At 41.6% G+C, this 46,906-nt stretch carries 54 protein-coding genes and 5 tRNA genes (1 of these 59 running past the window's edge); 47 read left to right on the forward strand and 12 right to left on the reverse strand.

The features are described 5' to 3' along the window. Positions 1-407 carry the end of a UDP-N-acetylmuramate dehydrogenase gene (gene murB, locus CSV72_RS08675; RefSeq protein ID WP_099633864.1) on the forward strand. 514 nt of this gene lie to the left of the window's left edge, so only the last 407 of its 921 coding nucleotides appear in the window; the start codon falls outside the window, past its left edge; it ends in the stop codon at positions 405-407. Positions 408-643: 236 nt separating this feature from the next. Here murB and CSV72_RS08680 read toward each other — a convergent pair whose 3' ends face one another. Then, positions 644-1,318: an adenine nucleotide alpha hydrolase family protein gene (locus CSV72_RS08680; protein WP_099633865.1), complete on the reverse strand. Its 675-nt coding sequence runs from the start codon at positions 1,316-1,318 to the stop codon at positions 644-646. A gap of 297 nt (positions 1,319-1,615) precedes the next feature. Here CSV72_RS08680 and CSV72_RS08685 point away from each other — a divergent pair, with 297 nt between their 5' ends. The 9 genes from CSV72_RS08685 (at position 1,616) to CSV72_RS08725 (ending at position 8,982) form a co-directional block, all read left to right on the forward strand. Continuing rightward, the gene (locus tag CSV72_RS08685; RefSeq protein WP_199168429.1) at positions 1,616-4,030 is read left to right on the forward strand and encodes a Na+/H+ antiporter subunit A; all 2,415 of its coding nucleotides are present in this window, start codon (positions 1,616-1,618) and stop codon (positions 4,028-4,030) included. Next, positions 4,017-4,442 (forward strand): Na(+)/H(+) antiporter subunit B, encoded by a 426-nt coding sequence (locus CSV72_RS08690; protein WP_029054757.1) that lies wholly within the window; start codon positions 4,017-4,019, stop codon positions 4,440-4,442. The genes CSV72_RS08685 and CSV72_RS08690 overlap by 14 nt, the downstream gene beginning before the upstream one ends. Continuing rightward, the gene (locus CSV72_RS08695) at positions 4,442-4,774 is read left to right on the forward strand and encodes a Na(+)/H(+) antiporter subunit C (RefSeq protein ID WP_099633867.1); all 333 of its coding nucleotides are present in this window, start codon (positions 4,442-4,444) and stop codon (positions 4,772-4,774) included. Before CSV72_RS08690 ends, CSV72_RS08695 begins: the two co-directional genes overlap by 1 nt. Next, positions 4,767-6,251: a Na+/H+ antiporter subunit D gene (locus tag CSV72_RS08700; protein ID WP_099633868.1), complete on the forward strand. Its 1,485-nt coding sequence runs from the start codon at positions 4,767-4,769 to the stop codon at positions 6,249-6,251. The genes CSV72_RS08695 and CSV72_RS08700 overlap by 8 nt, the downstream gene beginning before the upstream one ends. Before the next feature lie 15 nt (positions 6,252-6,266). Then, the gene (locus CSV72_RS08705) at positions 6,267-6,749 is read left to right on the forward strand and encodes a Na+/H+ antiporter subunit E (RefSeq protein WP_099633869.1); all 483 of its coding nucleotides are present in this window, start codon (positions 6,267-6,269) and stop codon (positions 6,747-6,749) included. Further along, positions 6,746-7,030 (forward strand): Na(+)/H(+) antiporter subunit F1, encoded by a 285-nt coding sequence (locus CSV72_RS08710; protein WP_029054753.1) that lies wholly within the window; start codon positions 6,746-6,748, stop codon positions 7,028-7,030. The genes CSV72_RS08705 and CSV72_RS08710 overlap by 4 nt, the downstream gene beginning before the upstream one ends. Then, positions 7,008-7,376: a monovalent cation/H(+) antiporter subunit G gene (mnhG, locus tag CSV72_RS08715; RefSeq protein WP_099678013.1), complete on the forward strand. Its 369-nt coding sequence runs from the start codon at positions 7,008-7,010 to the stop codon at positions 7,374-7,376. The genes CSV72_RS08710 and mnhG overlap by 23 nt, the downstream gene beginning before the upstream one ends. Positions 7,377-7,473: 97 nt before the next feature. After that, positions 7,474-7,836: an ArsR/SmtB family transcription factor gene (locus CSV72_RS08720; protein WP_099633871.1), complete on the forward strand. Its 363-nt coding sequence runs from the start codon at positions 7,474-7,476 to the stop codon at positions 7,834-7,836. Between the two features lie 48 nt (positions 7,837-7,884). Further along, complete coding sequence (locus tag CSV72_RS08725; RefSeq protein WP_099678014.1) at positions 7,885-8,982, forward strand: GNAT family N-acetyltransferase; 1,098 nt, start codon at positions 7,885-7,887, stop codon at positions 8,980-8,982. A 31-nt stretch (positions 8,983-9,013) separates the two neighbouring features. On the opposite strand, the gene CSV72_RS16555 is transcribed toward CSV72_RS08725, so the two are convergent. After that, complete coding sequence (locus tag CSV72_RS16555; protein ID WP_143560424.1) at positions 9,014-9,169, reverse strand: lmo0937 family membrane protein; 156 nt, start codon at positions 9,167-9,169, stop codon at positions 9,014-9,016. Positions 9,170-9,288: 119 nt separating this feature from the next. Between CSV72_RS16555 and mntR the strand changes: the two genes are divergently transcribed. The 5 genes from mntR (at position 9,289) to CSV72_RS08750 (ending at position 12,476) form a co-directional block, all read left to right on the forward strand. Continuing rightward, positions 9,289-9,696: a transcriptional regulator MntR gene (gene mntR, locus CSV72_RS08730; protein ID WP_099633873.1), complete on the forward strand. Its 408-nt coding sequence runs from the start codon at positions 9,289-9,291 to the stop codon at positions 9,694-9,696. A 15-nt stretch (positions 9,697-9,711) separates the two neighbouring features. Next, positions 9,712-10,566 (forward strand): CvfB family protein, encoded by an 855-nt coding sequence (locus tag CSV72_RS08735; protein WP_099678015.1) that lies wholly within the window; start codon positions 9,712-9,714, stop codon positions 10,564-10,566. A gap of 63 nt (positions 10,567-10,629) precedes the next feature. Beyond that, positions 10,630-11,517 (forward strand): DUF1002 domain-containing protein, encoded by an 888-nt coding sequence (locus CSV72_RS08740; protein WP_099678016.1) that lies wholly within the window; start codon positions 10,630-10,632, stop codon positions 11,515-11,517. Between the two features lie 91 nt (positions 11,518-11,608). After that, entirely contained in the window at positions 11,609-11,890 is a 282-nt protein-coding gene (locus CSV72_RS08745) for a GNAT family N-acetyltransferase (RefSeq protein WP_099633910.1), read from the forward strand. A 112-nt stretch (positions 11,891-12,002) separates the two neighbouring features. Next, positions 12,003-12,476: a DUF4064 domain-containing protein gene (locus tag CSV72_RS08750; protein WP_099678017.1), complete on the forward strand. Its 474-nt coding sequence runs from the start codon at positions 12,003-12,005 to the stop codon at positions 12,474-12,476. A gap of 187 nt (positions 12,477-12,663) precedes the next feature. On the opposite strand, the gene CSV72_RS08755 is transcribed toward CSV72_RS08750, so the two are convergent. Then, positions 12,664-13,161 carry a GNAT family N-acetyltransferase gene (locus tag CSV72_RS08755; protein ID WP_099678018.1) on the reverse strand — a complete coding sequence of 166 codons (498 nt, stop codon included), beginning with the start codon at positions 13,159-13,161 and terminating at the stop codon, positions 12,664-12,666. Between the two features lie 275 nt (positions 13,162-13,436). Between CSV72_RS08755 and CSV72_RS08760 the strand changes: the two genes are divergently transcribed. From CSV72_RS08760 to CSV72_RS08775, 4 genes are all read left to right on the forward strand, one after another. After that, a complete protein-coding gene (locus CSV72_RS08760) occupies positions 13,437-13,829 on the forward strand; it encodes a hypothetical protein (protein ID WP_233191190.1) in 393 nt (130 codons plus the stop codon). Between the two features lie 170 nt (positions 13,830-13,999). Then, positions 14,000-14,782, forward strand: coding sequence for a helix-turn-helix transcriptional regulator (locus CSV72_RS08765; RefSeq protein ID WP_158232183.1), 783 nt, complete (start codon positions 14,000-14,002; stop codon positions 14,780-14,782). A 57-nt stretch (positions 14,783-14,839) separates the two neighbouring features. Beyond that, positions 14,840-15,622 (forward strand): membrane protein insertase YidC, encoded by a 783-nt coding sequence (gene yidC / locus CSV72_RS08770; RefSeq protein ID WP_099633911.1) that lies wholly within the window; start codon positions 14,840-14,842, stop codon positions 15,620-15,622. Positions 15,623-15,685: 63 nt separating this feature from the next. Further along, positions 15,686-15,934 (forward strand): hypothetical protein, encoded by a 249-nt coding sequence (locus CSV72_RS08775; RefSeq protein ID WP_099633880.1) that lies wholly within the window; start codon positions 15,686-15,688, stop codon positions 15,932-15,934. A 38-nt stretch (positions 15,935-15,972) separates the two neighbouring features. Here CSV72_RS08775 and CSV72_RS08780 read toward each other — a convergent pair whose 3' ends face one another. After that, positions 15,973-17,139 (reverse strand): MFS transporter, encoded by a 1,167-nt coding sequence (locus CSV72_RS08780; protein ID WP_199170077.1) that lies wholly within the window; start codon positions 17,137-17,139, stop codon positions 15,973-15,975. A gap of 165 nt (positions 17,140-17,304) precedes the next feature. Between CSV72_RS08780 and CSV72_RS08785 the strand changes: the two genes are divergently transcribed. Continuing rightward, the gene (locus CSV72_RS08785) at positions 17,305-18,240 is read left to right on the forward strand and encodes a M15 family metallopeptidase (protein WP_099678022.1); all 936 of its coding nucleotides are present in this window, start codon (positions 17,305-17,307) and stop codon (positions 18,238-18,240) included. Positions 18,241-18,284: 44 nt separating this feature from the next. On the opposite strand, the gene cls is transcribed toward CSV72_RS08785, so the two are convergent. The 5 genes from cls to CSV72_RS08810 all read right to left on the reverse strand — a co-directional run bounded on the left by cls (position 18,285) and on the right by CSV72_RS08810 (position 24,263). Then, the gene (cls, locus tag CSV72_RS08790; protein ID WP_099678023.1) at positions 18,285-19,736 is read right to left on the reverse strand and encodes a cardiolipin synthase; all 1,452 of its coding nucleotides are present in this window, start codon (positions 19,734-19,736) and stop codon (positions 18,285-18,287) included. A 99-nt stretch (positions 19,737-19,835) separates the two neighbouring features. Continuing rightward, entirely contained in the window at positions 19,836-21,011 is a 1,176-nt protein-coding gene (locus CSV72_RS08795) for an MFS transporter (protein WP_099678024.1), read from the reverse strand. Positions 21,012-21,285: 274 nt separating this feature from the next. Next, entirely contained in the window at positions 21,286-23,691 is a 2,406-nt protein-coding gene (locus CSV72_RS08800; RefSeq protein ID WP_099678025.1) for a heavy metal translocating P-type ATPase, read from the reverse strand. A gap of 20 nt (positions 23,692-23,711) precedes the next feature. Further along, positions 23,712-23,921 carry a copper chaperone CopZ gene (gene copZ, locus CSV72_RS08805; protein WP_099678026.1) on the reverse strand — a complete coding sequence of 70 codons (210 nt, stop codon included), beginning with the start codon at positions 23,919-23,921 and terminating at the stop codon, positions 23,712-23,714. 12 nt (positions 23,922-23,933) lie between these two features. Further along, a complete protein-coding gene (locus CSV72_RS08810; RefSeq protein ID WP_304442242.1) occupies positions 23,934-24,263 on the reverse strand; it encodes a metal-sensitive transcriptional regulator in 330 nt (109 codons plus the stop codon). A 221-nt stretch (positions 24,264-24,484) separates the two neighbouring features. On the opposite strand from CSV72_RS08810, the gene CSV72_RS16725 reads away from it, so the two are divergent. Further along, the gene (locus CSV72_RS16725; protein ID WP_158232184.1) at positions 24,485-24,646 is read left to right on the forward strand and encodes an Lmo0850 family protein; all 162 of its coding nucleotides are present in this window, start codon (positions 24,485-24,487) and stop codon (positions 24,644-24,646) included. A gap of 69 nt (positions 24,647-24,715) precedes the next feature. Here the strand turns inward: CSV72_RS16725 and CSV72_RS08815 are convergent, their stop codons facing one another. Then, entirely contained in the window at positions 24,716-25,060 is a 345-nt protein-coding gene (locus tag CSV72_RS08815; RefSeq protein WP_099661710.1) for a zinc ribbon domain-containing protein YjdM, read from the reverse strand. A 74-nt stretch (positions 25,061-25,134) separates the two neighbouring features. Beyond that, positions 25,135-26,319: an FtsW/RodA/SpoVE family cell cycle protein gene (locus tag CSV72_RS08820; RefSeq protein ID WP_099678027.1), complete on the reverse strand. Its 1,185-nt coding sequence runs from the start codon at positions 26,317-26,319 to the stop codon at positions 25,135-25,137. A gap of 217 nt (positions 26,320-26,536) precedes the next feature. Between CSV72_RS08820 and CSV72_RS08825 the strand changes: the two genes are divergently transcribed. From CSV72_RS08825 to CSV72_RS08850, 6 genes are all read left to right on the forward strand, one after another. After that, positions 26,537-27,598 (forward strand): D-alanine--D-alanine ligase, encoded by a 1,062-nt coding sequence (locus CSV72_RS08825; RefSeq protein WP_099678028.1) that lies wholly within the window; start codon positions 26,537-26,539, stop codon positions 27,596-27,598. 14 nt (positions 27,599-27,612) lie between these two features. Continuing rightward, complete coding sequence (locus tag CSV72_RS08830) at positions 27,613-28,983, forward strand: UDP-N-acetylmuramoyl-tripeptide--D-alanyl-D-alanine ligase (RefSeq protein WP_099678029.1); 1,371 nt, start codon at positions 27,613-27,615, stop codon at positions 28,981-28,983. After that, entirely contained in the window at positions 28,980-29,672 is a 693-nt protein-coding gene (locus CSV72_RS08835; RefSeq protein WP_099678030.1) for an alpha/beta hydrolase, read from the forward strand. Before CSV72_RS08830 ends, CSV72_RS08835 begins: the two co-directional genes overlap by 4 nt. Before the next feature lie 429 nt (positions 29,673-30,101). Then, entirely contained in the window at positions 30,102-31,622 is a 1,521-nt protein-coding gene (gene cshA, locus CSV72_RS08840) for a degradosome RNA helicase CshA (RefSeq protein ID WP_099678031.1), read from the forward strand. A 138-nt stretch (positions 31,623-31,760) separates the two neighbouring features. Beyond that, a complete protein-coding gene (locus tag CSV72_RS08845) occupies positions 31,761-32,240 on the forward strand; it encodes a PH domain-containing protein (RefSeq protein ID WP_099678032.1) in 480 nt (159 codons plus the stop codon). After that, complete coding sequence (locus CSV72_RS08850; RefSeq protein WP_099678041.1) at positions 32,233-33,768, forward strand: PH domain-containing protein; 1,536 nt, start codon at positions 32,233-32,235, stop codon at positions 33,766-33,768. Before CSV72_RS08845 ends, CSV72_RS08850 begins: the two co-directional genes overlap by 8 nt. Before the next feature lie 170 nt (positions 33,769-33,938). On the opposite strand, the gene CSV72_RS08855 is transcribed toward CSV72_RS08850, so the two are convergent. Continuing rightward, positions 33,939-34,544 (reverse strand): rhomboid family intramembrane serine protease, encoded by a 606-nt coding sequence (locus CSV72_RS08855; protein WP_099678033.1) that lies wholly within the window; start codon positions 34,542-34,544, stop codon positions 33,939-33,941. 68 nt (positions 34,545-34,612) lie between these two features. Between CSV72_RS08855 and acpS the strand changes: the two genes are divergently transcribed. The 20 genes from acpS (at position 34,613) to CSV72_RS08955 (ending at position 46,778) form a co-directional block, all read left to right on the forward strand. Further along, entirely contained in the window at positions 34,613-34,969 is a 357-nt protein-coding gene (gene acpS, locus CSV72_RS08860) for a holo-ACP synthase (protein ID WP_099678034.1), read from the forward strand. Between the two features lie 95 nt (positions 34,970-35,064). Beyond that, entirely contained in the window at positions 35,065-36,099 is a 1,035-nt protein-coding gene (locus tag CSV72_RS08865) for a LolA family protein (RefSeq protein ID WP_099678035.1), read from the forward strand. Positions 36,100-36,186: 87 nt separating this feature from the next. Beyond that, a complete protein-coding gene (gene alr, locus CSV72_RS08870) occupies positions 36,187-37,299 on the forward strand; it encodes an alanine racemase (RefSeq protein ID WP_099678036.1) in 1,113 nt (370 codons plus the stop codon). 156 nt (positions 37,300-37,455) lie between these two features. Next, positions 37,456-37,761 (forward strand): transcriptional regulator, encoded by a 306-nt coding sequence (locus CSV72_RS17225; RefSeq protein WP_099633899.1) that lies wholly within the window; start codon positions 37,456-37,458, stop codon positions 37,759-37,761. 4 nt (positions 37,762-37,765) lie between these two features. Next, the gene (locus tag CSV72_RS08880; protein ID WP_029054722.1) at positions 37,766-38,116 is read left to right on the forward strand and encodes a type II toxin-antitoxin system PemK/MazF family toxin; all 351 of its coding nucleotides are present in this window, start codon (positions 37,766-37,768) and stop codon (positions 38,114-38,116) included. Between the two features lie 187 nt (positions 38,117-38,303). Then, the gene (locus CSV72_RS08885; protein WP_099678037.1) at positions 38,304-39,131 is read left to right on the forward strand and encodes an RsbT co-antagonist protein RsbRA; all 828 of its coding nucleotides are present in this window, start codon (positions 38,304-38,306) and stop codon (positions 39,129-39,131) included. 1 nt (position 39,132) lies between these two features. Then, on the forward strand, positions 39,133-39,495 hold the full coding sequence (locus tag CSV72_RS08890; protein WP_083034138.1) for an STAS domain-containing protein: 363 nt from the start codon (positions 39,133-39,135) through the stop codon (positions 39,493-39,495). Between the two features lie 2 nt (positions 39,496-39,497). Continuing rightward, a complete protein-coding gene (locus tag CSV72_RS08895) occupies positions 39,498-39,899 on the forward strand; it encodes an anti-sigma regulatory factor (protein WP_099678038.1) in 402 nt (133 codons plus the stop codon). A 13-nt stretch (positions 39,900-39,912) separates the two neighbouring features. Beyond that, on the forward strand, positions 39,913-40,917 hold the full coding sequence (locus CSV72_RS08900) for a PP2C family protein-serine/threonine phosphatase (RefSeq protein WP_199170078.1): 1,005 nt from the start codon (positions 39,913-39,915) through the stop codon (positions 40,915-40,917). A gap of 102 nt (positions 40,918-41,019) precedes the next feature. Continuing rightward, a complete protein-coding gene (locus CSV72_RS08905) occupies positions 41,020-41,361 on the forward strand; it encodes an STAS domain-containing protein (RefSeq protein WP_099678039.1) in 342 nt (113 codons plus the stop codon). Continuing rightward, positions 41,348-41,821, forward strand: coding sequence for an anti-sigma B factor RsbW (gene rsbW, locus CSV72_RS08910; protein ID WP_099633903.1), 474 nt, complete (start codon positions 41,348-41,350; stop codon positions 41,819-41,821). Before CSV72_RS08905 ends, rsbW begins: the two co-directional genes overlap by 14 nt. After that, a complete protein-coding gene (sigB, locus tag CSV72_RS08915; RefSeq protein ID WP_099633904.1) occupies positions 41,796-42,581 on the forward strand; it encodes an RNA polymerase sigma factor SigB in 786 nt (261 codons plus the stop codon). Before rsbW ends, sigB begins: the two co-directional genes overlap by 26 nt. Then, on the forward strand, positions 42,581-43,177 hold the full coding sequence (locus CSV72_RS08920) for a PP2C family serine/threonine-protein phosphatase (RefSeq protein ID WP_099633905.1): 597 nt from the start codon (positions 42,581-42,583) through the stop codon (positions 43,175-43,177). Before sigB ends, CSV72_RS08920 begins: the two co-directional genes overlap by 1 nt. Positions 43,178-43,288: 111 nt before the next feature. Further along, positions 43,289-45,430 carry a Tex family protein gene (locus CSV72_RS08925; RefSeq protein ID WP_099678043.1) on the forward strand — a complete coding sequence of 714 codons (2,142 nt, stop codon included), beginning with the start codon at positions 43,289-43,291 and terminating at the stop codon, positions 45,428-45,430. Positions 45,431-45,444: 14 nt separating this feature from the next. Beyond that, positions 45,445-45,897, forward strand: a complete 453-nt coding sequence (locus CSV72_RS08930; RefSeq protein ID WP_099678040.1) for a SprT family protein — start codon at positions 45,445-45,447, stop codon at positions 45,895-45,897. A 257-nt stretch (positions 45,898-46,154) separates the two neighbouring features. Continuing rightward, positions 46,155-46,226, forward strand: a tRNA-Glu gene (locus CSV72_RS08935). Positions 46,227-46,278: 52 nt separating this feature from the next. Further along, positions 46,279-46,353 (forward strand) — tRNA-Gln (locus CSV72_RS08940). Between the two features lie 72 nt (positions 46,354-46,425). Further along, positions 46,426-46,501 (forward strand) — tRNA-Lys (locus CSV72_RS08945). A 79-nt stretch (positions 46,502-46,580) separates the two neighbouring features. After that, positions 46,581-46,667: transfer RNA gene (locus CSV72_RS08950), tRNA-Leu, on the forward strand. Between the two features lie 37 nt (positions 46,668-46,704). Next, positions 46,705-46,778 (forward strand) — tRNA-Gly (locus tag CSV72_RS08955). The last annotated feature ends 128 nt before the right edge of the window (positions 46,779-46,906 follow it).

The following is a 46,906-nucleotide window of genomic DNA, read 5'->3' on the forward strand; positions in this document are numbered from 1 at the left end:
AACTAGGATATCGTAAAAGTATTATTACTACAGAAGGTTATTATGTGCTATCAGCAGAGTTCTGGCTCTCTGAAGGTGAACAGTGTGATATCGATGCGGCGGTTGCTGATTTAACATTCCAACGTGAATCTAAACAGCCACTTGAATATCCATCTGCAGGAAGTGTGTTCAAACGTCCACCAGGCTATTTCGCAGGAAAATTGATTCAGGACAGTGGCTTGCAAGGAAAAGGATTTGGTGGAGCAGAAGTGTCTACTAAACATGCGGGGTTCATCGTCAATAAAAATAATGCCACGGCGGCAGATTATATTCAGACGATTGATATGGTCAAAGCGGAAGTGAAGAAGAATTTCGGCGTTGATCTGGAGATGGAAGTGAAAATTGTAGGGGAAGAACTTTCTGAATAACAGAAGTAACAGGAGTTGTCTGTGAAGTCATTATTATAATGACCTCTCGGGACAGCTCTTTTTAATGTAAAAAGTTGTGGAGAAATTCTGGCAGGGGGATGGGTTGACGGGGTGGGGGAGTCGCTCCACCTACGTGCCAACCCCATCGTACTCCACTCTAACTGTATATGTTCTTAGGTCTTGAACTGAAATCTATGCAAAAAAGAGATGCCCATTCCGGGGCATCTCTTGTGATGTTAATTTTGTATCTTGCACTGGACTTTGCTCGGGTCGAGTACTTGGTCATCCTCTATTTGCACCTGGCATATCTTGCTATTTTGCATGAACTTAAAGACCCCGTTGTTGAAATCGGTCCCAACTTCTTTAAAGAAGATTCCTTCATACTGCGAATGCTTCGAAAGCGTGAAGTTGATCCGGAAGCCGTCGCCGTCAGGGATCAAATACGCGCGTACACCTTTTTCAAACGATCCTTCTGTCTCACTCTTTATCGCACGATCAACCGATACTACATGAAAATCAACAAAAGGAATCTCTCTCAACAAGACGTTCATGAAAGAACCTTTTGTGATTTCCTCCCAGCGACTTTGCGCGGTCTGTCCGATGATGATCTGTGTAATGCCATACTGGTGAGCTACTTCTTTGATGACTTTTGCAGCTGGACGCTTCTCATCGTCGCGGATAATGAATGCTTCGACATCCAACTCTTCCGCGATCTCTTTCCAACGGTCTACATACTCCGACTTCTCTACATCAAAGTCATCGAGCGGTGCAGGATCGACTGTCAGGATATAAAGCGGACAGTCCATGATTGTTGCAATTTTATATCCTCTATTAATGAGACGTTCACCATTTGGACCGTAATACACACAAACGAGAATTCCCTCGTCCATACGGCTTTTCATTTTGCCCATAATGACTCATCACCTCTTCGAATTCTATAAATTCATTGTAACCGGTTCACACTTTAGGGGAATGCTTTCCGCTGCAATTCCGCCAGAGAACCTCATCCTGCATATAGGATTACGAACTTGGCCTTACAGTATGCTGACCGCGCTTTTTATGCGGTTTTCGATAAAGTAGTGTATACTTTCGAGTAGAGATTGTTCTCTTTGCTTAGAGTCCCATTATGCATAACGTACAGTGTTCAGTCAAGAGTCTCTGAGTATTCTATCGACACGTATAATTGATTAATTTCGGGAGGTGTTAGGTTGATCACCGTCTTACTGGCAATATTCATACCTTTTATCGCAGCATGTTTGGTACCTTTTATACACAAAATTTTGACTGGAAGACGGATCGGCTGGTTTGTAATCACCATTCCGTTGTTCTTGTTTATTTTATTGATTCGTCTAGTTCCTTCGCTTTCAGATGGGGCGTCTTATTTATATACGTTCCCTTGGATACCTTCTGCAGATGTCTATTTTTCCACGCATTTGGACGGACTGAGTATGATTTTTGCGTTGCTAATTACAGGAATCGGTAGTTTGGTTGTATTATATTCAATCTACTATCTTTCTGAACGGGAAGCAATTGGTCGCTTTTATACATATTTACTGTTGTTCATGGGGGCTATGCTAGGTGTTGTATTATCCGATAACCTGATTGTTCTGTATGTGTTCTGGGAATTAACGAGTATTTCTTCCTTCCTACTAATTGCTTTCTGGTATCACCGAAAACAGTCACGATACGGAGCGAAGAAATCGATGTTGATCACCGTCACAGGCGGTATTTTCATGTTAGTTGGATTTTTAATGCTTTACGCAATTACGGGAACGTTTAACTTACAGGAACTTATTTCTATGCGGGAAGTGATTGCAGCAGATTCACTGTTCATCCCCGCGATGTTGCTTGTTTTGATTGGTGCATTCACCAAATCTGCGCAGTTTCCTTTCCATATTTGGCTACCTGACGCGATGGAGGCTCCTACACCTGTTAGTGCCTACTTACACTCCGCCACGATGGTAAAAGCGGGTATTTATTTAGTAGCACGATTTACACCGATTTTCGCAGGTGATACGACATGGTTTTATGTCGTGTCTTGCGTAGGGTTATTGACGATGTTGTGGGGGTCTGTCAACGCGGTGAAGCAAACGGATCTGAAGGCGTTGCTCGCGTTCTCCACCGTGAGTCAGTTAGGTATGATCATGAGTTTGCTCGGTATTGGTTCATTAGCATTCGCTTCTTCTGAAAGTGCGCACATCGCGTTATTCACCGCCGCTACATTCGCTGCATTATTTCATATGATTAACCATTCGACCTTTAAAGGTTCCTTATTTATGGTCGTCGGTATTTTAGATCATGAGCTGGGCACGCGTAATATTAAACGACTCGGTGGCTTGGCAACGATCATGCCCATCACATTTACCATTGCACTCATTGGCAGTTTCTCTATGGCAGGACTACCACCATTCAATGGCTTCTTAAGTAAGGAATTATTTTTTGAAGCGATGCTGTCATTAAAAGAAGCCAATCTATTATCAATGGATTCGCTGGTCGTATTGTTTCCAATCGTTGCGTGGATCGGCAGTATATTCACATTCATTTATTGTATGATCATAGTATTTCAGACGTTTTTCGGCAAAGTACATGCACCGGCCCCTGGACAACGACCTGCACATGAAGCACCGATTCAAATGTTGATATCACCTATGGTACTTGGCAGTCTAGTCGTACTTATTTTCATCTTCCCGAATCTGCTAGGTACGTATATTTTGGGTCCAGCAATGAATGCGGTATATCCGCAATTTGAAGGGATGCCTGGTCTAGTACCAGAAATACAAGTGTGGCATGGCTGGGAGATGCCGATCTTCATGACGATCGGTGTGATTATCTTGGGAATCTTATTGTATGGTTTATTGCGTTACTGGAAAGGGATTTACCGTTTAGGGTTTTTACAATGGACGCTTGATCGTTTATATAACGCTACATTACAACGGATTGAACGAGTAGCTTCTGTTGTGACGAAAACATATATGACGGGTTCGGTACGTGATTACGTCGCGTATATCATGCTGTTTTTCATTGCGCTTGTTGGAATAGGATTGCTAGGTTTCCAGCAATTTATTTTCGACTTCTCGAATGATGCCGTGATTGAGATTAATGAAGGTATTATTATTTTCGTTATGATGTGTTCAAGTGTAGCGATTTTATTTGCTAAGTCGAGGATTACTGCCATTATTCTTAACGGTGTGCTGGGCTATTCAATCGCCATTCTATTTGTCGTATTCCGTGCGCCGGATCTCGCGTTAACGCAAATAATTGTTGAGACGGTTACAACGGTGTTGTTCTTACTGTGCTTCTATTATTTACCGGAGTGGAAAAACGAACACAAATCGATTTCCATGCGAGTACGTAATGGGTTGATAGCAGTTGCGTCCGGGGTTGCTGTTACCGTTATCGCTTTGCTCGTGCAAGGCCATTCTATGTATCCGTCGATTTCTATCTATTATGAAACAGCGTCTCGACTTGCAGGCGGTTTGAATGTAGTAAATACGATACTAGGTGATTTCCGTGCATTCGATACGATGCTTGAAGTATTGGTATTGTTCATCGCAGGCCTTGGCGTCTATTCATTAGTTAAGCTGCGTCGCAAGAAGGGAGTGGATCACACTGAAGAAAAATGATGTGATCTTACAGACAGTGACGAAGATTGTGTTTTTCATCATCTTGACGTTTGGTGTGGAGCTATTTATATCGGGGCATAATAATCCCGGTGGCGGCTTCATTGGCGGCCTTGTGCTCTCTTCTGCGTTTGTATTATTGTATTTAGTTTATGACATAGAAACTGTTCACCGGGGAACGCCATTTGATTTTAAGCGAGTGGCGGCACTTGGTGTGTTGCTGGCTGTAGGTACAGGAATGTTATCAATTTTGTTTGGTGAGTCCTTCCTGTCACAGACGACATGGCTTGTGGATTTACCGGTTTTTGGTGAGACGGAACTTGGAACAATGACGATTTTCGAAGCAGGAGTCGCACTGACTGTCCTCGGTGTCGTCGTGACGATTATTTTGGGAATCAGTGAGGATGTGGAGTAATGGAGACATTAATTACCCTTCTGGTTGGTGTGCTAGTGGCAGTAGGCGTTTATTTGCTCTTATCAAAAGAAATGTTGCGAATTATTTTAGGGACAGCCATTTTATCGCACGCTATTCATTTATTATTATTGACGATGGGTGGATTAAAAAAGGGTGATGTGCCCTTGCTTACAGAGACAGCTGCGGAATATACAGACGCCCTGCCGCAAGCGCTGATTCTAACGGCGATTGTCATCAGCTTCGCGGTGACGGCATTTTTACTCGTATTATCTTACCGTGTGTATCAAGAGTCTGGCCGTGGACCTGGATTGCGAGGGCGACAAGATGAATAATTTATTAGTATTGCCTATGATCTTGCCTATTTTAATGGGTGTTATTTTAGTGTTTTTACGTCCGTATATTCGTGTGCAACGTGTACTTAGTGTGCTGACGACGATTGCTTCTGCTGCTGTGGCTGCCTATTGTCTCCAGCACATTCATCTAAATGGCATCATGCGTTTGGATTTTGGAGATTGGTTACCACCGCACGGAATCTTATTTGTGGGCGATTCATTTGCGATGCTACTAGTGCTAGTTGCGTGCATCGTTTCTAGTATTATTTTACTGTATGCATTCGCTACGACAGGGTTTGAGACAGAGACGATGTTCTTCTATCCATTCTTCCTGTTTTTAATGGCAGGAGTTAACGGCTCGTTTCTGACTGGAGATTTATTTAATCTATTTGTTTGTTTTGAAGTGATGTTACTGGCTTCCTATGTGTTGCTGACTCTTGGAGGACGCAAAACACAGTTAAAGGAAGGTATTACGTATGTATTGATCAATGTGCTGGCTTCCTGGTTCTTCTTATTAGGTATCGCGTATATTTACGGTGTACTAGGTACGTTAAACATGGCCCATATCGCTGTGCGTGTAGCAGAAACGGGACAAGGACCGCTTCTGACGCTAATCGCAATTATTTTCATGATTGTCTTTAGTTTGAAAGCGGGCTTGCTACTTTATTTCTGGTTGCCAGGTTCTTATTCGGCACCCCCTACTGCGGTCGCGGCACTGTTTGGTGCGCTACTGACGAAGGTAGGTATTTATGCGCTGTATCGTATGTTTACATTAATATTTATACATGATCCAATCATTTATAAAATCATTGGCGTGCTAGCCATAGTCACAATGGTTGCGGGGTCTCTTGGGGCGATTGCATATTCAGATATTCGTCAGATTGTCTCGTATAATGTCATTATTTCTGTTGGCTTTGTGTTGACAGGTTTGGCAATTGCTACGAATACTGCATTCCAAGGTGCGAGCTATTATTTGGTTCATGACATGATTAGTAAAGCATTGCTGTTTCTATTGGCAGGTACTGTCGTATATTTGACGGGACGTTCGAAGTTTAATGAAATCAGTGGTCTAATTCGTAACTATCCGCTCGTCGGTTGGTTATTTTTCTTGACGATGCTTGCGATTGCCGGAATTCCGCCATTCAGCGGATTTATTGGAAAAGTGTATATAGGATTAGGTGCAATTGAAACAGGATCTTACGTGTTGCTCGCGGTGTCGTTTTTATCGAGTATTGGTGTATTGTATTCACTCCTTCGTATTTTCCTTAATAGTTTTTGGGGAGAAACGATAATTAGTGAAGATGATCAAAAGCCATTTCAAAAGAAAATTGGTTTGCCGCTCGTATTACTTGCGGTACTCGTAGTTGGCTTAGGTATAGGTGCAGAACTGCTGTCGCCTTATATTCAGGATGCAGCCAATACATTAGCTAATCCCGAAGAGTATATACGCGCCGTGATGGGTGACGATTTAGAGTAGGGAGGGGGAGACGACATGCCGTTACAGCTTCTGCTGAATTTATTCATCGCATTTTTATGGATGACGCTGATGGATGAAGATGAACTGAGATTCACGACATTTTTCATGGGTTTTTTAGTCGGACTCGGCATTATTTTTGTCATGAGTCGTTTTTTCGATACGCATTTCTATTTACGCAGAGTATATGCTGCCTGCAAGCTCTTGTTAATCTTTATCAGGGAACTGACGCAGTCGAGTATTGTGGTCATCTCCCAAATCGTGCGGCCTACACTACGTATTAAACCAGGTATCTTTAAATACAAAACTATTTTAACGAGTGATGTAGAAGTGACTATGCTGTCCATGTTGCTTACTTTAACACCGGGCTCGGTCGTGATGGAAGTATCTGCTGAGGGCAATGAGTTATATATTCATGCAATGGACGTTGAAGAGTCGCGGGATGGATTGATTAAGCAACTGAAGAATTTCGAGAAAGCGATTATGGAGGTGACACGATGATAGCAGGTATGCTGACGATATCGGTCATACTATTCGCGCTGACTATTTTGGTGGCAGTCATCCGGATTATCCTAGGTCCTTCTCTGCCAGATCGCGTGGTAGCACTTGATGTAATCGGAGTGAATTTGATTGCAACGATTGCCGTCGTGTCAGTGATTTTAAATACAAAAGCATTTTTGGAAGCAATCTTGATCCTCGGTATTCTTTCATTTATCGGGACGATCGCATTTTCCAAGTTTATTGAGAGGGGGAAAATAGTTGAACGCAAGCGAGATCGGTGAATTTATAGGGGCTTTGTTGATTTTGACAGGTGCAGTTGCCAGTATGTTAAGTGTCTTTGGATTGATCCGCTTACCGGATGTCTATACTCGATCACATGCTGCGACGAAAAGTTCGACATTGGCAGTGTTATTGACATTATCCGGCGCGTTCGTCTTTTTTCTATTCTCCGAAAATTTTATCAGTGTACGGTTGCTTCTTGGTATTGGCTTTGTTTTTTTGACAGCACCGGTGGCTGGGCATGTAATTATCCGTGCTGCTTACCGATCGAATGTTAAGCTAGCGGATATTTCTACCGAAGATGAATTATATGAAAAAATCCATGGGCAAAAAACAGATAAAATGTAGCGATAGTTGATTCAAATGAACATAAGAGTCAATTGATTTTCCAACATCTTATCTATATAATTGCCATAATCTATATTCGAATGAATGAGGTGAAAAAGTGGTAAATCAAGATGCTTGTGAAGTAACAGTTGTGCACGAAGATGTAGTTCGCAAAATACGTAAAGAGCTTCCTGATGTAACGGAGATGGTACAAATATTCAAAGCATTGGCTGATGAGACACGTTTACGAATTGCGTATTCACTGACATTGGAAGCAGAAATGTGCGTCTGTGATGTAGCGGCAGTAATCCAATCTTCATCCGCTACCGCTTCCCATCATTTACGTTATTTACGGGATCATTCATTAGCCAAATCAGAAAGACGTGGAAAAATGGTATACTATTCTTTAGCAGACGAACATGTTGCGGACTTAGTGAAAATTGCATACGAACATGCAATTGAAGCACAGCAAACGATGTAATGTCAGGTGAGGCGCTTGCATACAGGCAGGCATGATGGAGGAATTTTAATGCGCTTACAAGAATGGACGATAGAAGAACAAGATTTGCTGATTCAGTTTATGACAACAAACTCATGGCCTTACCATGATAGTAGTCAGCCTGGCCGCGAGTTGCTTGAAAAGTCGATCGAAGAAGGCGGCTATGCATCTGATGACGTAAAGACATTCTGGATTGAGAATAATGAAAATGAAAAAGTGGGAATCGTAAAAGTCTATGACTTACAAGAGGATGTCCCACTATTCGACTTGCGAATTGCTGATCACTTTAGGGGTTATGGCTATGGTTCGCGGGCGCTAAAAAAACTTACACAATACGTGTTTGAATTACCGGAGCATAAGATTCGTATAGAAGGACATACGCGCCACGATAATGCAGCTATGCGTAAAGCGTTCGAGCGGGCTGGCTTTGTAAAGGAAGCGCATTTGCGCCAAGCCTGGTTCCTTCCGAAAGAAAATACGTATTATGATGCAGTAACGTACGGTATGACGAGAGAAGATTATGAGGCCGGTACGACAACGCCTGTGCGTTGGGAAGACCGGGAACGTTATGTAAAGAGCATACCCGGTTTCAAACAGCGGCTGCAATCTGAACGGTTACATATTCGAGCACCTGAATTAAACGATGTGATGGATGTTTGGGGTGCGGTATCGAATTCAACTCCTGCGTTGCGAAAGTGGACTGGATGGGCACAGAAGGAAATGACGATTGAATCGACTGAAGAATATGTTCGTCAATCCGTTTCAGAATTCATCGGTAGAAAGTCTTTGAACTTTCATCTCTTTTTGAAAGAAACGGGTGAATTCATTGGTTGTGCCGGTTTCTATCGCATCGATTGGAGCATTCGTAAATTTGAAGTGGAGTATTGGCTGGATACGAAGTTTGAAGGCGAAGGCTATATGACAGAAGCGATCAAAGAGCTTGTGGAGTTTGCGATTACAGATCTATCGGCAGCGCGAATAGAATTTGTTTGCGATGAGAATCATAGTAAAGGTCGTGCAGTTGCAAAGCGAACGAGTTTTGAACTAGAAGGAATTTTACGTAAAAATGCTCCTTCTGCGAATGGGCAAGGCTTACGCAACACATGTGTGTATGCGATAGTTACCTGATCACAGAAGGAGCACTATAAACTAGTTTTCACTATATCGAACGTCTTCCAGTTATTAATTGAATGACAAAGATAATGCCGGCAATTACTAAAAGTGTGTGGATTAATCCACCGCCAATATTTGCTACTAAACCAATTACCCATAATGCTATTAGAACTACAATAACAAGCCATAATATACGACCCATAGTGAATCAACTCCTTTTCATTGTTATTTGCTATGTAAGTATTTTACCCACCCTTTCAAATCTTAAACTTTTAAGATCGTAATTTGTATATGTTGACAGTCAAATGAGGAGGCGATAGTTTGGCTACACCGAGTATGGAAGATTATATTGAACAAATTTATTTACAATTAGAGGCAAGAGGTGAAGCGCGCGTGTCCGACGTGGCAGAGGCGCTTTCTGTGCTACCTTCATCTGTAACCAAAATGGCCCAACGCTTAGATCGTGAAGGCTATGTGCACTATGAGCGCTACCGGGGGTTGGCATTGACGGACCGCGGTTTGCGCTTTGGTAAAAAACTTGTGCATCGCCATGAATTACTAGAACAATTCCTGCGTATTATTGGTGTGGAAGAAAAAAACATCTACGGAGACGTAGAAGGGATTGAACATCACCTAAGTTGGAATGCGATGGATCGCATTACCGATCTGGTGGAGACGCTCGAGTCTGATCCTGAATTCATAAAAAAATTAAAAAGTAAAGCACTCTAGAGAGGATTATCTTATATGACATTACTACAACCAGGTACACTAGCAACACTTAAAATTCTTCGCAAAGACGGGTCACGCTTTGTATTAGACGCTGCCGGAGAAGAAATCTATATGAACGTTTCCGAAGCACCGGATGCTCAAGAACAATCAACAATCGAAGTTTTTCTTTACATCAATAGAAGGGGCGAACTGACAGGCACTGCGCAAATACCTTCAGTTACCGTTCATACATTCGGGTGGGCAAAAGTCATTCGTTTGGAAAGAAGTGAAGGGGCTTATGTAGATATCGGTGCATCCTTTGAAGTACTGATCAATCGAGCTGACTTCCCGCAAATTAAAGAACTGTGGCCACAACCAGGTGATGAACTGTATATGACACTTCGTTCAGACCCAGGAGGCAACTTGTTCGGACGTTTAGTGACGGAAGAAAGAATCCAGGAGCACTATACAATGGCGGAAACAGATATGTACAATCAGAATGTCAAAGCAAGAGCGTACCGCTTGCTACCAATCGGCACATTCTTATTGACAGAAGACATCCAACGTATCTTCGTTCATGAAACAGAGCGTAAAGCAGAGCCAAGATTAGGTGAAGAAGTGGATGTTCGTATTATTGAAGTTCATGAAGACGGTACGATGAACGGTTCTTTATTGCCAAGAAAGCAAGACCGTTTACAAACAGATGGTGAACAAATTTTAGCGTATTTGCAACAGTCTGGTGGTAAAATGCCATTTACCGATAAATCCACTCCTGAAGAAATTGATGAGATGTTTCAGATGAGTAAGGGAGCCTTCAAACGGGCACTCGGCACGTTGATGAGAGAACGTAGAATTACACAACAAGATGGTTGGACAACACTAATATTATAATAAACGCAACTTTTTCCTGGACCTCAACGTATCTATACATATAGAACAAGGAGGATTGACTGTATGAAAAAAGGATTAGCCACTCTATTGGCTTTCATGATGATGGTAGCGATCATAGCGCCAGCTGCAGTATCAGCAGATGAAGTCATTAATGAAAAGCTCGGAGTTCCAATTGTAGTATATGGTTCAAATTTATCGGATAGTGAAAAAGCGAGTGTGAAAGAAAGTCTATCAGTTGCCAACGAAGCTGAAGTGGAAGAATTATCAGTGGACGGTAATGATTTAATCAGATATATTCCTGGCGGTGATCGAAATGCCCGAATGTATTCATCCGCTAAAATTACCAGACAAGAAGAAGGCGAAGGCCTCGTTATTAACATTGTGACTCCGGATAATATCACACAAGTAACGGCGGACATGTACGCTACTGCTATGTTGACAGCAGGTATTGAAGATGCTGTTGTAGAGGTTGCCTCACCCAAAAAGGTGACGGGTCACTCGGCTCTTGTTGGAATCTACAAAGCGTATGAAGTGTCAGGTGAGGTTCTCGATACTGAACGTACGGATGTAGCTAATGATGAATTGAGTCTGGCAACGAAGCTTTCAGAAAAAGCGGGCGTCGATCAAGACGAAGTAGCTAAGTTGCTGACAGAAATCAAAAAACAAATCTCTGAACAAAAGCCTGCGACAAAGGAAGACGTAGAGCAGATCGTCCAAGATCAATTGCAGAAATTCAATATAGAGTTAAGCGAAGCAGATCGTCAATTATTAATTGACCTAATGGATCGGATTTCGAAACTGGATATCGATTTCTCGAAGCTTAATGAACAGCTGTCCGATATGGCATCGAAAATTAAAGATAAATTAGGCGATATAGATCCGAGTTTCTGGGAAAAGGTAAAAGAGTTTTTCAGAAACATGGCGGATTCTCTTAAATCTTTGTTTAGTTAAGTTGTCACTGTGGTACGTTATAGGGTAGAAGTATAACTACAAAGGAGAGATATGCATGAGTGAAAAAAAGGATGCTGAGCAGCGCGAGGGAATGGATTTTGAGCTTGTGGTTTTAGGCGGAACGAAATATGCGTATCAATATAAAGTAGCAGGCGATGTAAAAGCAGAAATCGAGTGGACTGAAGAAAATGGAGTCATGACGATGACACATACTTATACAGATGATTCGTTGCGTGGCCAAGGAGTCGCAAAAAAATTACTTGACCAAGCAGCTGACAATGCACGTGAAAAAGGATTGAAGATGAAAGCAGTCTGTTCATATGTAGTGAATGCGTTCGAACGAAGTGATGATTATAACGATGTAAAAGCATAAGTTGTATGATGGAACGGTACGTTCTAGATGTTCCACATCATTTTTGAAACTTTTCTCATTTCCTTGCGTATAGGTAATAGAGAAACAAATTAGAAGAAGAGGATGATGTGGAATGATTAATCGTACAGCAGAGCGCGTACTCGGTATCATATCAGCTGTTTTATTGACACTGAGTGTTTTAGGTACTGCCCTAGTAGCATTCATTTGGAATATGGCAAGCACTGATCCAACATTCATGGATGAGTTCCGTAAAGGCATTGTGAGTGAGGGCGTATTAAACACTGAAGAAGTGGATATGTTGATGTCGTTTATGGGCTCTTTTTCTACTATCATATGGGTTTTAGTAGTTGTAGCATTCATAGGCTTGATATTGAACATTATCGGTCTAGTAAAAGTCTGGAACAATAAGAGTGCTAAAACAGCCGGTATATTATTCATTATTGCAGGTCTGTTAGGTGGATTCCTATCCTTACCATCCATCCTACTTTACATTGCGGCCATTCTTTGTTTTACAAAGAAGCCATCAATGGCACCAGGACCTTCACCTGATGAATACGTCTCCACGGAAACTAACTGGATGAACTAAATGGTTATAGACACATAAATACCCTTTTCTTTAAGAAAAGGGTATTTATTATTAGGTCTGATAGACACTTTGATTATAAGAGAATACGTTGGTTTATCATAAATGAACGACGGCCTGCCCCACCGGAAAGCGTGGGTCTGCAATGTGGATCAACCGGCGCCATTCTATTAACTGATTTACACCTCTATTAGGTATGTGCAGGTTGCGTGATAGGCAATGAATAATGAAGTGTATTCACGGAAATACCTTCAAATAGCTCAGCGAACGACTCAATAAAATTAAATCCTTGTTTTGCATAAAAATCTTGAAGAACCATATCATTCTGATCGACATACACATCAACATTTACTGCTTCCTGCAACGTCCCTAGTGCCTCTTTTAACAATGCTTCCTCATATCCACTATTTAAATACTCGGGAAGCATGTGAAGAGCTGTCAATTCACTCTCACCATCCACATCAATCGGTGTATAGCTTAAATACCCGATGGAATTCCCTTGCTCATCTATCGCGAGCAATACCATCGTCTTTTCCAATTGCTTCTTCAACATTAAATCGGAATACGTACGCTCAATATATTCTTCGATCACTTCTTCAGGTATATGTGGTTGAAATGTATGTTGCCAAGACGTATGGGCAATCTTTTGAACATCTTGAATATCCTCTACTGTCATTTTACGAATCATAGTGATCTCACCTCTAGTTCTCTTTCTATATAGTATAACAAATTAGGCTCTGCAAAACTACTGTACGATGAAAACGAGAACTACTGCTTGTGTAACTTATAAAACTATAAATGATACGTGAAGTATGAAATAGACGATAAAAAGACATTTACATCCTAAATTCACAATTATTAAGTAACTAACCGAACTGTAAACGTTTGAAAGTAAGACTGCAGGGTATATTAAGCAGTAGATAGAAATTCACTACAATTAGATTACGACGGAGGATGGTAAATATGGCTAAAAAATCAAATGGGTTATTATTTGCAACACTTGCAGCAGGAGCTTACGCTTTCTTTAGTAAAAAAGAAAATCGTGATAAGGCAATGGAGACAGTAGGAGTGTTGAAGGAAAAGGTAGACACATTTGTCAATAACAATAAGTTGGTTGACCAAGCAACTGAAAAGGTAGGACATTCAGACCCAACAGACTTAGGAGATAACAACATGGTATCCGAGGGAGCACAGACAAGTGTTCATTATTACAACCAAGAAGTACAGGATCCAGATAAAAAGGCTTCGAAAAAAGATGGTCTTTATAAGAAAAATGAAGACACAAGCGATAATAAGCCGCTTTATAACAAGGATGAATCAACTAAGGAAGCAGAAAAAGATAGTAATTCCAACTAAAATCAATCATAGGTAAATACTAAAAGCGCTCCCTTTTAAGGGGCGCTTTTAGTATTTATATAGCGTTAAATACAAAAGGGGTAGATAATCTTGGGGAATAAGGTAAAATAATGTACATATAGATATATGTCTTGCATAGTCATATATATAGAATGAGTGGGGTGAAACTCATGACTGGCAAGAGTACAGAAGCTTCTACTATAGATTTGATCAGTATTATTGAGAAAGAGGGAAATAGAGAGCAAGCAGAGTTGTTTTTTTATCTTGAAAATAAATTACTTACACAAATTTTTAATCTAGAAAAAGATGGTGCGCGCTCCACGCTTAAGGAAATTGAGGAGATTTTGGATGGGTATAAATCGAAACATTCATTTGGAGTCATCAAATATTATTTCGTGATCCTCTCTTCCGTCATCACCAGACGATTACAGAAAGAATCTATTTTCAATGATGAAAATTCCTTTATATTTAATGTCGCTTGTATTGAAATGATCGAAACCAATTTGCATAGAGAAAACTTAGTCGAAATTGGAGACGAATTAGTCGAGTTCTACTGCTATATCCTCAAAGGAAAACTAAAACCTTCCCTAACACATGAAACGGTCAATGAAGTGGTTCAGTACATAAATGAAAACGTTGAAAAGCAATTAATCGTTGAAGAAATCGCCAAACATTTCAATGTAAGTACTAGTCATCTTTCTCGCATATTCCGAGAACATACAACAGTTACGTTAGTAGAGTATATTACAATCCGCAAAATAGAAGATATACAATTTTATTTACGTTTTACTAATCTAAAGATAGTAGATATTGCAGAGAAGTTTCATTTCTGTAACCAAAGTTATTTCACACGTGTCTTTAAAAAGTATACGGGGTTAACCCCTCGACGCTTTCGGAAGGACTTGGACGGAAATTACTTTCGTTTCACTATAAAAAAAGGTGATTCACTGTAAATTTACCTCTGTTTGCTGTATACTTTTCTTTAGTTTGAGATAGCGTAGGTGAAACCATTGAAGAAAAGAATAGGGCTCGTAAGTTTATTAGCAATTACTGCTGTGTTTTTGAGCGGTTGTTCTGGTGTGGAAAACAAAACAGGGATTTTCTACAGTACATTTGTTAGACCGATGGATTGGCTGCTTCATTATCTTGGGGAAGCGTTCAATGGTAATTACGGTTTTGCGATCGTACTGATTACTGTAGCAATACGGGTAGTTTTGATGCCGTTGATGTTAAAGAACTATAAATCTCAACAAGAGATGAAGGTAAAGATGGATGGACTTCGACCAGAAATGGAAGATATCCAAAAGCGTATGAAAGCATCCAAGGAATCTCAGGATAAAGAAGAGCAAATGAAGCTTCAGCAAGAAATGATGGGACTGTATTCTAAGCATGGTGTCAATCCGTTAAATATGGGCTGTTTACCACTTGTAATTCAAATGCCGATCATTATGGGCTTATACTTTGCTATCCTTTATGCACCACCTGAAGTGAAAAATCATGAATTTTTATGGTTTAAACTCGGTGAACCGGATATTATTATGATGTTAGTAGCCGGAGCTGTATACTTTGTCCAAGCACGTGTTTCATTGTGGACGATGCCTGAACAGCAACAAAAACAAATGAAGTTATTTATTTACATGTCACCTATTATGATTATGTTCATTTCGTATACTGTAATGGCTGCATTGCCGCTATATTGGGCAGTCGGAGGATTACTGTTAATCTTCCAAACATATCTTGGACGCAAGTTTTACTTTAAACATGTTGAACCGCCAGTCGTGGAAGAAAAGTAAGGTACAGAAAAAGCTGGTGCATACCAGCTTTTTTTGTTCTCAACAATGGAGAGGAAGAGGCGCATGAAATTGAAATGGATCATGGGCTTGGCAATTACAGCTTCTGCAGCGGCAGCGCTGTATTTTATCATCAAGTTAAATTTAGAGTTTGCGATTCTGTTTATGCTGATCATGTTTACCTTCACCAATGCCGCACGAACTATTATGTATAGAAACCAAGGTCTGATGCGTGAAGCGAAATGGATGCTTTGGATGGCATTATTTTTCGGGATAGGTTCACTTGGCGCATTAGCGTACGTCTTACTATTTTAATAAAAGGAAAGGCCGCAATTAAATCAGCGGCCTTTCCTTTATTCAATTTTACGAGAAATTTGCTGCTTTGTCCCCAAAATCAAAATTAATGCACCTATGGCACAAATAGCCATACTGAGAAATGCGAAGCGCGGCGATAGGTCATATAAATACCCAGCAGGGAAAGTCAGAATGGCAATACTGAGACTCATTGCCACTGCCGCATAGACGCCTTGTGCGGAAGCGATGAGCTGATTCGGTACGTTTTTCGATATGTATTGAATGAATGCAAAATGTGCCATGCCGAATGATACTGAATGGAGAACCTGTGTTGCGATAAATACACTAGTCATAGGAAAGAGGAAGATGGAAATCCAACGAATGGTAGAACCGATTGCGGCTATTAAGAAAATAGTCGACGTCTTGACTCCTGCAAGCAACCGATCTGCTTGTGTAAAAAATATAATTTCAAACAGCACGGCGATATTAAGGATCAACCCGATATAAAAACCGTTGATTCCCATATCATCCAAAAAGATAAAACCATAGTTATAATAAGAAGCATGCGAGCCTTGTAGTAAAATCGCAATACATAGAACTGTAACAAACGATTTATTGGCAAACAAAACCCGTAATTGACCCTTTTGAGCGGCCGAATCTGCAACGGGATGAAGTTGCAATGCAACTGGGGCGGGTTGAAAGAAAAATATCAAGCCCATACCGAGGCCGATAATCATCATATATAAAATCGCTTGTTCACTCCAGATTGCCGTTACCGTACCAATTAATAGTAAGGCGACAGTATAGCCGATTGAACCGAATGAGCGGCTTTTGCCATAATGTATTCGTTCGTTTTGCATCAATAACGAAGCACCACTCTCGACGCTTGGCAGGATGATAGGATATATGGAACTGAATAAAACCGTTAAACCAAACAAAACCGCAAAAGGACTTTCCGGGAGATAAGCAAGCGCGAGAATAAAGGATAAAAAAGTAGTCCAACGTATAACACGCAGAAGTGACATATTTCTCGTAGCGTACGGAAATAGGAAGAACGTGGAGAAGGACCTAGCGATCATACCTACACCCATCAAGACGCTAGCTTGTGTTACTGATAGACCTTTTGCTGAAGTCAACCAACCTGTCCAATAGGGTAAAAAGATACCCCATGTAAAGAAAAATACGAAAAAACTCATCGAGAGCCAACGTTGATTATTCAAATGCATGACCTCACAATAATGGTTGAATCTTAAGTTACGTAAATACTAGCATAGACAGACGAAAAAGAAAAATGGTGATACACTAGAATACATAGTTTGAAAAAGTGTATAAATTGCATCCAATGAGAGTAGCAATTTGATAAGTGAATCAGAAAGAAAGCAGGGTATAGTATGAGAAATAAAAATGATGAACTTTCTTCCGGAAAACGTAGGCGGAAAAATAAATGGATAAATGGAGGGATCATTCTACTCTTTATTGTCCTTATTGGTAGTGTGATATGGATTGGAACGAACGGATGGAGTATGAAAAAGGCGGTTGACAGTATTCAAAATGAATCAGAACCAACTGCTGACTTTCAAGAGATAGATGAACCTGCCGATTCAGATAGTACGGATATGACAGGACGTAGTGAAGAAAACACATCGCCTTCTGACGTACCGAGTGAAGAACTGCTTCGAGAGACAGATGAACCATTAATCGAAGAAGATCCTAAAGAAGAGGAAGTACGGGAGGAAGAGTCTGGAGGGGAAGCAGTGCCACCTTCTAATCCCACTGGCTATATAAAAGGACAGAAGTTACCTAAAGAACCGAAGCTCATTAAAGGTGTATTGCTTGCCAATAAACAATATCCTTTACCGGAGGACTATGCACCTGGAGAAAGCGAGGAAGCGAGAGAGGCATTCGATGAGTTAGCTGCATCCGCCGTTACATCTGGCATTAATCTGCAGGCTTTCAGTACGTATCGTTCGTATGACTATCAAGTCACCTTATATAACCGATATGTGGAAAGAGACGGGCAAGAAGCGGCTGATCGGTATAGTGCGCGTCCTGGCTATTCAGAGCATCAGACAGGGCTTGCATTTGATATTGGTGAAGTCAATCATGAAAAACATTGGGCATCGAATTCCTTCGGTGATACAGAAGCAGCTAAGTGGCTTGCTGCCAATGCCCATCAATACGGATTTATCCTTCGCTACCCTGAAGGAAAAGAAGATAAGACTGGTTACATGCATGAATCTTGGCACTATCGTTATGTTGGGAAAGATAAAGCTGAACAAATATTTAAACGAAACATCACTTTAGAAGAATATTTAGGTGTACGATAAAAATAGCCGACAGAAGATCATGATCTTCTGTTGGCTATTTTTTATTATAGGATGGGGGAGAGTAAGCGTGAAATGGATTCTTTTAGTTTAATCAATCGCTCACGCCCCAAGTAAGCATCTAGTGTCAGCTCGGTTGAGTTTTGAATATCTTCTTCGAAAATCTCTGCCAATTCATGTGATTTTTTTCGATCATAGATGAAAGCATTCACTTCGAAATTCAAGCGGAAACTACGGACGTCTATATTAGCTGTTCCAACAGACGACACTTGATCATCTACTACAATTTGCTTGGCATGGATGAAACCATTTTCATAAATATATATTCTCGCTCCAGCTTTTAGTAAAATACCGACATTCGAATAGGTCGCCCAGTAAACAAACATATGGTCCGGTTTATTAGGGATCATAATCCGTACGTCTACGCCTGACAGACACGCGATCCGAAGCGCATCTAGCATGCTGGTATCAGGAATAAAATAAGGCGTCTGAATATAGATGTAGTCTTTTGCTTGAAATATCATTTTCAAATAGCCATCTTTAATATCTTCCCACTCGGAATCAGGTCCGCTAGACACAATCTGTAAGCCGACATCTCCTTTGCGGGGAATCGCTGGGAAGAATCGTTCATTGTATTGAAGATTTGTTTTAGGAGATGCTTGATTCCAATCGAGTATAAAGCGGGTTTGTAATGGATGAACCGCGCTTCCTTCGATTCGAAGATGTGTATCGCGCCAGTAACCAAACTTTTTGCTGAGTCCCAAATATTCATCTCCAACGTTAAATCCACCGATATAACCAATCCGCCCGTCGATAATGACAATTTTCCGATGGTTCCGGTAATTTAAACGAGGATTGATCAAGGGGAGCAAGGCGGGAAAGAATGCCGCTACTTCGCCACCACTATCAATCAATTCATGAAAGTTCTTTACGTGCAAACCACGTGAACCAATATCATCAAACAGCATTCGTACTTTTACACCTAATTTCGCTTTATTGATCAAAATCTCTTCAATCTGCTTTCCTATACCGTCCAGTCGGAAAATATAATACTGAATATGGATATGATCACGAGCGTGTTCCAAGTCTTCAAGCAATGCGTCAAATTTATCGCGACCATCCGTATATACTTGCACATCGTTATCTTGTGTCAGTACGGAATGATTATTGCGTAAATGCAAATAAATCATATCGTCATATTCTTCCGTATCGGTCTTTAGAAACTCAAATGTCTCATTTTCTATAGCTTCGAGTTGATAACTAATAAGCTTTTCAATACCAATCTTATTCCTGCCTTCCCAGCGGAATAAGTGCTTTTGACGTAATTGCCTACCAAGTAATAAATAGATAATGAAACCTAAAATCGGAATAAAAAACAGCACAAGCAACCATGCCCAAGTACTTGTAGGATCCCGGCGCTCTAAAAATATCAAAGCAATCGCGAGAAATATATTAATAATCAACGTGCTTGTGATAATCAAACTAATTACTTGCGTCATATGTTTCCTCCCGTAGGATATATACTATTCCTTTAGTATAGCGGAGTTGCGAATAAATAACCTATTTATAAAAGAAGGTGAAGTTTCTTCTGCTTTATATCAAGCAATTTGGTCCGCTGTGTTTCGCATAGAGCGTGTGGATTTGCGGAAAATAAATACGAGACCTATAGATAGTAACGCTATAATGGCGGAAACAAAGTACATATTACCTGCCTGCATAGTGAATACCCACGTAAATAACAACGGTCCAATAATTCGGCCCATATTATCCATAGAGTATGAGAGACCTGCTGCGGTACCATACATACCACCTGACTCTTTAGTAGTAAGGGATACGAGTACTGTTCGGACCAGTGCGTTACCTGCAGTGAATACGCTCATTGCAAACCCTGCCCATAGCAAGCTTGTGGAAAATGGAATGAGTATAAGACCAATTGCTGTAACGACCTGCGCAACGATAATCCAAGAAGTTTCGGTACCATTTTTCACACGTCGTACCACGCCACCTTGAATAGCTGCGTCAACAAGACCACTCGCCATAAACAAATACCCTAGTTGCAAAGGTGTAATTTGAATTTTATCGATTTGGAAGAGTTGGAATGTGGCTTCCACACCGGCAAGTAAAAAGGTGATAATAAATGAAGTGATAAATAGATAACGAATACGATAGGTCCATAAGGTAGAAGCGCCTTTCGGAATAATCGCCCGTTTATTGCCTTCACTATGACGATCTGGCTCTTTCAGAATAATCATAGCGTACACTGTTAATAATAACGTTAAAGTACCCGACGCGATGAATGGTAATTGCAACTGAACGTCACCAAGAATACCACCGATTGCAGGACCAAAGATGAATCCAAGCCCGATTGACATACCGAGCAGACCCATATACTTATTACGATTCTCCTCCGTCGTGATATCAGCGACAAAACCAGTTACGGCCGTATACAGCGCACCTGAGAAAATACCACCTACTACGCGTGAAACATATAGCAATACAATGTGGTGCATGAATGCTGCGAATAAAAAGAAGCTGATGCTGAAGCCGAGCAACCCAATCATGATCAGTTTCTTTCTACCAGTGCGGTCTGAAAGTGCGCCCCATAATGGTGCTGTGAAAAATGAAGATAGAGCATAAATTGTCAACAAGCCACCGACATGTACTTCCGAAAAGCCTTCAGCGAGGATGACTTCAGGTAAAATAGGAATGATAATGCCGAAACCAAGATAAACGAAAAACTGGACGGACATCAATAATAAGATCGTTTTCTTCATATGTAACCTGCTTTCTGAATGAATAGTTTCTTTCTCATCGTACGATGAATAGGAGGATCATTCAAGTAGCAGTGAGGGAGAGGTAGTTCATATTTATGAGTGGATTGATCCTACAGCAGGGGACTGTTGCAAAAGCATTTCCCTAGTAACAGAAATCTCCACACCGAAAACTACTGATGCTTTCCTATATATTTTTATAGGGCACTAACTTCAGAACGGAAAAAACTGCCCCGAGAAGTCATTAACTACTCCTGGGACAGCTCTATACCTTTTCTTAGTGCAGCTTCACACGCTGCAAACGCAAAGCGTTCAACACGACTGAAACCGAACTAAATGCCATTGCGGCACCTGCTAGCCATGGAGCTAACAAACCAACTGCCGCAATCGGAATGCCAATAGAGTTATACGCCAACGCCCAGAATAAGTTCTGCTTAATATTTCTGACTGTCAACTCACTCATTTTCAGCGTATCAACTACACGCAACAAATCACCATGCATGAGCGTCACGTCAGCCGCTTCCATCGCGACCGCCGTTCCGGTACCCATAGCCATACCAATATCGGCTACCGCAAGAGCAGGTGCATCGTTAATACCATCGCCGACCATAGCCACGCGCTTACCTTCGGCTTGTAAGGAGCGGATGACCTCTGCTTTACGGTCCGGTAGTACGCCTGCGATAACATGATCTATGCCTGCAGTGTTTGCAATCGCCTGAGCTGTCGTATGCTGATCGCCAGTTAACATAATGACTTCAAGGTTCATCGCACGAAGTTCAGCAATTGCTTGCTTCGATGTATCTTTAATCGTATCGGCAACCGCAATGATTGCTTCATGTACGCCGTCTACCGCCATGAACATAACGGTCTTGCCGTCGCCTTCCATTTGTTCTACAGAAGCAATCGTCGAATCAAATTCCACATTATGGCGAGACAGTAGGTTTTTTGTTCCTAGCAAAATATTTTTCCCATCAATTACAGTTTGAATTCCGTAACCGGGAATCGCTTCGAATGAATCCACAATAGGCAATGTAGAAACCTGTTGCAATCCGTGGGACGTAATAGCTTTAGCAACTGGATGCTCGGAATCACTTTCAGATGCCGCGGCAAGTGAGAGTAAAGATATACGCTGTTTTTCATCGCGAACGTGGAAATCTGTTAGTTCTGGAAGACCTTTTGTAATCGTTCCAGTTTTATCAAATACAATGGTATTGATCGAGCGGGTTTGTTCCATCGCTTCAGCAGTTTTAAACAACACGCCTTCTTCCGCTGCACGTCCTGAACCCGCCATGATGGAAGTAGGAGTAGCAAGACCAAGTGCACAAGGACACGCGATGACGAGAACGGCAATCATGCTTGTTAGAGAAGCTTCAAAATTACCTGGTGCAACTATGAAATACCATATAAGGAACGTAATAATCGCAATGCCGACGACGATAGGGACAAACACTCCGGATATCCGATCAGCCAGTCGCTGAATCGGTGCTTTTGAACCTTGTGCTTCCTCGACGACGCGAATAATATTTGAAATCATCGTGTCTTTTCCGACATTCGATGCTTTTATCCGTAATGAACCATTGGCATTCACGGTGGCGGCAAACACATCATTGCCTTCTTGTTTTTCTACAGGTAGGCTTTCGCCCGTTAGCATCGATTCATCCACTGCGGAAGATCCAGATAGCACTATTCCGTCAACGGGTATAGAAGCTCCTGGTCGAATGACTAAAATATCTCCATGTGTTACTTCATGGATGGATATTTCCACAGTTTCTCCGTTGCGTTCAAGAATAGCTACTTGCGGTTGCAGCTTCATCAGATTTTTGATTGCATCTGAAGAGCGACCTTTTGCACGTGCCTCGAATAATTTCCCTAATAAAATCAATGTAATCAACACTGCGCTAGTTTCAAAATATAAGCCATGGTCCAGTGCGTAACCCGTCAAAACCAGATAAACCGAGTAGAAATATGCGGCGGACGTACCGAGTACAACCAGTACGTCCATATTGGCACTACCATTACGTAGAGCTGCATACGCACCTTTATAGAACGTTGCACCAATCCAAAACTGAACAGGTGTTGCTAATATCCACTGAAAATATGGATTCATGAAAATTTCGGGCACATACATCCAAGAAGTGAAGGAGAAATGTGCAAACATGGTCCACAAGAGTGGTAATGAAAGTATAGAGGAAATAATCAGCTTGCGTGTCTTTTCATCGATATCTTTCTGTCGATGATCTGTTTGACCTTCCGATTCTTCTGCTCGGGGTGCTGCCTCATAACCAATTTTTTTGACCTTCTGCAAAATGTCTGTCAATTCCAAAGCGGCAGGATCATAGCTTACATGAGCTGTTTCAAGAGCCAAGTTGACGGTGGCGGATTGAATGCCAGGCATACGCGACAACACTTTTTCAATTCGCGCGGAACAAGCAGCACATGTCATACCGTTAATGTTGAGGTTCACTTCTTCCATCAGTACGTCATAACCGAGCTTGCGAATTCGGTCTTCCACTTCTGTTAATTCAACTTGCTCGGAATCAAATGTAACAGCCGCTTTTTCAGTAGCAAAATTGACAGTAGCTGTCGAAACACCTTCCATTCGTTGCAACCCTTTTTCAATGCGATTTGCACAAGCGGCACATGTCATACCAGTAATAGCAATTTCTCTTTTTTGCTCATTCATGATGCTGGTCACCTTTCTTGTTACGCTTCGACGTCATATCCTTGATCTTCAATGGCTTCTGTCATTTTATCAACGGTTACAACAGAATCATCAAATTGTACGACTACGTTTTCTGCTTTCAAATCAACTAAAGCACGTTCAACTCCGGATAATTCTGTTAATGCACCTTCTACTGCTTGTACACAGTGATTACATGTCATACCTTTTACGTTCAATGTAGTTGTAGTCATTTAAAATTCCTCCTATTTTCTAATTAATTTAGCTATAGTTTTAGCTAATTCGTCTAACACTTCTTCGTCGCCTTCAGCTAACCTATTTTTAACACAGCCTTTTAAGTGTCCGTCTAACAAAACATTCGCCACACTGTTTAGCGCGGATTGTGTAGCGGATAGTTGTGTAATAATATCATCACAATAAACATCGCGCTCTACCATACCTTTAATACCACGTATTTGACCTTCGATGCGGTTCAGACGATGAGTCAAGTTCGTCTTAATTTCTTCCGGATGATGACTCTTACGGCAAGAAATTTCTACTTCATCCAGAGAGGGATCTTCAGGAAGTAACGTCACTCGATATCTGCCACCTTTCGTATATATGTACTTTAATATACGTGTGGGGGGTATGTCAAAACATGTGATTTTACATTATAAGGTTTAAAACTTGCATAATTGGTGAAAATGTAACATAAATGAAAGATTTAAAAGGTGGTTAAAGTGTTATAATAAAGATAATAAAAAGATTCTATAAAAACTAGAACTTCACGAGCGATCAAACGTCTATATAACGAACTATGAAGGTTGAGGTGGAAGAAGTGGCTAAAGAAATGGATTTCAAGAAAATTATTTCCAATTTGGCGAAGCTTGGTGTTTCCGCAAAACTCACAAAATCCAGAAGTGATATGTTGCAAGCATTGACGCCTGCCGTACAAGCACCACCCGTTCAAGCGAATTAACTAACAGACCATACAAAAAGCTCATCCCCGAATGTATTCGAGGATGAGCTTTTTGCGTTAGTTTATGTTTTAAATTTTCTTCACAAACTCCGATTTTAGTTGCATTGCGCCAAATCCATCAATCTTACAATCGATGTTATGGTCACCGTCGACTAAACGAATGCTTTTCACTTTCGTTCCCATCTTCAAAGCATTGGAACTTCCTTTTACTTTCAAATCTTTAATGACTGTCACAGAATCTCCATCCTGCAACACATTGCCATTTACGTCCTTGATCTCCGGCATACCGGATGGATCGGATTCTTCCATCGATCCAGGTGTCCATTCATATGCACATTCTGGGCAAACGAGAAGGTTCCCATCCTCATAAGTGTATTCGGATTGGCATTTTGGACAATTTGGTAAAGTTGACATAAAAAAACCTCCCTTTCCTATACATTCTACACAATTTGTGAAGGCTCGGAAAGGGAGGCAGTATTCATTTACAGTTAGTCATTGTCATCCGCATCGAATAAATACGTTCGCTGATGGAACTTCATGCTGAAAATCAAGCCAATCGCCAGCATATTACTAAATAAAGAACTTCCCCCATAACTTATGAATGGGAGAGGGATACCTGTAATAGGTAACAGCTGAATATTCATGCCGATATTTTCAAATACGTGGAACGCGATCATTGCAATGACGCCCGTACAAACATACACGCTGAACGGATCATGCAAAGAAAGAGCAACTTTCGTTAAGTGGTAAATTAAAATGAAATACAGCGTGATCACCAAACAAGCGCCGATAAAACCATACTCTTCTCCTATTACACTGAAGATAAAGTCCGTGTGATTCTCAGGGATGTATACAACGCGTTCTAGAAAACCTTTACCTGTCAGTTGTCCTGAGCCTATTGCAGTCATCGCAGTAATCAAGTTATACCCTTCGTCTGTCGGGTAAGAGTACGGATCGAGCCAAGAATAGACACGTTTGAACTGATAAGGTGAAAACCCGAATTTGTCGAGCATGTCTTGTGCGAACAGAGACATCCAAAGAATACCTCCTGCGGCTGCCGCTCCAAATGAAAAGACAGGCACGAGTATTTTCCATGATATTCCAGAAACGATGACGATGGCAGCAGTAATCGAAATGAAGACGAGTGAAGTTCCGAGGTCGGGTTGCTTCATGATGAGAAACAATGGAACGACAAGCGTCAGCGCAATTTTACCGAGTAATAGAAGATCTGTCGTATAGGTCCTGTTTAACGAGCGTTCGTTATGCGTGCTAACCAACTTGGCAAGTCCGATAATAAAGAATGTCTTAATGAACTCAGCAGGCTGGATTGTTCCAATGACGGGCAAGTGCAACCATCGTTTTGCGCTGTAGCGCATTTCGGCAATTTGACCTGGACCGCCGGGAGCTAACATAAGAAAAACCAACAAGAAAATACCAAAGCCATAGAAATACCAAGCGAACTTTTTATATTGATCGGGTTCAAAGTACATGACCATCGCTACGATGAAAGAACCGAGTATATACCATCTCACTTGTTTTAAAACGAAGTTCTGTGTATATTGCTCAGAGGTTTGAGCGGATCCAATGACGAAAAAACTGACAATCGCGAAAAGCAAAATGATAAAGGCAAGTGTCCAGTCGAATCGTTCACCTAGCCTGTTTGTTTGTTTCAATTATGAACTCACCTTTTCTTAAGCTAGTATTCTCTTACTATAAATACCTATTATATCGCAAAACTTTTTAAGAAGTACACCCATTAATAGACGAGTTGTGAAATGATTGGTTTCTACGAGAAGTAAAAAGAATGAAGAACGTTGGTTTTTCATTCATGAATTGGCTCTATTCATGGTAAACTGTATGAATGAAAACTACGGAATGTGAGGAGATTACATGAAAAGACGGTTAGGTTTAGTATATGGCGGGAAATCCGCAGAGCATGAAGTGTCGCTTTCTACAGCGCTCGCAGTAACAGAGGCGCTTGATTTAGATAAATATGAAGTGTTACCAATCTATATAACGATGCAAGGTGAATGGTTAAAAGGTAGTCCGTTGACTGGACCGGTTACAGAGATTGAGACATTACGTCTGAAAAATGAACAACCAAAGCCCGATCATATTGAAAGTTTTTTGCAAGGGGATATGCCCGACGTCATTTTGCCACTTCTTCACGGAACGAACGGGGAAGATGGAACAGTACAAGGGTTATTTGAAGTCTTAAATATTCCATACGCAGGTAACGGAGTACTCGCTTCGTCAGCAGGTATGGATAAAGTTGTGATGAAACAATTATTCGCTCAAGCGGGGCTAGCGCAAGTTGCATATATCCATTTCATTCGCAGTACGTGGAAAGAACACGCCGAGCAATTATTAGATCAAGCGGAACAAGAACTTTCTTATCCAATGTTCGTTAAACCCGCAAATCTTGGATCGAGCGTCGGCATTAGTAAAGCAGATGATCGCGAGTCGCTCGAAAAAGCGATTGAGCTGGCATTGAAATTTGATCGCAAAATTATTGTGGAACAAGGAATAGTGGCACGTGAGATTGAAATGGCGGTTCTCGGTAACGATTATCCTAAAGTATCGGTAGCGGGGGAAATCCGTCCGGTTGCTGACTTTTACGACTATGAAGCGAAATATAAAGACCAAAGTACGGAATTATCTATTCCAGCTGAAGTGCCCGGTGCTGTCGCAGAGCATATGAAAGACATGGCAATCCGTGCATTTAAAGTTCTAGACTGTTCAGGACTCGTACGAGCAGACTTTTTCGTTACGGCAGACGATGAAGTATTGATCAATGAGGTGAATACATTACCTGGCTTTACACCGACAAGTATGTTCCCGTTACTATGGCAGAAATCTGGATTGACTTATCCTGAATTAATCGATCAGCTAATTGAGCTGGCAATAGAACGCCATACAGAAAAACAACAACTGCAATATACAATGGACTGAGTGGAGGAAGTAACGTGAAACGAAATCTATCAACGATCCAGAAATGGCTTCAGGCGGAAGGACAGCATATCGCAGAGCAACTTGTTACAGGTGTCAGTATTGATTCACGAAATGTGCGGGCGGGTGACTTGTTCATCCCATTTAGAGGTGAACAAGTGAATGGTCATCAATACGTCAAAGGGGCGATTGAGCAAGGTGCAATCGCAGCACTTTGGCTGAAAGATGAACCGAACCCACCCTCAGATATACCACTGCTGTTTGTCGAAGATTCAGAGCTCGCATTGCAGCAAATGGCCCGTAGCTATCGAAGTGAATTGACGTGTACTGTCATCGGAGTCACAGGGTCGAATGGTAAAACGTCGACAAAGGATCTGATAGCAGGGGTATTGTCACCTTATCGCAAGGTCAAAAAAACGGAAGGCAACTTCAATAATGAGCTTGGTTTGCCGCTAACGTTATTAGCTGTCGAAGACGACACGGAAGTTGCAATCCTTGAAATGGGAATGAGCGGCTTCGGGGAAATTAATTTCCTATCAACGCTTGCTAAACCACAGTTTGCAGTCATAACGAACATTGGTGAGGCGCATATGCAAGACCTCGGTTCTCGTGAAGGGATCGCAAAGGCGAAGTTCGAAATCATCGATGGTCTAGTGAGTGGCGGTATGTTGCTCTACGATGGGGACGAACCGTTATTAAAAGGATTAGTACAGCAACAGCCGGGTTTACGCAGTGTGTCATTCGGCTATGAACAAGCGGATTTGACTGCCCAACAAATTATATCTACCGATAAAGGTAGTTCATTCACTGTAACCGGTAAGCTGGAAGGACAGTTTACCATTCCTGTTTACGGTTCTCATCAAGTGAAGAATGCACTAGCTGCGATTATGATCGCAAAAGAGTTGGATCTAACGGAACAACAAATTAAAGAGTCATTAAGTGAAACAACATTAACGGATATGCGTATGCAACCTGTAGCGGGTAAAAACGGTTCATTACTTATTAATGATGCCTACAATGCAGCGCCAACTTCCATGCGTGCGGCGTTCCGTTTTATCGATGGAACATCCGTCAAACAAAACAAATGGCTCGTCCTGGGTGATATGCTGGAGCTTGGTACCGATGAACAGCGCTACCACGAAGAGCTCGCGGACGAACTGAAGAAAATGAACGTAAATGGCATCGCGCTATTTGGACCACGTATGAAGTGGCTGTCTGAGCAATTGAAGGATTACCCTGGAGATATTATGTGGACGGCGAATGACACGGTATTACTTGCGGAGGCATTGCGCCCGAAACTAACGGCTCAGACAGTGGTGCTGTTCAAAGGATCTAGAGGAATGAAATTAGAACGGATCATAGAGATGCTTACAGAGGAAGAGTTGTGACGACAGGCGTTCTCATCATTCACGGATTCACGGGTGGTCCTTTTGAAGTCGCCCCATTCAAAAGATTTCTACAGAATCATACCGATTGGAAAGTAGCAGTACCTGTTTTACCGGGACATGAAATGGATCGGGGTGTACAGAAAGGCACAGCCAAATCATGGATGATGGTCGCGGAATTAGAATTTAGAAGACTACAAAAAGAAGTGGATGACGTCATAGTCGTCGGCTTCTCCATGGGCGGCTTGATCGCCATGTATTTGGCGCTACGTTATCCGATAAAAAAGCTTGTCCTATTAAGTGCTGCGGCAAAATATATTAGTCCGCGTATTTTATTGGAAGACGCTAGAATCATGATGAGGTCCTTGAGATATAGGGATTTTCCTCCGGACTCGTTCTATCATCTGTATAACTATAAGCTGACAAATACACCAGTTCGTGTGGCGCTAGAGTTTTTACGTGTCGTTCGCTTAGTGCGACCGTATCACCATCAAGTCAAAACGCCTGTTTGTATCGTGCAGGGGAAGCAAGATGGTATCGTTCCAGCAGTCACAGCGGACTTACTGTACGAACAGCTCGGATCAAAAGAAAAACATCTGATTTATTCTGAACATGGTAAACATCATATTTGTTATAGCGAAGACCGCCATGTATGGTTCGCGAAAGTACTGAAGTTCATGGGCAAAGACTGATTAATGGAACTTAAGCGGATTCGTTGCAGTCTCGTGTAAGCCGTGGTAGGATGATAAAAGGAATTGGATACATTTACACGGCACTCTACCGTTATACTATACGGAGAGTACTTTTTTTTGAATAAAACGGTGATTAGTAGGCAAACTAGCAATGATTTGCTGTTTTCACCGCTCGGCAAGGACCGAGCTTTCCTTGTATGTCACGGGTTTTACATTGTGCTGTATAAAAATCTGGACGCAATTACGATAGGTGTAATTGATATGACCCCTCTCAACCACAAGAATCCTTCTAGAAGATTCTTTTTATAAACCAGAGATGGATATATCGGAAACGCTCCCAACTTTCAAAGTACATGGCTCGAATTTGCCGCGCTTTCATTTGCAGATGTAACCAATTGTCAAATGGAGAAATAAAGGAGATTGAATATTTTGACGAAGTTTTCAGAATTGAATATTAGTGAATCAACACAAAACGCTTTGCTACGCATGGGGTTTGAAGAGGCAACACCAATCCAAGAGGGAACAATCACTTTTGGTATGGAAGGCCGCGACGTAATCGGGCAAGCGCAAACAGGTACTGGTAAAACGGCAGCATTCGGTATTCCAATCATTGAAAAATTGGATCCAAAGAGCACAGCGGTTCAAGCATTGGTCATCGCACCAACACGTGAATTGGCAATCCAAGTATCAGAAGAAATTTATAAAGTAGGCTACGGTAGCCGTGCGAAAGTACTTTCCGTTTATGGCGGACAAGAAATCGGACGTCAAATCCGTGCACTTCGTAATAATCCAAATATCGTAGTCGGTACACCGGGACGTATTTTGGACCATATCAACCGTAAAACATTGAAGCTTGATCACGTTCAAACACTTGTTTTGGATGAAGCGGATGAAATGTTGAACATGGGATTCATCGAAGATATCAATACAATTCTTGCAAGCGTACCGGCTGAGCGTCAGACGTTGCTATTCTCAGCAACTATGCCTGCTCCAATCCGTAAAATCGCAGAAACTTTCATGAAAAACCCGGAAATTGTTAAAATCAAATCAAAAGAAATGACTGTTGAGAACATTGAACAGTTCTTCGTAAAATCACATGAACGTGAGAAATTCGATGTGCTATCAAGATTGTTGAACGTTCAACAGCCTGAATTGGCTATTGTATTCGGACGCACAAAGCGCCGGGTAGATGAATTGGCTCATGCACTAAGTATCCGCGGCTATATTGCTGAAGGAATTCACGGTGACTTGACACAAGCAAAACGTATGTCAGTTTTGCGTCAGTTCAAAGACAATAAAATCGATGTACTTGTAGCGACAGACGTAGCTGCACGTGGATTAGATATCTCAGGCGTAACACACGTTTACAACTTTGACATTCCACAAGATCCAGAGAGCTATGTTCACCGTATCGGCCGTACTGGTCGTGCTGGTAAAAGCGGAGTGGCTGTTACATTCGTAACACCACGTGAAATGGGTTACCTTCGAATCGTTGAGGAAACGACTAAGAAGCGTATGACTCCATTACGTCCACCAACTTCTGATGAGGCATTGCTTGAACAGAAGAAAAATGCAGTGGATTCATTGGTAGAAACAATTGAGCAGAAAAACTCAGAGGATTATGCAGGATTAGCAGCGCAGCTGCTTGAGAAACATGATGCAAAAGAAATTGTGGCGGCAGCACTTAAGTCATTGACTAAAAGTGTTGATGAGACTCCTGTAAGTATTTCAGAAGAGCGTCCATTACCTTCACGCAGACCTTCATCATCACGTTCTGGCGGCTATAAAGGTGGCAATCGTAGCGGTGGCGGACGTTCTCAAGGCGGACGTGGCAGAAGCGGTGGCGGTTCATCAGCTGGCGGTTCAAATAGACGTAGTAGCGGACCTCGTGATGGCGCAAGAAGAGACGGCGCATCAAGACGCAGCAGTAGCACTCGTTCAGAACGATAAGAATTAAAAGTAAAAAATCCGGGCCTGCATTATAGCAGCCCGGATTTTTTTGTCGTGAATATGATATGATCGATTAGAATGAAACGTTTTCACGATTGTTGCGTATATATGAGTAGAAATTCGAAAAGAGGTGGGCCCGTGGGACAGCAACCTTCAAATCAAATCTCCAGAAAAGGATTAACAGTTTGGAGATTATATGGAACGATTCAAAGCGTGATCATTCTGGCAATTGCGGTCGGTTTAGGTTTTCTATCGTATTTTTTTGATTGGCCGATTTGGATTATGATCGTCGTTACAATAGTTGTACTATTGCATGCGTTTTTATCCATTTATTTATTCCCGAAAATTCGTTGGCAACGCTGGCGTTATGAAGTACGTGAAGCGGAAATCGAGCTTCAACACGGATTATTCATCGTCAATCGCACGCTTATTCCGATGGTGCGCGTTCAGCACGTGGATACAGCGGAAGGACCCATTTTGCGTAAGTATGGTCTGGCTTCCATCACAATCTCTACTGCAGCGACTAATCATTCCATTCCTGCGCTCGTGACGGAAGAGGCAGATGAACTGCGCAACCGTATTTCCACGTTTGCAAGGGTGGCGAAAGATGATGTCTGAGCAACGTTATAAACTTCATTGGATATCAGCTGTCGTCGAGACTGCGAAAGCGTTGAAAGATTTGATTGGTCCATTCGTAATCTTGGTTTTCGTGAATGGTTTCAAAGGAGAAAGTACAGCGCCATGGTATATTCAGTATTGGTCGTTGATTTTATTTGGTGTACTTCTCGTATTCACGTTAGTTTCGGGTATTATAAAATGGCGCCGTTTTGATTACTGGTTTGAAGCTCAAGAATTGCGCATTGAATCGGGTTTGTTTGTCCGGAAAAAGCGTTACATTCCATTTGATCGTATTCAAAGTCTGGATTACACGGAAGGTATTTTTCATCGGCCGTTCCAGTTAGTTAAAGTTAAAATAGAAACAGCGGGTTCGTCTTCCGGTAAAGATGCAGAAGCCGAATTGACTGCAATCACGAAAGAAGCAGCACAACAGATTGAAAAAGAAATTAAGCTAGCGAAAAAAGTAAGGGTCCTAGGACCGAAACCGGCGTTATTTGAACAAACGGAGTGGCGATTGATTAAGGAGCCAGAGGAAGAAGTACAGGTGGTACAACAACCAGCTCCAGTAATTTTCTCTATGAAGACAGGTGACTTGCTTATGCTTGCCACAACTTCAGGTGGAATTGGGGTTATTTTATCTGGTGTGATCGTATTCCTATCGCAAATTGAAGAACTCATTCCATATGACTGGTTGTTTGGAGAGCTGAAATCATTCATTCGCATCGGTGTCTTCGTCATTGCGATTTTAGTGGCACTCGGCTTCCTTGTTGTTTGGTTGCTATCCGTCGCGATGACGTTCCTTGCGAATTATGATTTCAAAGTTATGCGTGAAAAAGATGACTTAATCATCACGCGAGGGTTGCTCGAGAAGAAGCGGGTTACTGTGCCGTTGAAACGTGTACAAAATATCACGATTACTGAAAATCCTATCCGTCAGCTGTTCGGTTATGGAGCGGTCATCATCAATAGCGCAGGGGGAGTGGGAGAAGGTTCACGAATCAAACTTTTCCCGCTAGCGAAGAGAAACAACATCATTGAACCATTGCAGGAGTTATTTCCGAATATAAATTTCAGTGAACCGACAGAGAGAATTGACAAAAGAGGAAAACGTTTCTACTATCGTTTTAAGTTACTTGTGACACTAGTACCGATAGCGGTTGTCTCGTATAACTTTTTCCCATACGGATTGCTGGCGTTACTACTATTGCCATTAGTAGGGTTACACGGTATTTGGCAATACAAGACAGCGGCCTATACCATCTTGCCGAAGCAGCTGACGATGCGTTTTCGCACAATTAGCCGGCAGACGGTATTTACGGAGAAGAATCGTATTCAGTCCATGGAGTTAGATCAGAATTATTTCCATCGGAGGAAAAAGGTTGCAACCATTACGGCCAATGTAAAGTCTGGAATGACACTCGACGCCCCATCTATTCGTCATATGCCTCAGGAGGACGCAGAAAAGTTCCTGTCTTGGTATGAGTTCCACCCAGAAAGCGCAGAATCACAAACAAAGCCAGACAACTAAACTTGTCTGGCTTTTGGGGCTTAATGAAAGTAGAAGTACTGACGAGGGATAGGGAGGGGCCGCTTCAAAAGCGTCCCCCAGCTGGAGTGGAAAACCCGTTGTCCTTACTGAGTGAGATTCTCCATTCAAAAAGCCAGACAAGGACAATCCCTGTCTGACTTTGCATGACACTATTTTTTTCGCCAACTGACAATGTTCTTCGGGTTGAAGAAGCTCAGTCCAATTAGGAAGCCTGTGATCAGCCCTGCAATATGCGCTGTTACGTTGATATTCGTCCCAACAAACGTCATTACAACACTAATGACGATGATTGGCAAAATAACTTGTCTCAACTGTGGGAACGCATGCTTCGTGTAGTACACGAGCGCGCCAAAAGCACCGAACACACCGAAAATCGCACCACTTGCACCGACGTGCGTATAAGCAACAGGTTGCACGAAGTATGTTGCGATATCGCCGAACAAGCCGGCTAACATATACACTGTAATAAACCGCGCTTTCCCTGCGATTTTCTCAAGCTCTGGTCCGAAAACGAAAAGCGAGAACATGTTAAATAGTAAGTGCATGAAACCACCATGCAAAAACATTGGGGTGATTAAGCGCCAATACTCTCCGTTCGCAATGAGCAAGTTATCTCCCAAGCCGAATAAAAAGAGCTGATCACCAATGCCGGGAATCAATGTATAGATAAATATCCCGATATTCAGGGCGAGCAAAAATGTCACGACAGGATAAGCGCGAACATATTGTGAAAAATTTTCCGTTCGTATAAACATGGTTTCACCTCAATCTTCTGTACTGATTATACATATTATTTAACTTGAAGGGAAAGGAGTTGTTCATTTTGATTCAAGGAATTGGATTAGACATCGTGGAATTGGATCGCATAGCCCGTTTGGATGGCCGTAACACTAAATTCAGAGAACGAATATTGTCTGAAAGAGAACTACGCGTTTATGAAACATTGAGTGGGCACCGTAAAGTTGAATACTTAGCGGGACGATTCGCTGCCAAAGAGGCATTCTCCAAGGCGCGGGGTACTGGAATCGGAGCAGATTGCAGTTTTTTGGATATCGAAGTCATTTCAGAAGCGAGTGGTCGCCCTGTATTGTACTTCCGTAGTCAGCTGGTTCAGGGGTTCATTAGTATTACGCATACCCAAACTGTAGCTGCTGCACAAGTGGTCTTACTGGAATCCTGATGGCGTCTGAATAGAATTTAAAACAAGCTCGCATAATCGATTCATCCCTCTCATAAGATAAGCTACCCGAATTGATTGGAGAAAGGATGAAAAGAATGCGGAAGAAAATTATCTTGTTAACAGTTGTCGCAGTTATGTTAGTACTAGGAGGATGCGGTAAACCCTCCAAGGAAGATGTCATGAAGAAACTTAGTAACAAGTGGAATGAAACAAAGGGCTATGAGTTAAATGCTTCGATGGAAATTAAAACAGGTTCAGAGCCTCGGGTGTACAATGTAGAGGTATGGCATACTAAGCCGGAGTTTTACAAAGTGAATGTGACGCAATCGGGGAATGAAGAGTCACAAATGATCGTTCGGAACGAAGAAGGCGTGTTCGTAGTTACGCCGTCACTCGGAAAAACGTACAAATTCCAAAGTGATTGGCCTGCACAAAACAGTCAAGGGTATCTAATCGGAACGCTTGCTGAAGATATTAAAGCAGACAAGGCAGCGGTCATGGAAGAAAAAGAAAAAGAGTATATTTTTGAAACGGCTACACGCAATAATCATAAGTCACTTTTACCAACTCAGAAAATTCATATCGATAAAAAGACATTGTTGCCAAATAAGGTGACGATTCACGATGAAACAGGTGAAGAAAAGATTTCCATTAAGTTCGATAAAATAGCTTTAGGTGTAGAGCATAAAGTCGCTGAGTATAAAGTAGAAATGGATAAACCGAAAGCGGACGGTGATAAAGCGGATTCTGATGAAGAAGCAACAGAAGGTGATGGGGAAGATCAAGCTAAGGCAAATCAACAAACCTACTATCCGGTTGCTAATTTACAAGGTACGACACTGTCAGAAGAGAAAAGCGTGGAAATTGAGAATGGCCAGCGCGTAATTATGACATTCAGTGGGGATAAGGAATATGTTGTGATTCAGGAACCAGCTGAAAAGCCATTGAATGAAATGCCTGTATCTATAGAAGGTGACCCGGTTGATCTAGGTTTCGCAGTAGCGGCATTGACAGAACAATCCATTCACTGGGAAGCAAATGGCATGGCGTTCTTTGTTGCATCTGACATGTTAAGCAAAGAAGAACTGATTACAGTAGCAAATTCGATGACGGCAACAGAATCGAAGTAATCAACGACTGAATCAATTGACTAGACTGTGCCTTTGGATAGATAATTATTTCATGCAACAGTCTATCCTATAACGAGGTGGAAGGAAATGTTCAACGAAACACAATATCGGCCAACACGAGCGATTATTAATACAGCAGCTATTAAACGCAATGCAGAAAACCTTATTTCTTATTTACCTAAAGAAACTAAGTTGATCGCGGTCGTTAAATCAGATGGATATGGTCATGGAGTCGCGCAGGCTGCTTCCGCTGCAGTACAAGCGGGAGCAGAAATGTTCGCTGTTGCCACCCCAGATGAAGCTATGACGCTTAGGAAAACACAGCCGACAGCCGATATTCTCGTGCTGGGAATTTCACCGGTATCATTTGCTGCTGTAGCGGCACAGCATCGTATTATTTTAACGGTCACAAGTGAGAATTGGGTAGATCAAGTGATTGCGCAACAACCATTTGATAATAAATGCAGGATTCATGTAAAAATCGACAGCGGAATGGGTAGAATTGGAGTGCGGACTGAAGAAGAGTTCACGCAATTGGTGAAGCGTATTCAACAGTCCGATCTAATTATTGATGGTGTATTCACACATTTTGCACGTGCAGATGAAGAAAAACGCGAACCAACGCGTCGACAGTTTGAACGATTCATGCGTCTAGTGAATTGTTTGCCAGAAAAACCGCGTCTCATTCATGCGTCCAATAGCGCAGGGGCATTGGTGTTTCCTGAATATGCTTTAGATGCTGTTCGTTTTGGCATAAGTTTATACGGTATACCACCATCTCATACCGTTGCAAAGCAGTTGCCGTTTAAGCTTGAACGGGCATTGACGATTGAAACGGAGTTAACTTACGTGAAACAGATGACGGTTGGTGAGGAGATTAGCTATGGTGGTACGTATGAAGCGGTTGAAGGAGAATGGATCGGTACATTACCGGTGGGCTATGCGGATGGGCTGAAGCGTTCGCTTAAAGGTCAGGAAGTACTAATTGATGGCAAGAGGGTACCAATTGTCGGCACTATTTGCATGGACCAATGCATGATCCGATTACCTTGTAAATATCCTGAAGGCGAAAAAGTAATATTGATTGGAAAACAGGGTAACGAAGAAATAATTTTAGAGGAATGGTCTGAACGCCTAAATACAATACCCTATGAGATAGCTGTAACATTTTCTACACGGATACCTAGAGTCTATACGTAAAAAAAGTCGAAACTATCTGGCGAAATATAAGACGCAACGATCATTTGATTCGACATTCTACTGACGAAACTAGTATTTCTTGTCAAAACACTTCAAACCTTGTCTTTTCATATTCCAATATAAATGGTAAGATAGAAATGATATAGAAATAGAGGGATGGGTTTGTCGGAGGTGCTCGATTTGCGTACGGATAAAAACGATAAAAGAATACTTAGTATAGCCTCAACCAGATTGCAACAGCAAAATGAAGACGCAATCTTTCAATGGGAGCAAGTGCAAGAAGATTTCGTTTATATGACAGATGTGAAACATATCGAACATGGTGAAGCTTCTTTATTACGTGAAGCCATGAAAAGAGGTTATGTGGAAATGTCGCAAATCAACCTCAACATAGCGGCAGAATGTTTATATGCGGAATTTGAAGCTCAGCATACCGTAGAACGTTGCGTCAGCGGAGGATGAAAAGTTGGCAATTAAACGCGGAGACGTCTTTTTTGCAGATTTGTCACCTGTAGTCGGTTCTGAACAGGGTGGAACAAGACCGGTACTGATCATCCAAAATGATATCGGTAATCGATTTAGTCCCACAGTGATTGTGGCAGCCATTACTGCACAAATACAAAAAGCAAAATTGCCGACACATGTCGAAATTACAGCGGCCCGGCATGGATTCGAGCGGGATTCAGTTATCCTGCTCGAGCAAGTCCGCACAATCGACAAGTCAAGGCTCACAGACAAAATAACACACTTAGACGATGCGTTAATGAAACAAGTCGATGAAGCTTTACAAGTAAGCTTCGGGCTTATTAAATTTTAGCATACATATCCTAATAACTTTTATTGCAGATGGCGCCAGGAAGTAATGGTTGCTTAAAACACTATAGCCAAACGGTTATAGTGTTTTTCTTATAGTAATTTTTAAAAAAGATGATTAAAAACATGTAGTTTGCAGGGGAATTCGATACAATAGAGATAACTGAAGATGTAGGGAGGAACAAATAACGATGAACGAAGTCATGAGAAAAGGTATAGCTGAGAATATAGATACAATCACTACGCGCTGGATAGAGGGAATGAAAGAGAATGCTGATGAGCGTTTTCTGGAATTAATGCCGGCATCTGTAGTAGCAACAACTAGTAGGGAATTTACTGAACTGATGACGTCTAATCTTTCGTACCACGAAACAGTGGACAAGGCACGACTGGATGAGTTCACGGAGAAAATCATTCATTTTGGATGGTCTATTAAATTTATCAATCAGGCAATAGATACGTTTTCTTCGGTCGTATATGACCTATTCTTTGAGACGGGGATTTTGCGAGAGTCCAACTTGCGTGAGGGAGTTACTATCTTCTCAAATTGGATCAATCCGTTAAGAGGAAGCATCATTGAAGAATATTCTACGAAGTGGGAACGTACGGACATTTTGCAGAAGATTGCATTACAAGAATTATCGGCTTCATTGATTCCGGTATTCGACAAGATATCTGTCATGCCATTGGTCGGTACAATCGATACAGAGCGTGCGAAATTGATCATGGAGAATCTATTGGAAGGCGTTGTTAAGCAGCGTGCTGAAGTCGTGTTACTTGATATTACAGGTGTGCCGGTAGTAGATACGATGGTTGCGCACCATATCATCCAGGCGGCAGACGCGGTTCGTTTAGTAGGAGCGAAATGTATGCTGGTTGGAATTCGTCCAGAAATTGCGCAGACTATTGTAACGCTTGGTATTAATCTTACAGATTTCTCAACAACAAGCACGTTGCGCAGAGGTATGCAAAAAGCGCTTGAAATGACAGGTCGGACAATTGTGGAGGAGGAATTGTAGTATGAAGATGCGAATCCCGATTCTAAAGCTAAAAGACACATTGATTGTATCTATTCAAGTAGAGCTTGATGATCAGACTGCATTACAATTCCAAGAAGATTTATTGAATCAATTGCATAAAACGTCTGCACGAGGCGTTGTAATCGATTTGACACCAATCGATTTCATTGATTCATTCATCGCAAAAGTGCTTGGGGATGTTATTCATATGACAAGTCTGATGGGTGCGAAAGTTGTCATCACAGGTATTCAACCATCTGTAGCCATCACGCTAATTGAATTAGGAATCCGTTTAGAAAACGTGACAACTGCATTAGATCTAGAGAATGGGTTAGAGAAATTGACTAGAGAATTGGAGGCCTGACCATGGAACACAGGTCTTCTATAGAGATCAAGACGGAGTGGGATATTGTTGCTGCTAGACAATTAGGCCGTAATGAGGCGAAAAGTACGGGTTTTGGGACAGTCGACCAAGCTAGAATAACGACTGCCATTAGTGAGTTGGCAAGAAATATATATCTTTACGCAGGAAAAGGTCGTATCGAAATTGTACCTATTACAGTAGGTGCACGGGTGGGTTTACTTATTACCGCTTCCGATGAAGGACCAGGAATTGCTGATTTGCAAAAAGTTATGACAGATGGATATACGACTTCAGGAGGACTGGGTGCAGGAATGCCAGGAGTCAAACGATTGATGGATGATTTTACTGTAGAAACAGAAGTGGGCGTAGGTACCACTATTACAGCAACTAAATGGTTGCACTAGGAGTTGAAGGGTATTGCCACAAGAGGCGGGTAAGCAGTATAAGCAAATGCTGGAGAATTATCTGCACTCCAAAGGAGAAGAAGATCTCTATTTGGGACAGCAATTCAGCCGCAGCTTCATAGAAAAAAGTATCGCGCCGGAAGATGTCATCAGTATTCATAAAACGTCTATTGAAGAGTTAATTAAAGATCTACCTGCCGACGTCAGCGTGTCTTTCGACTTTTTAATCGAAATGATGATTCATTATGGTCTAGCGCTCAAAGAGCATCAGAGCTTGATCCGCAAACAAGAAGCTATTCAAACAGAGATGGATATTGCTGTTAGAGTACAAAATACTTTGTTGCAAACGACAACTCCTGTGTTGGAGGGTCTGGACATAGGTTGGATTTCCAGACCATCGAAGCAAATGAACGGTGATTATGTATACTTTCTAAAGGAAACGGAACAAGAAGTTTGTTTGGCAGTTGCTGATATCATTGGAAAAGGCATGTCTGCAGCTATGCATATGTCCATGGTGAAATTCGGTATGGATAGTCTGCGATATGAGAAGCGAGATCCTTTTGAAGTGTTGAGCTTTATTAATAAAATGGTAGAACAGAGCATTGCTGATTCTATGTTCATTTCCATGTTTTACGGAAAATACGATACGGAAAACTCTGTATTCCGCTATTCTTCGGCAGGACATGAACCGGCTCTTTTTTATCGTGATTCAGAAGACACTTACAGTTTGCTAGAAAGCAAAGGACTATTGCTTGGAGTTCAAGAAGAAGCGGTATATGAAGAACGGACAGTACGTCTTGAAAATAATGATTTTGTTGTGATTATGACGGATGGTGTAACTGAAACTAGGACCGATAAGGGTTTCATTGAAATGAATGTTATAGAAAACTTATTGCGCGAAGTGCGTTCGGAAAGTGCGCAAGCGATGGTTGACTATTTATTTAGCGAGCTTTCTAAAATGCAGAATTATGAATTGCATGATGATTTCACACTTGTAATTTTGAAAAAAACAAAATGAAGGTTTAAGATGATTTTGTTTGGGTATAAAACAATGAGTGTGTAGTGGGTATGATAACGTTATACATTCATAGAAAATAGAGAAAACGATAGGGGTGGCGAAATGAATTTACAAGTTGAGCAAGTTCATAAAGATCTCGTGCATAACTTTAAAGTTATCGGAGAGATTGATATATATACAGCGCCAAAATTGAAAGAGCATTTGGCTGCATTAGAGTTGGTAGAAGGAATCGAAGTAGAATTAGATCTATCCGAAGTAAATTACATGGACAGTACAGGGCTAGGCGTATTTGTCGGATACTATAAAGAAGTGAAAGCGTATAATGGGAAATTAGTTATTACAGGACTAAACCAACGCCTTTACCGATTGTTTGAAATCACGGGCCTTAGTGAGATTATGGAGATAGAACAATCTAAAGGTGGCGAAGATAATGCAAGCGTTTGATTATATCGAAATAAAAGTTCCGGCAAAAGCCCAGTATGTAGGTGTGGCACGTTTAGCTATATCTGGTCTTGCGAGTCGTATTGGATTTACATATGACGAAATTGAAGATTTGAAGATCGCTGCAAGTGAAGCGGTGACGAATGCTGTACAACATGCGTACAATGATGAAAAAACGGGTGAAGTAATTTTAGGATGTGCCCTTTATAAAGATCGCTTGGAAATTGTCGTGACGGATCATGGTCAGAGTTTTGATTTTGAAGAAACAAAGAAAAAAATTGGACCCTATCAAGATTGGAATGAGGAATCACCACTTAGAGAAGGTGGCTTAGGACTTTACTTGATGGAAACTTTAATGGATGAAGTCAAAGTTGACCATGGGGAGGGTGTCATTGTTTTCATGACCAAATATTTGGGCAGAGAGCGGGGAGAGGACCATGTCAAATCAACAGTCTTCTCGTGACAGCGAGACAAAAGAACAAGTCCTTAAATGGATACATGAATATCAAAAGAATAATGATGACGATGCCCAAACACAACTAGTCCTACATTATGAGCGACTGGTACACTCTATCGCGCGCAAATATTCGCGTGGGCAATCTCACCATGAGGATATCGTCCAGGCGGGAATGCTTGGATTACTAGGAGCGATTCGAAGATATGATCCTGAACAAGGACGGAACTTTGAAGCGTTTGCTGTACCGACAATAATAGGGGAAATTAAACGCTTCTTGCGTGATAAGACATGGGCTGTTCACGTACCGCGAAGAATCAAAGAGTTAGGGCCTAAAATAAAAGCGGCTGTTGAAACGTTAACGACTGAATTTCAACGTTCGCCAATGGTCTATGAAATAGCAGAATATCTTGGTACCGACGAAGAATTAGTACTTGAAGCGATGGAGATGGGCAGAAGCTACCAGGCGCTGTCAATTGACCATACACTAGATGCGGATTCAGAAGGTGGAACCATTACACTGCTCGATATCATCGGTGAGACTGATGGCGGTTTTGAGAAAACAGATCAGCGCATGCTTGTTTTGAATGCACTGAACGTTTTAAGTGACCGCGAACGTCAGATTATCCAATATACATATATCGATCAAATGAGCCAGAAAGAAGCTGGCGAATTACTAGATATTTCCCAAATGCATGTTTCAAGATTGCAACGTAAAGCTATCAAGAAGTTACGAGAAGTAATCCTAACGAGCGGTGGTGCAAATTAGTGGAAACTTTTGAGAATGACTATGTAGAGGCATATATATACCAACAGTCCAAAAAAGGTAATAAAGATTCTGGGGATGCATACTACATTCATTCAGAAGAAGATTATTTCATATGTGCGATTGCAGACGGATTGGGTAGTGGAACGGAAGCGAAAGAATCAGCTGAAATAATTCCACAAGTCTTAAAGTTGTATCATCATGAATCACCTGACGATTTGTTACTACGCTGCAATAAACAGATGTTGCATAAACGTGGTGCAGCAGTGGGGATTGTTAAAGTGTATTTCGAACAGCAAACCCTAGAATATAGTTGTGTTGGTAACATCCGTATCTATATTCTGCAATCAAATGGTCAGATGATTTATCCTTTACCGGTAATGGGTTATCTTTCGGGACGACCACAGTCGCCCCGTACACAAAGATATCCTTATAATAAGAACGACCGGTTCTTCCTTCATTCTGATGGCGTAAACTTGCGAAGTCCTAAAAAGTACTTACAAGAAAACTCTACTCCTTATCAATTGTATAAAAAGGTGGAACGTACGATTGAAGATACTGATGATGCGACATTCATCGCAGCTAGCCTGCTTCATTAAGTTGAAGCGGCTTTTTTGTGTCTGAAAACAAATGGTTGCAGAAGGAAACTGCATTGGAAACATGCTATTATATGGAAAGAAGAAAGGGTGGTTGAATTGTCAAAGGATTTTATGGAAGCAACAGCAAGCCGAGCGGGAATCAGTAAACGCCAAACGGCGAGTGTCATCGTTCTGTTGGAAGAAGGCAACACGGTACCTTTTATTGCGCGTTACAGAAAAGAAGCAACAGGTTCTCTCGATGAAGTGCAGATCAAAGATATTGAAGATGCCTATCATTATATTAAGTCGCTTGAACAGCGGAAAGAAGAAGTCCTGCGTTTAATCGATGAACAAGGAAAGTTGAATGACACGTTAAAGGCAGATATTGAGCGCGCGACGGTATTGCAACGAATCGAAGACTTGTACCGCCCTTATAAACAAAAACGACGTACGAAAGCGATGATTGCGATTGAAAATGGCTTGGAACCTCTTGCTGACCAATTAATGCAACAGTCATCCACGAATATTGAATCTGCGGCACAAACCTATATCAATCTTGAAAAAGAAATCCATACAATTGAAAATGCATTAGAAGGCGCTAAGTTCATCATTGCGGAAAGAGTATCGGAAGACGCAACAATGCGTGAGAAAATCCGTAAAATCACATGGGCCTCTGGGAAACTGACGGCTGTCCTTAAAAAAGACGCGGAAGATGAACGGAAAGTTTTTGAAAACTATTATGAATATGAAGAACCTCTTAGTAAAATCGTACCTCACCGCGTTTTAGCTATTAATCGAGGAGAAAAAGAAGATGTATTACGTGTAGGGGTGAGTTTCCCGACAGATCGCATCGTTGGGGATCTCGAGCGTACGTATCTAAAGCGACACCCTTCTTCATCTACAACGTATATAAAAGAAGCGTTAGAAGATTCGTTTAAACGATTAATCGCTCCTTCAATAGAAAGAGAAGTGCGCACGACATTAACCGAAAAAGCAGAAACGCAGGCAATTCATGTGTTTTCGGAAAATCTTCGTAGCCTTCTATTACAACCACCGTTAAAAGGTAGAACAGTACTAGGTGTGGATCCGGCATTCAGAACTGGATGTAAACTGGCGGTAGTGGACGAAACGGGAAAGCTTCATGATATCTCTGTCATCTATCCTCACCCGCCAAAACCACAGAAAGAAGCATCAAAAAAAGTAATACTTGATCTATTAAAGAAATATCCGATATCCATTATTGCGATTGGTAATGGAACTGCATCACGTGAGACAGAAAAGTTCATCGTTGATCTAATTAAAGAAGTGGACGAACCTGTTTCCTACGTAATTGTCAACGAAGCAGGAGCGAGTGTATATTCAGCATCTGCAAAAGCGCGAGAAGAGTTCCCTGATCTGCAGGTAGAGCAAAGAAGTGCGGTATCTATTGCGAGAAGGCTACAAGATCCATTGTCTGAACTCGTGAAAATCGATCCAGAATCTATCGGTGTAGGACAATACCAACATGACGTAGCGAAAAAGAATCTGACTGAATCTTTATCATTTGTTGTAGAAACTGCGGTGAACCGTGTGGGGGTTAATGTCAATACTGCTTCATCTTCGTTGTTACAGTATGTTTCAGGTCTATCAAAAGCGGTGGCGGAGAACATTGTTAAAGCAAGAGAGGAAGCAGGTAAGTTCACGAAACGTACAGAGTTGAAAAAGGTTCCGAGACTCGGCGCGAAAACTTACGAACAGGCAATTGGCTTCTTGCGCATTCCAGAATCAAAAGAGCGTTTTGACTCGACGGGCATTCATCCAGAGAGTTATAAAGTAGCGGAAGCAGTATTGAAAGAGTTGCAACTCGACAAATCCCAGCTCGGCACAGAAGAAGCAACGACTGCTCTAGAACACGTGGATATTCCACAACTTGCTACGCAGCTAGAAGTCGGGGAAATCACGTTGCAAGATATTATACAGACATTGCAGCGTCCGAATCGTGACCCGCGTGACGATTATCCACAGCCCTTATTGAAAGCGGATGTACTTGATATCAAAGACGTACATGAAGGAATGGAACTGCAGGGAACAGTGCGCAACGTAGTGGATTTCGGTGCATTTGTAGACATTGGCGTTTCAGAAGACGGATTAGTGCACATATCCAAAATGAAAAATGGGTATGTCAAACATCCATTAGATGTAGTTGCATCAGGTGATATTGTTACAGTATGGATTGATTCTGTCGATCGTCAAAAAGGGCGTATTGCATTATCTATGCTTCCTCTTAAGAAATAAAGGAGAGAATCAGCATGTCAGAAGAACATTTACAGCAGCTGGTTGAGCAGATCTCATTGGAGATCTTCCATAAACCGTTTGTCCATCAAGCGATTTTTAATAGCAGACTGCGGACGACGGGTGGTCGCTATAAATTAAGCAATCATTTTATAGAGATTAATCCGTTAGTTATTAAGCTTCATGATGAGGAAGAATTAGTCGGGATCATTAAACATGAACTCTGCCACTATCACCTTCATATAGAAGGTAAGGGATATAAACATGGAGATCCAGACTTTAAAGAGCTACTAAAAGAGACAAATTCCCCCCGTCATTGCAAGCCGCTTACGGAACGCAGAGTGAAAAGTACAATCATCCATCTATATCGCTGTACAGCTTGTGGATTAGATTATCCTAGGCGTAGAAGAATGGATTGTACGAAATATCGCTGTGGAAAATGTGCTGGGGAGATCTCAAAGGTGAAGTAAAGCATAAAAGGCATTCAATCATAGCGATTGGATGCCTTTTATATAATTAGGCAAAGAGAAGTGAAAGAAGGCATTGTCGCTAAAAAATAATTCAAGTGGAAAGGCTGTCGCATCAACGTTTTAAAGCATATCGAAAAGTTATTTTAAAAAGATTGCTTAAAAAGGTTGACGAATGGCTAGACCCTGTCTATAATAGTAAAAGTCGACTAAGACAAGCGCAACAAACGATTTACTTGCTGAAGCGACAATATAATAAAGGCCCCTTGGTCAAGCGGTTAAGACACCGCCCTTTCACGGCGGTATCACGGGTTCGAATCCCGTAGGGGTCACTTTCAATAAAACGAACAAATCCCTGGAGATTTGATAGTAGGTTATCATTGATGGGGTATAGCCAAGCGGTAAGGCAACGGACTTTGACTCCGTCACTCGTTGGTTCGAATCCAGCTACCCCAGCCATTTTTACTGCGTGTTACACGCACTAGAGAGATCAAAGGTATTTGGAACGATTTGTTCCATTCATTTTAATACGAGCCGTTAGCTCAGTTGGTAGAGCATCTGACTTTTAATCAGAGGGTCACAGGTTCGAATCCTGTACGGCTCACCATTCATTTTAAAAAAGTTTTTGAGAAAGTTCTTGACTTATTAAACTGAAGGTGTATACTAGTAATTGTCGCTGAAACAAAGCGGTAGTGGCGGAACGGCAGACGCGCTAGGTTGAGGGCCTAGTGGGGGTTAACCCCGTGGAGGTTCAAATCCTCTTTACCGCACCAAACATTTTCACCATTACAATCTAATTACAACTTTTATGCGGGTATAGTTTAGTGGTAAAACCTCAGCCTTCCAAGCTGATGATGGGAGTTCGATTCTCCCTACCCGCTCCATTATTTTTAAAAAAATGAACCTTGAAAACTGAACAGCAAAACGTTAACGAAATACAGTTTGTGCATCTAACGGTGACACAAACAAAATGAGTATCTTAATTGATGCCAGCAAATGAAACTCGAGCTAA

This window comes from Sporosarcina sp. P20a (genome assembly GCF_002743175.1).
Lineage (GTDB): Bacteria > Bacillota > Bacilli > Bacillales_A > Planococcaceae > Sporosarcina.

Coding starts and splice junctions, on each gene's coding strand:
- CSV72_RS08795 (WP_099678024.1), bottom strand. CDS start 21,011: ATGAAGAAAACGATCTTATTATTGATGTCCGTCCAGTTTTTCGTTTAT.
- CSV72_RS08930 (WP_099678040.1), top strand. CDS start 45,445: ATGTCAGAAGAACATTTACAGCAGCTGGTTGAGCAGATCTCATTGGAG.
- CSV72_RS08755 (WP_099678018.1), bottom strand. CDS start 13,161: ATGATTCGTAAAATGACAGTAGAGGATATTCAAGATGTTCAAAAGATT.
- CSV72_RS08800 (WP_099678025.1), bottom strand. CDS start 23,691: ATGAATGAGCAAAAAAGAGAAATTGCTATTACTGGTATGACATGTGCC.
- CSV72_RS08785 (WP_099678022.1), top strand. CDS start 17,305: ATGAGAAATAAAAATGATGAACTTTCTTCCGGAAAACGTAGGCGGAAA.
- alr (WP_099678036.1), top strand. CDS start 36,187: ATGTTCAACGAAACACAATATCGGCCAACACGAGCGATTATTAATACA.
- CSV72_RS08825 (WP_099678028.1), top strand. CDS start 26,537: ATGAAAAGACGGTTAGGTTTAGTATATGGCGGGAAATCCGCAGAGCAT.
- CSV72_RS08815 (WP_099661710.1), bottom strand. CDS start 25,060: ATGTCAACTTTACCAAATTGTCCAAAATGCCAATCCGAATACACTTAT.
- copZ (WP_099678026.1), bottom strand. CDS start 23,921: ATGACTACAACTACATTGAACGTAAAAGGTATGACATGTAATCACTGT.
- CSV72_RS08895 (WP_099678038.1), top strand. CDS start 39,498: ATGGAACACAGGTCTTCTATAGAGATCAAGACGGAGTGGGATATTGTT.
- CSV72_RS08780 (WP_199170077.1), bottom strand. CDS start 17,139: ATGCATTTGAATAATCAACGTTGGCTCTCGATGAGTTTTTTCGTATTT.
- CSV72_RS17225 (WP_099633899.1), top strand. CDS start 37,456: ATGGGTTTGTCGGAGGTGCTCGATTTGCGTACGGATAAAAACGATAAA.
- CSV72_RS08725 (WP_099678014.1), top strand. CDS start 7,885: ATGCGCTTACAAGAATGGACGATAGAAGAACAAGATTTGCTGATTCAG.
- CSV72_RS08925 (WP_099678043.1), top strand. CDS start 43,289: ATGGAAGCAACAGCAAGCCGAGCGGGAATCAGTAAACGCCAAACGGCG.
- CSV72_RS16725 (WP_158232184.1), top strand. CDS start 24,485: ATGAAGGTTGAGGTGGAAGAAGTGGCTAAAGAAATGGATTTCAAGAAA.
- CSV72_RS08890 (WP_083034138.1), top strand. CDS start 39,133: ATGAAGATGCGAATCCCGATTCTAAAGCTAAAAGACACATTGATTGTA.
- CSV72_RS08885 (WP_099678037.1), top strand. CDS start 38,304: ATGAACGAAGTCATGAGAAAAGGTATAGCTGAGAATATAGATACAATC.
- CSV72_RS08775 (WP_099633880.1), top strand. CDS start 15,686: ATGAAATTGAAATGGATCATGGGCTTGGCAATTACAGCTTCTGCAGCG.
- CSV72_RS08710 (WP_029054753.1), top strand. CDS start 6,746: ATGATAGCAGGTATGCTGACGATATCGGTCATACTATTCGCGCTGACT.
- CSV72_RS08705 (WP_099633869.1), top strand. CDS start 6,267: ATGCCGTTACAGCTTCTGCTGAATTTATTCATCGCATTTTTATGGATG.
- CSV72_RS08855 (WP_099678033.1), bottom strand. CDS start 34,544: ATGTTTATACGAACGGAAAATTTTTCACAATATGTTCGCGCTTATCCT.
- CSV72_RS16555 (WP_143560424.1), bottom strand. CDS start 9,169: ATGGGTCGTATATTATGGCTTGTTATTGTAGTTCTAATAGCATTATGG.
- sigB (WP_099633904.1), top strand. CDS start 41,796: ATGTCAAATCAACAGTCTTCTCGTGACAGCGAGACAAAAGAACAAGTC.
- rsbW (WP_099633903.1), top strand. CDS start 41,348: ATGCAAGCGTTTGATTATATCGAAATAAAAGTTCCGGCAAAAGCCCAG.
- CSV72_RS08745 (WP_099633910.1), top strand. CDS start 11,609: ATGGATTTTGAGCTTGTGGTTTTAGGCGGAACGAAATATGCGTATCAA.
- cls (WP_099678023.1), bottom strand. CDS start 19,736: ATGACGCAAGTAATTAGTTTGATTATCACAAGCACGTTGATTATTAAT.
- CSV72_RS08760 (WP_233191190.1), top strand. CDS start 13,437: ATGGCTAAAAAATCAAATGGGTTATTATTTGCAACACTTGCAGCAGGA.
- CSV72_RS08765 (WP_158232183.1), top strand. CDS start 14,000: ATGACTGGCAAGAGTACAGAAGCTTCTACTATAGATTTGATCAGTATT.
- CSV72_RS08905 (WP_099678039.1), top strand. CDS start 41,020: ATGAATTTACAAGTTGAGCAAGTTCATAAAGATCTCGTGCATAACTTT.
- CSV72_RS08850 (WP_099678041.1), top strand. CDS start 32,233: ATGTCTGAGCAACGTTATAAACTTCATTGGATATCAGCTGTCGTCGAG.
- CSV72_RS08865 (WP_099678035.1), top strand. CDS start 35,065: ATGCGGAAGAAAATTATCTTGTTAACAGTTGTCGCAGTTATGTTAGTA.
- CSV72_RS08700 (WP_099633868.1), top strand. CDS start 4,767: ATGAATAATTTATTAGTATTGCCTATGATCTTGCCTATTTTAATGGGT.
- CSV72_RS08750 (WP_099678017.1), top strand. CDS start 12,003: ATGATTAATCGTACAGCAGAGCGCGTACTCGGTATCATATCAGCTGTT.
- CSV72_RS08735 (WP_099678015.1), top strand. CDS start 9,712: ATGACATTACTACAACCAGGTACACTAGCAACACTTAAAATTCTTCGC.
- CSV72_RS08680 (WP_099633865.1), bottom strand. CDS start 1,318: ATGGGCAAAATGAAAAGCCGTATGGACGAGGGAATTCTCGTTTGTGTG.
- CSV72_RS08695 (WP_099633867.1), top strand. CDS start 4,442: ATGGAGACATTAATTACCCTTCTGGTTGGTGTGCTAGTGGCAGTAGGC.
- CSV72_RS08740 (WP_099678016.1), top strand. CDS start 10,630: ATGAAAAAAGGATTAGCCACTCTATTGGCTTTCATGATGATGGTAGCG.